This is a genomic window from Bacillus sp. FJAT-29814, from assembly GCF_001510715.1.
Classification (GTDB): Bacteria; Bacillota; Bacilli; order Bacillales; family Cytobacillaceae; genus Neobacillus.
In genome coordinates, this window is the sequence record NZ_LMTJ01000008.1 from 198,644 (window position 1) to 255,565 (window position 56,922).

General features: G+C 40.9%; 62 protein-coding genes and 1 other annotated feature (1 of these 63 running past the window's edge). Of the genes, 44 read left to right on the top strand and 18 right to left on the bottom strand.

What is annotated here, in order from left to right; all coding sequences use genetic code 11:
• Positions 1–104: 104 nt before the first annotated feature.
• Complete coding sequence (locus tag AR334_RS21175; protein ID WP_066317202.1) at positions 105–965, bottom strand: DegV family protein; 861 nt, start codon at positions 963–965, stop codon at positions 105–107.
• Positions 966–1,053: 88 nt separating this feature from the next.
• Between AR334_RS21175 and AR334_RS21180 the strand changes: the two genes are divergently transcribed.
• On the top strand, positions 1,054–1,896 hold the full coding sequence (locus AR334_RS21180; RefSeq protein WP_066317205.1) for a YitT family protein: 843 nt from the start codon (positions 1,054–1,056) through the stop codon (positions 1,894–1,896).
• Between the two features lie 18 nt (positions 1,897–1,914).
• The gene (locus AR334_RS21185) at positions 1,915–2,307 is read left to right on the top strand and encodes a Gmad2 immunoglobulin-like domain-containing protein (RefSeq protein ID WP_082693052.1); all 393 of its coding nucleotides are present in this window, start codon (positions 1,915–1,917) and stop codon (positions 2,305–2,307) included.
• A gap of 42 nt (positions 2,308–2,349) precedes the next feature.
• Here the strand turns inward: AR334_RS21185 and AR334_RS21190 are convergent, their stop codons facing one another.
• The 3 genes from AR334_RS21190 to AR334_RS21195 form a co-directional block, all read right to left on the bottom strand.
• Positions 2,350–2,535 carry a DUF3813 domain-containing protein gene (locus AR334_RS21190; RefSeq protein WP_066317213.1) on the bottom strand — a complete coding sequence of 62 codons (186 nt, stop codon included), beginning with the start codon at positions 2,533–2,535 and terminating at the stop codon, positions 2,350–2,352.
• 2 nt (positions 2,536–2,537) lie between these two features.
• On the bottom strand, positions 2,538–2,687 hold the full coding sequence (locus tag AR334_RS30045; RefSeq protein WP_172799272.1) for a hypothetical protein: 150 nt from the start codon (positions 2,685–2,687) through the stop codon (positions 2,538–2,540).
• Positions 2,688–2,802: 115 nt separating this feature from the next.
• On the bottom strand, positions 2,803–3,615 hold the full coding sequence (locus AR334_RS21195; protein WP_066317216.1) for a Cof-type HAD-IIB family hydrolase: 813 nt from the start codon (positions 3,613–3,615) through the stop codon (positions 2,803–2,805).
• Between the two features lie 202 nt (positions 3,616–3,817).
• On the opposite strand from AR334_RS21195, the gene AR334_RS21200 reads away from it, so the two are divergent.
• The 3 genes from AR334_RS21200 (at position 3,818) to AR334_RS21210 (ending at position 5,774) form a co-directional block, all read left to right on the top strand.
• Entirely contained in the window at positions 3,818–4,126 is a 309-nt protein-coding gene (locus AR334_RS21200) for a metal-sulfur cluster assembly factor (protein WP_066317219.1), read from the top strand.
• A gap of 14 nt (positions 4,127–4,140) precedes the next feature.
• A complete protein-coding gene (locus AR334_RS21205; protein WP_066317230.1) occupies positions 4,141–4,479 on the top strand; it encodes a DsrE family protein in 339 nt (112 codons plus the stop codon).
• 167 nt (positions 4,480–4,646) lie between these two features.
• Complete coding sequence (locus AR334_RS21210) at positions 4,647–5,774, top strand: TIGR04053 family radical SAM/SPASM domain-containing protein (protein ID WP_066317233.1); 1,128 nt, start codon at positions 4,647–4,649, stop codon at positions 5,772–5,774.
• A gap of 68 nt (positions 5,775–5,842) precedes the next feature.
• Here the strand turns inward: AR334_RS21210 and AR334_RS21215 are convergent, their stop codons facing one another.
• On the bottom strand, positions 5,843–6,541 hold the full coding sequence (locus AR334_RS21215; protein WP_066317240.1) for a Crp/Fnr family transcriptional regulator: 699 nt from the start codon (positions 6,539–6,541) through the stop codon (positions 5,843–5,845).
• A 324-nt stretch (positions 6,542–6,865) separates the two neighbouring features.
• On the opposite strand from AR334_RS21215, the gene moaA reads away from it, so the two are divergent.
• A complete protein-coding gene (gene moaA / locus AR334_RS21220) occupies positions 6,866–7,882 on the top strand; it encodes a GTP 3',8-cyclase MoaA (RefSeq protein ID WP_066317250.1) in 1,017 nt (338 codons plus the stop codon).
• Positions 7,883–7,948: 66 nt separating this feature from the next.
• On the opposite strand, the gene AR334_RS29640 is transcribed toward moaA, so the two are convergent.
• The gene (locus AR334_RS29640) at positions 7,949–8,119 is read right to left on the bottom strand and encodes a hypothetical protein (protein ID WP_156431357.1); all 171 of its coding nucleotides are present in this window, start codon (positions 8,117–8,119) and stop codon (positions 7,949–7,951) included.
• A gap of 791 nt (positions 8,120–8,910) precedes the next feature.
• Positions 8,911–9,597, bottom strand: coding sequence for an iron-sulfur cluster repair di-iron protein (gene ric, locus AR334_RS21225; protein ID WP_066318555.1), 687 nt, complete (start codon positions 9,595–9,597; stop codon positions 8,911–8,913).
• 218 nt (positions 9,598–9,815) lie between these two features.
• Between ric and glp the strand changes: the two genes are divergently transcribed.
• The 3 genes from glp (at position 9,816) to AR334_RS21240 (ending at position 12,426) form a co-directional block, all read left to right on the top strand.
• Entirely contained in the window at positions 9,816–11,081 is a 1,266-nt protein-coding gene (gene glp, locus AR334_RS21230; RefSeq protein WP_066317254.1) for a gephyrin-like molybdotransferase Glp, read from the top strand.
• Positions 11,069–11,608 (top strand): molybdopterin-guanine dinucleotide biosynthesis protein B, encoded by a 540-nt coding sequence (gene mobB / locus AR334_RS21235; protein ID WP_066317256.1) that lies wholly within the window; start codon positions 11,069–11,071, stop codon positions 11,606–11,608. Before glp ends, mobB begins: the two co-directional genes overlap by 13 nt.
• Positions 11,609–11,700: 92 nt before the next feature.
• On the top strand, positions 11,701–12,426 hold the full coding sequence (locus AR334_RS21240; protein ID WP_066317266.1) for a YwiC-like family protein: 726 nt from the start codon (positions 11,701–11,703) through the stop codon (positions 12,424–12,426).
• Between the two features lie 43 nt (positions 12,427–12,469).
• On the opposite strand, the gene AR334_RS21245 is transcribed toward AR334_RS21240, so the two are convergent.
• On the bottom strand, positions 12,470–13,144 hold the full coding sequence (locus tag AR334_RS21245; RefSeq protein ID WP_066318564.1) for a Crp/Fnr family transcriptional regulator: 675 nt from the start codon (positions 13,142–13,144) through the stop codon (positions 12,470–12,472).
• A 302-nt stretch (positions 13,145–13,446) separates the two neighbouring features.
• On the opposite strand from AR334_RS21245, the gene AR334_RS21250 reads away from it, so the two are divergent.
• Together AR334_RS21250 and clpB are read left to right on the top strand one after the other, a co-directional pair.
• A complete protein-coding gene (locus AR334_RS21250; RefSeq protein ID WP_066317270.1) occupies positions 13,447–13,626 on the top strand; it encodes a YjzC family protein in 180 nt (59 codons plus the stop codon).
• Between the two features lie 120 nt (positions 13,627–13,746).
• Positions 13,747–16,344, top strand: a complete 2,598-nt coding sequence (gene clpB, locus AR334_RS21255; RefSeq protein ID WP_066317272.1) for an ATP-dependent chaperone ClpB — start codon at positions 13,747–13,749, stop codon at positions 16,342–16,344.
• A 66-nt stretch (positions 16,345–16,410) separates the two neighbouring features.
• Here clpB and AR334_RS21260 read toward each other — a convergent pair whose 3' ends face one another.
• A complete protein-coding gene (locus tag AR334_RS21260; protein ID WP_066317275.1) occupies positions 16,411–16,593 on the bottom strand; it encodes a YjzD family protein in 183 nt (60 codons plus the stop codon).
• Between the two features lie 286 nt (positions 16,594–16,879).
• Between AR334_RS21260 and AR334_RS21265 the strand changes: the two genes are divergently transcribed.
• From AR334_RS21265 to AR334_RS21320, 12 genes are all read left to right on the top strand, one after another.
• The gene (locus tag AR334_RS21265) at positions 16,880–17,602 is read left to right on the top strand and encodes a hydrolase (RefSeq protein ID WP_066317277.1); all 723 of its coding nucleotides are present in this window, start codon (positions 16,880–16,882) and stop codon (positions 17,600–17,602) included.
• 80 nt (positions 17,603–17,682) lie between these two features.
• Positions 17,683–18,516, top strand: a complete 834-nt coding sequence (locus AR334_RS21270) for an NAD(P)-dependent oxidoreductase (protein WP_066317287.1) — start codon at positions 17,683–17,685, stop codon at positions 18,514–18,516.
• A 165-nt stretch (positions 18,517–18,681) separates the two neighbouring features.
• Positions 18,682–19,629, top strand: coding sequence for a BMP family ABC transporter substrate-binding protein (locus tag AR334_RS21275; RefSeq protein ID WP_066317289.1), 948 nt, complete (start codon positions 18,682–18,684; stop codon positions 19,627–19,629).
• Between the two features lie 189 nt (positions 19,630–19,818).
• A complete protein-coding gene (locus AR334_RS21280; RefSeq protein WP_066317299.1) occupies positions 19,819–20,751 on the top strand; it encodes a beta-ketoacyl-ACP synthase III in 933 nt (310 codons plus the stop codon).
• A gap of 91 nt (positions 20,752–20,842) precedes the next feature.
• On the top strand, positions 20,843–22,081 hold the full coding sequence (gene fabF / locus AR334_RS21285; RefSeq protein WP_066317306.1) for a beta-ketoacyl-ACP synthase II: 1,239 nt from the start codon (positions 20,843–20,845) through the stop codon (positions 22,079–22,081).
• A gap of 109 nt (positions 22,082–22,190) precedes the next feature.
• Positions 22,191–22,964 (top strand): DUF2268 domain-containing protein, encoded by a 774-nt coding sequence (locus AR334_RS21290; RefSeq protein WP_066317311.1) that lies wholly within the window; start codon positions 22,191–22,193, stop codon positions 22,962–22,964.
• Positions 22,965–23,122: 158 nt separating this feature from the next.
• Entirely contained in the window at positions 23,123–24,145 is a 1,023-nt protein-coding gene (locus tag AR334_RS21295) for an ABC transporter ATP-binding protein (protein ID WP_066317320.1), read from the top strand.
• Positions 24,145–25,155 (top strand): ABC transporter ATP-binding protein, encoded by a 1,011-nt coding sequence (locus AR334_RS21300; protein WP_066317326.1) that lies wholly within the window; start codon positions 24,145–24,147, stop codon positions 25,153–25,155. The genes AR334_RS21295 and AR334_RS21300 overlap by 1 nt, the downstream gene beginning before the upstream one ends.
• 36 nt (positions 25,156–25,191) lie before the next feature.
• On the top strand, positions 25,192–26,910 hold the full coding sequence (gene opp4A / locus AR334_RS21305) for an oligopeptide ABC transporter substrate-binding protein (protein ID WP_066317332.1): 1,719 nt from the start codon (positions 25,192–25,194) through the stop codon (positions 26,908–26,910).
• Between the two features lie 177 nt (positions 26,911–27,087).
• Positions 27,088–28,053 carry an oligopeptide ABC transporter permease gene (opp4B, locus tag AR334_RS21310; protein ID WP_066317335.1) on the top strand — a complete coding sequence of 322 codons (966 nt, stop codon included), beginning with the start codon at positions 27,088–27,090 and terminating at the stop codon, positions 28,051–28,053.
• Between the two features lie 11 nt (positions 28,054–28,064).
• Positions 28,065–28,976 carry an oligopeptide ABC transporter permease gene (gene opp4C / locus AR334_RS21315; protein WP_066317343.1) on the top strand — a complete coding sequence of 304 codons (912 nt, stop codon included), beginning with the start codon at positions 28,065–28,067 and terminating at the stop codon, positions 28,974–28,976.
• Positions 28,977–29,202: 226 nt separating this feature from the next.
• Positions 29,203–29,949 carry a YjbA family protein gene (locus AR334_RS21320; RefSeq protein ID WP_066317346.1) on the top strand — a complete coding sequence of 249 codons (747 nt, stop codon included), beginning with the start codon at positions 29,203–29,205 and terminating at the stop codon, positions 29,947–29,949.
• 55 nt (positions 29,950–30,004) lie between these two features.
• Here the strand turns inward: AR334_RS21320 and trpS are convergent, their stop codons facing one another.
• Both trpS and AR334_RS30785 read right to left on the bottom strand, forming a co-directional pair.
• Positions 30,005–30,994: a tryptophan--tRNA ligase gene (gene trpS, locus AR334_RS21325; protein ID WP_066317352.1), complete on the bottom strand. Its 990-nt coding sequence runs from the start codon at positions 30,992–30,994 to the stop codon at positions 30,005–30,007.
• A gap of 51 nt (positions 30,995–31,045) precedes the next feature.
• Positions 31,046–31,299 (bottom strand) — a binding site (T-box leader).
• A gap of 56 nt (positions 31,300–31,355) precedes the next feature.
• The gene (locus AR334_RS30785; protein ID WP_066317357.1) at positions 31,356–31,709 is read right to left on the bottom strand and encodes a DUF3899 domain-containing protein; all 354 of its coding nucleotides are present in this window, start codon (positions 31,707–31,709) and stop codon (positions 31,356–31,358) included.
• Between the two features lie 211 nt (positions 31,710–31,920).
• Between AR334_RS30785 and AR334_RS21335 the strand changes: the two genes are divergently transcribed.
• From AR334_RS21335 to AR334_RS21355, 5 genes are all read left to right on the top strand, one after another.
• Positions 31,921–33,603 (top strand): peptide ABC transporter substrate-binding protein, encoded by a 1,683-nt coding sequence (locus AR334_RS21335; RefSeq protein ID WP_066317361.1) that lies wholly within the window; start codon positions 31,921–31,923, stop codon positions 33,601–33,603.
• Between the two features lie 111 nt (positions 33,604–33,714).
• Complete coding sequence (opp3b, locus tag AR334_RS21340; protein ID WP_066317364.1) at positions 33,715–34,647, top strand: oligopeptide ABC transporter permease; 933 nt, start codon at positions 33,715–33,717, stop codon at positions 34,645–34,647.
• Entirely contained in the window at positions 34,644–35,672 is a 1,029-nt protein-coding gene (opp3C, locus tag AR334_RS21345; RefSeq protein ID WP_066317367.1) for an oligopeptide ABC transporter permease, read from the top strand. The genes opp3b and opp3C overlap by 4 nt, the downstream gene beginning before the upstream one ends.
• A gap of 17 nt (positions 35,673–35,689) precedes the next feature.
• The gene (locus tag AR334_RS21350) at positions 35,690–36,733 is read left to right on the top strand and encodes an ABC transporter ATP-binding protein (protein WP_066318569.1); all 1,044 of its coding nucleotides are present in this window, start codon (positions 35,690–35,692) and stop codon (positions 36,731–36,733) included.
• Positions 36,734–37,672: an ABC transporter ATP-binding protein gene (locus AR334_RS21355; protein WP_066317372.1), complete on the top strand. Its 939-nt coding sequence runs from the start codon at positions 36,734–36,736 to the stop codon at positions 37,670–37,672.
• Between the two features lie 46 nt (positions 37,673–37,718).
• Here the strand turns inward: AR334_RS21355 and AR334_RS21360 are convergent, their stop codons facing one another.
• Positions 37,719–37,904, bottom strand: coding sequence for a hypothetical protein (locus tag AR334_RS21360; RefSeq protein ID WP_066317383.1), 186 nt, complete (start codon positions 37,902–37,904; stop codon positions 37,719–37,721).
• Positions 37,905–38,459: 555 nt separating this feature from the next.
• Between AR334_RS21360 and spxA the strand changes: the two genes are divergently transcribed.
• From spxA to pepF, 5 genes are all read left to right on the top strand, one after another.
• Positions 38,460–38,855 (top strand): transcriptional regulator SpxA, encoded by a 396-nt coding sequence (gene spxA, locus AR334_RS21365; protein WP_066317391.1) that lies wholly within the window; start codon positions 38,460–38,462, stop codon positions 38,853–38,855.
• Positions 38,856–39,194: 339 nt separating this feature from the next.
• Positions 39,195–39,863, top strand: coding sequence for an adaptor protein MecA (gene mecA, locus AR334_RS21370; protein ID WP_066317401.1), 669 nt, complete (start codon positions 39,195–39,197; stop codon positions 39,861–39,863).
• 74 nt (positions 39,864–39,937) lie between these two features.
• Positions 39,938–41,449 (top strand): cardiolipin synthase, encoded by a 1,512-nt coding sequence (cls, locus tag AR334_RS21375; RefSeq protein ID WP_066317405.1) that lies wholly within the window; start codon positions 39,938–39,940, stop codon positions 41,447–41,449.
• A 97-nt stretch (positions 41,450–41,546) separates the two neighbouring features.
• Complete coding sequence (locus AR334_RS21380) at positions 41,547–42,746, top strand: competence protein CoiA (protein WP_066317408.1); 1,200 nt, start codon at positions 41,547–41,549, stop codon at positions 42,744–42,746.
• Positions 42,747–42,877: 131 nt separating this feature from the next.
• Entirely contained in the window at positions 42,878–44,695 is a 1,818-nt protein-coding gene (gene pepF, locus AR334_RS21385; protein WP_066317411.1) for an oligoendopeptidase F, read from the top strand.
• A 36-nt stretch (positions 44,696–44,731) separates the two neighbouring features.
• Here the strand turns inward: pepF and AR334_RS29645 are convergent, their stop codons facing one another.
• From AR334_RS29645 to AR334_RS21400, 4 genes are all read right to left on the bottom strand, one after another.
• Complete coding sequence (locus tag AR334_RS29645) at positions 44,732–44,905, bottom strand: hypothetical protein (RefSeq protein WP_156431358.1); 174 nt, start codon at positions 44,903–44,905, stop codon at positions 44,732–44,734.
• Between the two features lie 312 nt (positions 44,906–45,217).
• Positions 45,218–46,111 (bottom strand): ClpXP adapter SpxH family protein, encoded by an 894-nt coding sequence (locus AR334_RS21390; RefSeq protein ID WP_066317413.1) that lies wholly within the window; start codon positions 46,109–46,111, stop codon positions 45,218–45,220.
• The gene (locus AR334_RS21395) at positions 46,080–46,490 is read right to left on the bottom strand and encodes a globin (protein WP_066317415.1); all 411 of its coding nucleotides are present in this window, start codon (positions 46,488–46,490) and stop codon (positions 46,080–46,082) included. The genes AR334_RS21390 and AR334_RS21395 overlap by 32 nt, the downstream gene beginning before the upstream one ends.
• 145 nt (positions 46,491–46,635) lie before the next feature.
• The gene (locus AR334_RS21400) at positions 46,636–47,220 is read right to left on the bottom strand and encodes a CYTH domain-containing protein (RefSeq protein ID WP_367576369.1); all 585 of its coding nucleotides are present in this window, start codon (positions 47,218–47,220) and stop codon (positions 46,636–46,638) included.
• 111 nt (positions 47,221–47,331) lie between these two features.
• On the opposite strand from AR334_RS21400, the gene AR334_RS21405 reads away from it, so the two are divergent.
• The 4 genes from AR334_RS21405 to AR334_RS21420 are packed head-to-tail and all read left to right on the top strand — an operon-like array spanning position 47,332 to position 50,109.
• Complete coding sequence (locus tag AR334_RS21405) at positions 47,332–47,697, top strand: hypothetical protein (RefSeq protein ID WP_066317416.1); 366 nt, start codon at positions 47,332–47,334, stop codon at positions 47,695–47,697.
• Positions 47,698–47,720: 23 nt separating this feature from the next.
• A complete protein-coding gene (locus AR334_RS21410) occupies positions 47,721–48,359 on the top strand; it encodes a GTP pyrophosphokinase family protein (RefSeq protein WP_066317417.1) in 639 nt (212 codons plus the stop codon).
• Positions 48,360–48,405: 46 nt separating this feature from the next.
• Complete coding sequence (locus tag AR334_RS21415; protein WP_066317424.1) at positions 48,406–49,200, top strand: NAD kinase; 795 nt, start codon at positions 48,406–48,408, stop codon at positions 49,198–49,200.
• Positions 49,201–49,215: 15 nt separating this feature from the next.
• On the top strand, positions 49,216–50,109 hold the full coding sequence (locus AR334_RS21420) for an RluA family pseudouridine synthase (protein WP_066317426.1): 894 nt from the start codon (positions 49,216–49,218) through the stop codon (positions 50,107–50,109).
• 26 nt (positions 50,110–50,135) lie between these two features.
• On the opposite strand, the gene prpE is transcribed toward AR334_RS21420, so the two are convergent.
• Entirely contained in the window at positions 50,136–50,876 is a 741-nt protein-coding gene (prpE, locus tag AR334_RS21425; protein WP_066317428.1) for a bis(5'-nucleosyl)-tetraphosphatase PrpE, read from the bottom strand.
• Between the two features lie 89 nt (positions 50,877–50,965).
• Between prpE and AR334_RS21430 the strand changes: the two genes are divergently transcribed.
• From AR334_RS21430 to AR334_RS21440, 3 genes are all read left to right on the top strand, one after another.
• Positions 50,966–52,837 carry a monovalent cation:proton antiporter family protein gene (locus tag AR334_RS21430; RefSeq protein WP_066317432.1) on the top strand — a complete coding sequence of 624 codons (1,872 nt, stop codon included), beginning with the start codon at positions 50,966–50,968 and terminating at the stop codon, positions 52,835–52,837.
• Positions 52,838–52,926: 89 nt separating this feature from the next.
• The gene (gene fabI, locus AR334_RS21435) at positions 52,927–53,697 is read left to right on the top strand and encodes an enoyl-ACP reductase FabI (protein WP_066317442.1); all 771 of its coding nucleotides are present in this window, start codon (positions 52,927–52,929) and stop codon (positions 53,695–53,697) included.
• Positions 53,698–53,801: 104 nt separating this feature from the next.
• On the top strand, positions 53,802–54,251 hold the full coding sequence (locus AR334_RS21440) for a CotO family spore coat protein (RefSeq protein WP_066317443.1): 450 nt from the start codon (positions 53,802–53,804) through the stop codon (positions 54,249–54,251).
• 38 nt (positions 54,252–54,289) lie between these two features.
• Here the strand turns inward: AR334_RS21440 and AR334_RS21445 are convergent, their stop codons facing one another.
• Positions 54,290–54,796: a CotY/CotZ family spore coat protein gene (locus AR334_RS21445; RefSeq protein WP_066317446.1), complete on the bottom strand. Its 507-nt coding sequence runs from the start codon at positions 54,794–54,796 to the stop codon at positions 54,290–54,292.
• 147 nt (positions 54,797–54,943) lie between these two features.
• Here AR334_RS21445 and AR334_RS21450 point away from each other — a divergent pair, with 147 nt between their 5' ends.
• The 4 genes from AR334_RS21450 to spoVAD form a co-directional block, all read left to right on the top strand.
• Positions 54,944–55,300: a DUF1360 domain-containing protein gene (locus tag AR334_RS21450; RefSeq protein ID WP_066317449.1), complete on the top strand. Its 357-nt coding sequence runs from the start codon at positions 54,944–54,946 to the stop codon at positions 55,298–55,300.
• Between the two features lie 299 nt (positions 55,301–55,599).
• Entirely contained in the window at positions 55,600–56,067 is a 468-nt protein-coding gene (locus tag AR334_RS21455; RefSeq protein ID WP_066317452.1) for a sporulation protein, read from the top strand.
• Positions 56,068–56,082: 15 nt separating this feature from the next.
• The gene (gene spoVAC / locus AR334_RS21460) at positions 56,083–56,559 is read left to right on the top strand and encodes a stage V sporulation protein AC (protein ID WP_066317458.1); all 477 of its coding nucleotides are present in this window, start codon (positions 56,083–56,085) and stop codon (positions 56,557–56,559) included.
• Positions 56,560–56,922 carry the 5' portion of a stage V sporulation protein AD gene (gene spoVAD, locus AR334_RS21465; protein ID WP_066317461.1) on the top strand. Its footprint extends 654 nt past the window's final position, so 363 of the gene's 1,017 nt are visible here — the first part of the coding sequence; it begins with the start codon at positions 56,560–56,562; the stop codon falls past the right edge of the window. It begins immediately after the preceding gene.

A 56,922-nucleotide genomic window follows, 5' to 3' on the forward strand; every position in this document is an offset into this window, starting at 1 on the left:
AAAATCAAACAGAATAAGCTTGAATATGGAAAAAGACACCAAAATCGTGAAATTCAAAATGCCTTTTGTCTACAATCTGAAACTCGCCGGCTGGCGAGTTTTTATTATGAAGGCAATGTATTTAAAAAGAAAATTGAGATGGTGCCGGGTCCTGTATGGGCACCGACTGTTGAACCAATTTGAGAGATATAAACCTCTTTCGGATGAAACTCTTCCTCAATCATCGCTTTCATTTCCAACGCAGTTTCTTCTGTATCTGCATGGCTGATGCCAATAACCTGATCATTAAGATGATAGCCGCGCTCATTCATAAGCTCGATAATCCGGCGCAACACCTTTTTTTTGCCGCGTATTTTTTCAATTGGGACCAGCTTTCCATCCTCAACATTTAAAATTGGTTTGATGTTTAATAAACCGCCAAGAAAGGCTGAAGCTTTTGATACACGACCGCCCTTAGCCAAATAATCCAAATCCTCCACCGTAAACAGATGCTCCATGTGTTGGGCACGAAACTGAACATCCTTTACAATTTCCTGTTTTGGTACATTCGCAGCCGCAAGCCGTGCTGCCTCCATCACAATCAAGCCTTGGCCAAGCGAAGCACATTTTGTATCAATAATCGTTAAATTAAAATTTGGATATTTTTCCTTCACTTGGTCAAGAATCATAACAGCGGTGGAATATGTTCCCGACAATTCTGAAGAAAATGCTATGTAAATTCCATCCTCATTGTTTTCCGCCATTTTTGTAAAAACTTCTTCAAACATTAGCGGAGAGGCTTGCGATGTTTTCGGAACTTCGCCGCTGCGGATGGCATCGTAAACAGTCTTAGGATCAATGGTTTTGACATCCTCATATTCTCGGTCTTTAAGATGAACTTTTAACGGAAAGAGCGTTACATTTTGTTCTTCATAAAAACTTTTCGGTAAATCGCATGCGCTGTCAGCCAGTATTTTTACCTGCATCAGGCTCACCTGCTTTCAAAAATCTATATTCACTTTCTCAGTTTATCGGTTTCACCAAAAAAATACAATAACAAAGGGGGAACTGCCCATGGTTTGGCTGCAAATAAAAAAAATTGTCGTTGTTATCATAGGTGCCTTTTTAACAGCTGTCGGCATGAATTTATTCCTGATTCCGGCCAATGTATATTCAAGCGGGTTCACAGGAATCGCTCAATTGTTGTCTAAGGTGTTAACCGACTATACGCCCATCACCCTATCGATGGGTTTGCTCCTGCTATTGTTGAATATCCCCGTAGCGATTCTTGGATGGATGAAGGTCGGCAAGTCGTTTACGATCTACAGCTTTATCAGTGTCGTTTTATCTTCGTTATTTTTGGAAATAATCCCAATTAAACAATTGTCGCATGATATTTTATTAAATGCGGTCTTTGGGGGTGTCATCATTGCGGTAGGTGTTGGGATCACCTTGAAATGGGGGGCTTCGACCGGCGGTCTTGATATTATTGCGATGGTGTTATCAAGAATGAAGGACAAGCCGATTGGGCCCTATATGTTCCTGTTAAACAGCCTGATTATCCTGACGGCAGGATTCCTATATGGCTGGGAAAAGGCGCTCTACACGATGGTGTTTCTTTACGCCTCAACAAGGGTAATCGATATGATTCACACCCGCCATGCCAAGCTTACGGCGTTTATTATCACCAAAAAGGCTGATGAGCTAAAAAGAGCCATTCATCAGAAACTGGTCCGTGGGATTACGATGATTCCCGGGAAAGGTGCCTTTTCTAATGAAACGAGAGATATTATGATGATTGTGATTACCCGCTATGAATTGTTTGACTTAGAACGCATCATTAAGGATGTTGATCCGAAGGCATTTACAAATATTATTCAGACAACAGGCGTATACGGTTTTTTTCGCAAGGATTAAAGGAAAAGGGGTGCCATTATGCGAATTTTTCTTTGTATGATCTTACTTTTCATACCGTTGATGACAAACGCGGACGCCAGCGGGGTGGAGAAGCTGATCCTTTCCGAACAAAATCCAGTTTTTCGTCATGTGCAGGTGTCCGGGGCAGACGGCACTTATGTTGCCTCAGGAGAAGCCAAGGCGGCGAAAGGGATATTCTACTATACTGTCGAAGATGGGCATAATGAGTATATCCAAGAGCAGCGAGTCCGGACCCAGGGAGGGGAGAAGTGGGAGCGATTTACTATAAATGTAAAGGTTGCTCCAGAAGCTGTTCCTAAAAACGGCACGTTATTATTAAATCTTTACCAGAAAAATGAAAAGGGCGAAATCACCAATCTTTATCCAGTAATATTAGAGCGAAGGTTTTAAAAAAGAAAAGCGGAAGCATCATGAAAGATGCCTCCGCTTTTCTTACGTGAGTTGGTCAAGCTTCTGTTGCATTTCTTGGAGCTGATGCTGTTCTGCGATTGTGGAGTTTGCAAAAGCAGAGCTCAAGGCATTCTTTGCTTTTGCAACTGCCATTTCGCGGTCCTCAGGGCCAGCGGCTACTGCCGTTTCAACAAATCTACGTGCTTCCTGGAATAAACGGTTACCCATCGTTAAATTCCTCCAAGCGAGGAGTTTTGCACATTGGCCATCTTCTGAGCTTCTGCTTCAGCGTAGGTCATGCGGTAAGGAATTCGTGCATCATGTTTTTTGACCGAATCCGTTCCCTGCTGGACAAAGCGTCTAGATCTGCTTCTACCCATTACAATCCCTCCAATATGCTTAAAAGCTCTATTTGAAACAGATTTGCTGTTTCATCAACTAGTATGCTCTAACCATGAAGCGTTCATTTAGGTAAACAATGGCTGACAGCAGTATTTACTTAATATTTAACAAATCAGACAAATATTCCCCAACGCCATCCTGTTCATTTGTAAGTGTAACATCATTGGCAATATTCTTTACCTGGTCAATTCCATTTCCCATGGCAATTCCGTGTCCCGCATATTCCAGCATTTCTAAGTCATTATCCTCGTCGCCGAAAGCAATGATTCGTTCCTTTGGTATGCCATAATAATCTGCCGCTTTTTTTAACCCCACTGCTTTATTTAATCCTGCCTTAATAATTTCTATCACATGCCAAGGTGCAGCCCAACTGCGCTGCTCAATCACTTCTGCATGAACCTGGGAAAGATGATCGCGAATTTTCTTTAATTGGTCCTCCTCGGTGTGAATCAATATACTGGTGGGTGAGTCTTTTAAATAATTGCTTAAATCACCTGTGGTTACTTTTGGATTTCCAAAACTGAAAATATCCAACAGCTTTTGGTCATGATAATGAAAGTAAACATCATCGATTACTTCGGCAATAATATTGTGGAAATTAAAGCTTCTGCAGGCCTCTACAATATCCTTTGCCACTTTGACATCAAGCGGCTCATGAAAATATCCCCAATCGGGATTTTTGGGATGATGGGTAAAGGCGCCATTAAAGTTGACAATGGGCGTATCCAATTCAAGTTCCCGGTAGTACATTTCGCTGGAACGATACGGTCTTCCCGTTGCAATCATGACGATATGGCCTTGATCTTTTGCTTTTTGCAGTATGTCCTTGTTTTTTGCTGAAATTGTTTTGTCGTCCTTTAATAGTGTTCCATCCAAATCCAAGGCAATTAAATGTCTCTCTGTCATAGTAACCCTCTCTTTAGTTGGTATTCCCGAAGGTAAGCAATAAAAATGAATTGACGTATTATTTCTATTATCAATATGTTAACAATTAATATGAAAACTGTAAAAAAATTCACTTCAATTGACTTAAAAGAACGATATACTGGTTTTCGAAATTCCTTTTGTTATAATTGTAACCATAAAACTGTTTGGGAGTGAATCTGATATGAATGAAGAATTAAAGGAAAATATTATGGGCGCATTGGAGCTAGTTATTGACCCAGAGCTTGGGGTAGATATTGTTAATTTAGGATTAGTTTATGACGTAGATATGGATGATGAAGGAAAAGCAACAGTTACAATGACGTTAACAGCTATGGGCTGCCCGCTTGCTGGAACAATTGTCGATCAAGTAAAACGGGCATTGGCTGATATCCCGGAAATCAAGGATGTCGATGTAAATATCGTTTGGAATCCGCCTTGGAACAAAGAGATGATGTCCCGTTATGCAAAAATCGCTTTGGGCATCCGCTAGAGGGGGCAAATCCTATGAAGAATAAAGTGATCTTGGTGAGTTCCACCGAGCTGGGCCGGGGCGACCAAATGCTTGGGGAAAATGTGTTGGAAACATTTTTTACGATTTTAAAGCAGCGCGAAGACCTACCGGCCGCTGTGTTTTGTATGAACAGCGGGGTGTTGACGATGACAGAACAGTCGCTGGTTTCTGTCCATCTGAAAGAACTTGAAGAAAAAGGAGTCGACATACTGGCTTGCAAAACATGTGCAGACCACTATGAAGTAACCGAAAAATTGACTGCTGGCAAAATCAGCAGCATGGCAGATTTTATTGACCTGGCAGCAAAATATGAAGTAATAACCATTTCCTAAAAACAGCAGAGGCTTCCTGCTGTTTTTTTTGTGGTCACAAAACGTCCATATCTGCAAGCTTGGTTGTGAGGAAGTTCACTTTATTCCAACATAAACACCTTTATAATACAAAGTAATGAAGGCTATTTGGATGGATTGAAATAGCCAGTATTAGGAGGCGTTTCAGGATGGATTTTAGCCGCGATTTTAATAAGGATCCGTTTATTGTCATATGGGAACTTACACGTGCTTGCCAGTTAAAGTGTCTGCATTGCCGTGCCGATGCCCAGTATACGAGAGATCCCAGAGAGTTAACTTTTGAAGAAGGTAAACACCTTATTGATAAAATATATGATATGAATAACCCGCTGCTCGTCTTTACAGGTGGTGATCCGCTTATGAGGCAGGACATTTTTGACCTTGCCAAATATGCTGTAGCAAAGGGAGTTCGTGTGTCCATGACCCCAAGTGCAACTCCAAATGTAACCATTGATGCCATGCGCAAGGCAAAAGAGGTTGGTCTTTCCCGCTGGGCGTTTAGTATTGATGGTCCAAATGCCGAGGTGCATGACCACTTCCGCGGTACCGCTGGCTCATTTGATTTGACGATGGAAAAAATCAAATTTTTGCATGAACTGGATATGCCGATTCAAATCAACACGGTCATATCGAGATACAATTATGAATACCTTGAAGAAATGGCCAAAATGGTCGAGGGTTTGAAGTGTGTACTATGGAGCGTGTTCTTCCTTGTTCCAACAGGGAGAGGGCAAGTAACAGACATGATTTCTCCTGTTGAGCATGAAAAAGTATTGCGCTGGTTGTATGAATTGAGCAAGCGTGTACCGTTTGACATTAAAACGACTGAGGCTATGCATTATCGCCGTGTCGTGATCCAGCAAAAAATGCGCGAAGCCAAAGCCCAGACCGCTGAAATCAATTACTTGTCAGCATTAACCGAAAAGGGATTGACTGGCTCGATTGATGGACTCGGACGCGCACCTAAGGGTGTAAATGACGGTAACGGCTTTGTATTTATCTCCCATATTGGGGATGTCTACCCTAGCGGTCTGCTGCCGGTTAAGGCGGGAAATGTCAGGGAGACACCGTTAGCAGAAATTTATCGCGAGTCACCGATTTTTAAATCATTGCGAAATCCAGACGGTTTCAAGGGTAAATGTGGTGTTTGTGAATTTCGAAATGTCTGCGGAGGTTCAAGATCACGTGCTTATGCGATGACCGGGGATTATTTGGAAAGTGAACCATTTTGCGTATATATTCCAAAAGCACTACGTGAAAAACAAGAACAATCATAATAATAAAATGGGCAGCCGGTGATCCGGCTGCCGATTAACGAAAAAAGACGAAGGAAAGAATAAAAGTCCTACTCGATATTACAATAAACGGCTGAACAATTTTCACAGCCAATTTCATCTTTTAAATATTGTAAATCCAATACTGTAATTTTGCCGCGTTTAATTGAAATGATATTGTCGCGCTTTAACTCACTCAGGATCCGATTTGTACTCTCTCTGGAAGTGCCGCAGAAGTTAGCCAATTCTTGGTTGGTTAATGGCAGGTCGATTAAAATCCCGTTATCTTTTGGCACCCCATAGCTATTGGTCATCCGGATTAATGTTGAAAATAGTGCCCCTCGCTTGCCGTTGAGGACAAGGTCACGGAATTTTGTTTGCGTTTTTCGGAAATGGTCGCTCATCCATTTCATGAATTCAAAGGCAAGCTTGCTGTTTTGGAAGATTTCACTTTCAATCACGTCTTTTCTAATTGCGGCAATTTCACCTTCCTCAAGAACCTTGGCGCTCAATAAATATTTTGGGCTGTCAGTAAAAAGGGTCAATTCGCCGCAGATATCATTTTCGCCACAGATTCTTAAGGACAATTCCCGGCCGTCAGATGTAATCTTGCTGATTTGAATTTTACCTGAAACAATCACATAAAGTTCCTCCGCCACCATTCCCTCCTGGAATAAAAATCTTCCCCGTTCACTTCTAAATCTTCGGTCAGCCAACTTTAATAATTCTTTTATTTCAATCGAATGAGTTGATTTTATAGTTGTATTCATTAAGATTCACCCCATAATTATTAGTTCTGTCGATTCAATTTTTTATTCGTTAGTAACATTTTATCTTAAGAACTGGGGAGGAAACTAAGTAAACAATGACAATATAGTGAAAACTAACTTCCCTTTTTACACAAATTTTTGAAAAACTGAAAGAAACCTCGTGATAAAGAATGTCCAAATCATGGATATGAATCTTTTCACTGAAATTGTTAAGATAATTACTAATAAAAAGTATTTCATAGTGAATAAAGTAACAGTCTTTTCATCCTGACATCTGTTACAATAGATATAAATAACTTCTTTTAGCTAATGGAGTTGATCTAAATGGAAAAAACCATTATTAATGATAAATTGAATAGACCACTGCGTGATCTTAGAATATCGGTGATTGACCGCTGTAATTTTCGCTGCCAATACTGCATGCCTGCAGATCAATTTGGTTCTGATTTTGAATTTCTTCCACGCAGTGCACTATTGACATACGAGGAAATTGAACGGCTTGCCAAAATTTTTGTTAGCCTTGGGGTAAAGAAAATCCGCTTAACCGGGGGAGAGCCGCTTTTGCGGAGGGATTTACCAGTGCTGGTTGAAAAGCTTTCAGGCATCGAAGGCCTAGAGGACATCGGTTTGACCACTAATGCAGTGTTGCTGCCAAAATTAGCACAGAAATTAAAGGACGCTGGCTTGAAACGGGTAAATATCAGTTTGGATAGCTTGAATGATGAATTGTTTGGGAAAATTAATGGCCGTGGAATCGGAACAGGTCCAGTCCTTGACGGAATACAAGCTGCAAAGCAGGCTGGGCTTGGCGTAAAATTAAACATGGTCGTTAAGAAAGGTTTAAATGATTCGGAAATCATTCCGATGGCTTCCTTTTGCAAAGAAAATGGTTTTGAATTGCGCTATATCGAATATATGGATGTCGGCTCGACAAATGGTTGGAAGATGGACGATGTTGTAACCAAAAAGGAAATTTATCATCTTTTGAAGGAACATTTTGAGATGGAGCCTGTTGGCCCGGCATACTTTGGAGAAGTAGCCAAGCATTACCGCTATTTAGACACTGATGTAAATGTTGGGTTTATAACATCAGTATCCGAATCCTTCTGTTCTAGTTGCACCCGTGCCCGACTGTCAGCAAACGGGCAAATCTTTACCTGTTTATTTAATGGAAATGGACATGATATTCGAAATTTCATGAGAAATGGTGCCACGGATGAAGAAATCACCGCACGCATCACCGGAATTTGGAACAACCGGACAGACAGATATTCGGACGAACGAACAGCCGAAACAAACAAAAATCGTAAAAAAATTGAAATGTCCTATATTGGTGGTTAATCAAACAAAAAACTCCCCAAGTTGGGGAACAGATTGCCGAGAAAAAGGTATTTTTCTCGGCAACGTTTATTTTATCAGAATTCGAATTGCTGATTTTTTAAAAATTGCCCCTGCTAATGGGCCTGCTGATTTCCGCTCCAGGTGCTTCGCTTTCCGCGGACGGTTCGTGGAGCCTCCTCGGCGCTGAAGCGCCTGCGGGGTCTCCACTGTCCCGTACTCCCGCAGGAGTCTTCGCACCTTCCGCTCCAATCAACAGGCGGATAGTCAAACTAATGAACTGCAACACACTTTAGTTGCAAGACCAATTTTTTCTAAACACAGTTAAGAGAATTAAACAAATAACGTGATAGTTTCGATTTTTACCTTAGACCTGTCATAAGAGCCAGTCTCATGACACGTTCAGTTGATTTTTTTCCTTCGACACGTAATGAAAGTCAATCTCATGACGCGTTCGGCTGTATTTTTCCCTTTGACACGACATGAAAGGCAGTCTCATGACACGATCGGCTGAATATTTTCCACAAGCACGTCATGAAAGGCAGTCTCATGACACAATCGGCTGAATATTTTCCACAGGCACGTCATGAAAGGCAGTCTCATGACACGATCGGCTGAATATTTTCCACAGGCACGTCATGAAAGGCAGTCTCATGACGCGATTGGCTGAATATTTTCCACAGGCACGTTATAAAAGGCAATCTCATGACGCATTCGGCTAAATTTTTTCTTTAGACAGGTCATGAGAGGCGTTCTTAGAATTTTTCCTTTGTCGTGTATAGGATTCTAAATTTAATTAAAGAGCTCTGTTGATTTGCGCGTAAGGCGCGCAGACTCCTGCGGGAGTACGGGGCAGGGAAGACCCCGCAGGCCTTCAGCGCCGAGGAGGCTTCCCGGCACGCCCGCGGAAAGCGAAGCGCCTGGAGCGCAAATCAACAGACAGGTCGCATAGTAAATGTCTGGTTTAAAAAAATGAAAGACTGTCGAAGTTTTTTCGACAGCCTAAGCGTGCTTTATGAAGAGAGATTTTATTAGAAATATCTCGGAAACAGAATGTTGTTTTCAAGGTGGACGTGCATGAATGTCAAGCCTTCAAGGTCTTCCAACCGCTTGTAAACCAAACGGTACGTACCGCAGGCATCGAGCGGCGGCGTGAAGTCAGCCGTAATGCTCCGCAATTCTTTAAGGATTGCTCCGGCATGATCATGTTCCTTTTCCAGTTCCACAATCATATTAATCGCCTCTTCACGATTTTCAACCGTGCCATCTGCAAGCTTTTTTATAATTGGGAACACCGTTTCCTCTTCCTTTGCCATATGCTCAAGCAATTCCTTTTTCAATTCGTAAAACAGTTCATACACCTTTAAAAGTTCTGGGTGATGGTCGCCATGGACCTTGGACACCTTTGTTACATATGGGCTAAGCATGGTTAATTCTTCTCTTGTTGCTTGGTGGTAGTGGTTAATGACATGGTCGATAATTGTGTTCGAATCAGAATTTGTCCAGACCTCAAGGCTAGTTTCCTGGGACTGGCTTTTTTCGTATACCACTTTTAACTCTTCCATAACGGCATCCGTATTTTGTCCCGCTGCATCGGCCAGTGGAATATTGCCGCCGCAACAAAAATCTATGCGGTATTTTTTGAATATATCACTTGTTTTGGGCATGTCGTTGACAATATCTCTAACTAAGGTATCTGCAGTAAACATAAAAGTCATCATGAAAAACCTCCTAAAATACTTTCTGACATAAGCATAATGGAAACTTGATTTGAACTTGGTGACCACCGTCACACATTAGCGGATGTTTTTGTGAATTTTGGACAAGAAACTTTCACAAATGTGATATTTGCTATGTATCCTGAATTTTTGTAGGCTTATAATGAATGTAATATAAACAAGTTTGATTTTTTTGTATAAGATGGGAGCCGATTTATTTGTTTGAAAGAAGACAACCAATTCCAATCGGGGATGCAGTAAAAAAAATAATGCAATATCAACTCCAAGGCGTCACTGAGCATGTTTTGATAGATGAAAGTTACGGAAGATTCTTATCAGAAGATTTAACGGCCACCTGTGATGTTCCTCATTTCGACAGAGCCCCATATGATGGCTTTGCTGTCAGATCCATTGATACTAATGGGGCATCATTAACAAATCCAGTTGAATTTGAAGTAATCGATCATATTGGAGCAGGCATGGTTTCTGAAAAACAGGTGGGTAACAACCAAGCGGTGAGGATCATGACCGGGGCGATTATGCCAAAAGGTACCGATGCAGTGGTTATGTTTGAAGTAGCCAAAACCTTTGAAAAGAATGGAACACCATACATGTCAATAAAACGAAGCTTTAAAAAAGGTGAAAATGTTTCGTTTAGAGGAGAAGACGCAAAGGAAGGCGAAGTACTTGTAAAAAAAGGAACGTTGGTTAATCCGGGGATTCAGGCCATGCTCGCGACATTTGGCTACAAGCAGGTTCCGGTTGCCAAAAAGCCGATCGTAGGTTTGTTCGCGACCGGAACCGAGCTGTTGGAAGTTGAGGAACCATTGGTCCCCGGAAAGATTCGCAATAGCAATTCACACATGATTGCCGCCCAAATTGAGCGGGCAGGCGCAATTGTTCGGTATTTTGGGAAATTACCTGATGAATTTGATACATGCTTTGAGGCCGTACATAATGCACTCGACAAAGTGGATATTTTAGTCACCACGGGAGGGGTTTCCGTTGGCGATTTTGATTATCTTCCGGAAATATATGAAAAGTTGCAGGCTAAAGTGTTGTTTAATAAAGTGGCAATGCGTCCGGGAAGTGTTACGACGGTGGCCCATTTTAACGGCAAGCTGTTATTTGGGCTTTCGGGAAACCCATCGGCCTGCTATGTGGGGTTTGAATTATTTGCCCGGCCGATTATTCGCAGAATGTTATTCTCCGAAAAACCGCACCTTCGGAAGGAAACAGCAATCCTAGATGTTGACTTTCCGAAGGCCAATCCGTTTACAAGATTTGTCCGCAGTGCCCTGACAGTGGAAAATGGGAGACTTAAGGTAAGCCCAAGCGGCCTCGATAAGTCGAATATTATCATGAGTTTGGCCGGTGCAAATTCGTTAACCATCTTGCCTGGCGGAACAAGAGGATTCACCGCTGGCAGCGAAGTGGAGGTTCTTATGTTAGAAGACCAAACTGGCAGTGAATGGCCTTGGTAAAACCGGTCGTTTTCCAAGTGGTCGGCTACCAAAATAGCGGCAAGACGACTTATACGCTGAAACTGATTCAAAGACTGAAAGTATTAGGGATCGCAACTGCCACTATAAAGCATCACGGTCATGGTGGCAAACCTGATGTTCCGGATGGCAAAGATTCGGTCAAACATATCGAGAAGGGGGCCGGCATTTCAATTGTTGAAGGTGGCGGCCGCATGATTCTCCAGGCAGAGGATTTCAAAGGAGGGCTGGAGCGACAAATTCAACTGTTGGGTTTTTTTCAACCCGATGTCATCCTGATTGAAGGGTATAAGCATAAACCATTTCCCAAGGTTTTATTGATTAGGAGCCAAACCGATTTGGAATTGCTGTCGGCAGTAACAAATGTGAAGGCAATCGTCTATTGGCAGGATGAAATGAAGATGGATATTCAAGCCCAGACCAATGTACCATGTTTTCGAATTGATGACGTTAATAGTGTAGACTGGGCCGTACAATTCTTAAAATATTGTGTCCAAGAAGAAGGCTGAGGCCTTCTTTTCGTTTTTTTGTGACAAGCTTCACTTATTATTCCTTTTTGCTCGTTTAAAGTAAAGATATTAGGAAAAAGGAGTGAAATATGATGAAGCTTTTTCTACCAAAACAGCATGGTGCGTGGGCGATGTTAATCATCCCTTTTTGGCTTGGGGTAATAAATGGAGGATTTATTTGGCAGCATATCCCACTTTTCGTTGGATGGTTATTATTGTATTTGGCGACCTATCCGATGCTGTTGATTTTTAAAAGGAAGAATGTCCCTTTTTATACTAAATGGACGTTGATATATCTGGTACCTGCTTTAGCCTTGCTTTTAATCCCGTTAATTGAAAGACCAGCAATGGTATACTTCGGACTGTTGATGCTCCCGTTTTTTGTGATAAATGCTTATTATACTTCAATTAATCACGATCGTGCGTTTATGAACGATATTAGCGCCATTTGCGCATTTTCGATTGCCGGGTTGGCAAGCAGTTATTTTGGCGGAGGCACATTAACTGCTGGAACGATTTTATTTACATTTTTCGGTTCAATGCTGTTTTTTGCCGGATGCACTTTTTATGTGAAAACCATGATCAGGGAAAGGAAGAATATTCAGTTTAAATGGGTTTCATGGCTTTTTCACATCATTTTGGTGATTGCTTGGCTGGTATTTGGCTTTTGGGTTGCAGCACTTGCATATATCCCAAGTCTAATTCGGGCTATCGCCTTTTATGGGAAAAAATTGACCCCTAAACAAATCGGCATTTATGAAATAGTGAATTCAGCGATTTTCTTTGTGATTATGACAGTCCAAATTCTTTACCTTTAATAATAAAAAATCGGCCCTTTTTAAAAGGACCGATTTTTTTAAGTTAATCAACCGTGCAAATTTCAATTGGACAATCCTCGCACTCAATCTCCCCTTTTAAATAATTAAGATCATGAATGGTAATCGTGCCTTTATCAATCGAGATGATACCCGTTTTTCTAAGATCGCTTAGGAGCCGATTGACGACTTCCCTTGAGGTGCCGCAAAAATTGGCCAATTCTTGATTGGTCAGCGGCAAATCGATCATAATTCCTCTATTCGTTTTAATTCCGTAGCTATTGCTAATTCGAATTAAGGTTGAATATAAAGCACCTTTTTTTCCATGTAAAACAAGGTCGCGAAATCGGGTTTGTGTTTTCCGATATTGCTGGCTTATCCATTTTAAAAATTCAAAGGATAGCGGCAAATCCTGCGAAAGTTTGTCTTCAAGATACTCCCTTCTTATAACAGCAACTTCACCGTTCTCAACGACTCGTGCACTTAATGAATACTTGGATGTTGGGGAAAATAATTGTAGTTCACCAACAAGATCACCAGCAGAGCACATTCTTAAAGTAAGCTCCCGGCCATCAGGGATAATTTTACTTATTTGCAGAACACCGCTTTGAACGACATACAACTCTTCGGCAGGGGCACCTTCCTGAAATAAAAAGGAACCCTTTTCCATCTTTTTGTAATAATGTATCGTTTGAAACAGATGGGACAACTGTACTGGCATTTCTTTAACTAATTGCATAAAATAACCACCTTTAATAGGGTAAACCCCTGGCTTGGATATAAGAAATTTTCTTAGTGGCAGTCATGTAAGATTTTTACAAGATTCTACTATAATTATATTGTTAACGAAGAATATTTAGCAATATCTGAAGAATAAGTTCATACAATCGTCAAATGTTGTATAGCATCATTTTATATTTCTTAGGAAATATTGTCTAATGCTGTTGATTTATGAAAGAAATTCCTATAATCGTGGGAATTTAAACGGAAATAATAAAAATGTAACGTTAAGGAGGGAAAAGCATGGGTCAAAATCGTCAATTTCGATCTGGTCAAAAAGCCCCTAATAATGGCGTCTATATTGAAGTGGGGGACACCGGAAGCAATGTGATCAATCCAAAAAAAATAAGGCTGAGAGCGGGAGACAGATTCCCCGAGACCTCTAACGATGAACGAATTTGGACTTACCAGCGCAAGCCATAATAGGGAATACCGCAAGAGTCATCCGAACACCGGATGGCTCTTTCTAAATTTTACTTTTAAAGAAGAATTCATTTATAATAAAAGAAAAGGTCAAATTAGGTCAAAAAAGGAGATGGGAAAATGGACTTGAACAGAATGACTGAAAGGCTTCAGAAAGGGGTAATGGAGGCCCAAAGTCTGGCCGTAAAAAGTAATCATCAAGAAATAGACGAACCTCACTTGTTTTTGGCGTTATTGAATCAGGATGACAGTTTGATTTCGGCCATTTTTGAACGGGCTGGTATATCATCTGAAAAAATGGAGCAAGCCTTAAATCAGGCGTTGGCACGGAATCCGCAGGTTATTGGCAGTGGTGTTGAACAGGGGAAACTGTATATTACCGCTAGACTGCAACGACTGCTCGTTAGTGCAGAGGACTTTGCCGAGAAGCTTGGGGATGAATATCTCTCGGTTGAACATGTTCTTATGGCGGCAGTAAATGCAAATGACTCGGAAATCAAAAGGATTCTGGGTACAATCGGCCGGGACGCTGAGGTAATTTTAAAAGCAATTAAGGAAATTAGGGGGAATCAAAGAGTGACTTCACAAAATCCTGAAGCAGGTTACGAAGCGTTAAAGAAATACGGACGGGATTTGGTTGCTGAAGTAAAAGCAGGGAAAATGGACCCGGTGATCGGACGAGATACGGAAATCCGCAATGTCATCAGGATTCTGTCCAGAAAAACAAAAAACAACCCTGTATTAATCGGTGAACCGGGTGTAGGAAAAACAGCGATTGTAGAAGGTCTCGCCCAGCGAATCGTTCGTAAGGATGTTCCCGAAGGACTCAAGGATAAGACTATTTTTTCGCTCGATATGAGTGCACTGATTGCTGGAGCCAAATTCAGAGGAGAATTTGAGGAGAGACTAAAAGCTGTTTTAAATGAAATCAAGAAAAGTGAAGGGCAAATACTGTTGTTTATCGATGAAATCCATACAATCGTCGGTGCAGGAAGAACCGATGGCGCCATGGATGCCGGCAATATGTTAAAGCCGATGCTTGCCCGGGGGGAGCTCCATTGCATTGGGGCAACCACACTCGATGAACATAGAAAATATATCGAAAAGGATCCCGCCCTCGAGAGACGATTTCAACAGGTGTTGGTCCAGGAACCCGATGTCGAGGACACTATCTCCATTTTGCGGGGCTTAAAGGAACGATTTGAAGTTCACCACGGGGTAAAAATCCACGACCACGCCTTGGTTGTGGCTGCCACTTTGTCGGACCGCTATATTTCTGACCGATTCCTGCCTGACAAAGCAATTGATTTAGTCGATGAGGCATGTGCGATGATCCGCACCGAAATTGATTCGATGCCGACAGAACTTGATGAAGTGACACGAAGAGTCATGCAATTGGAAATTGAGGAAGCAGCGTTAAGCAAAGAACATGATGAAATCAGTAAACAACGGCTTGAAGCGCTGCGAAAGGAATTAGCGGACTTAAAGGAACAAGCGGGTAGCATGAAGGCAAAATGGCTTGGGGAAAAAGAAACGATTCAAAAATTGCAGGAAAAACGCGAGCAAATAGAGAAGCTCAGACGCGAGCTGCAGCAAGCGGAGGATAAATATGACCTAAACCGGGCTGCCGAGCTTAGGCATGGGCTGATTCCACAAGCGGAAAAAGAATTGCTGGAACTTGAAACAAAAACAGAATCTGAAAATCGTTTGCTTCGTGAAGAGGTAACCGGAGAGGAAATATCGAATATTATTTCAAGGTGGACTGGCATACCGCTGGCGAAACTCGTTGAAGGCGAACGGGAAAAGCTTCTGAGACTGGAATCCATCCTTCAAGAACGGGTCATTGGGCAAAATGAAGCCGTTAATCTAGTAACAGATGCGGTTCTTCGCGCCAGGGCGGGAATAAAAGACCCAAACAGACCGATTGGCTCGTTTTTATTTTTGGGACCCACGGGGGTCGGGAAAACAGAGCTGGCAAAGGCTCTGGCCGAAGCGTTATTCGACAGTGAGGAGCATATTATTCGCATCGACATGTCCGAATATATGGAAAAGCATGCGGTCTCCCGGCTAATAGGCGCACCTCCTGGATACGTGGGCTATGAAGAAGGCGGGCAATTGACTGAAGCCGTAAGAAGGCGGCCTTACTCTGTCATTTTAATGGATGAAATTGAAAAAGCACACCCTGAGGTATTTAATATCTTGCTGCAGGCCCTTGACGATGGCCGGATAACCGATTCGCAGGGCAGGGTGGTCGACTTTAAAAACACCGTAATCATTATGACATCCAATATCGGCTCCCAGTTTCTCCTAGACCGTGCAGAAGATGAGGAAGGGATATCAGAAGCAGCTAGGGAAAAGGTACAAAGCCAGCTAAAGGCTCATTTCCGTCCGGAATTCCTCAATCGAATCGATGAAACAATTTTGTTTAAACCGTTGTCATTAGGCGACATCAAGAATATTGTTGTCAAGCTGCTTAAGGAGCTTCAGGGAAGATTAAAAGATCAGCAAATAGAAATATCCATCACTGATGAAGCAAAAGAGTTCATTGCCATTAACGGTTTTGATCCTGTCTATGGGGCGCGGCCGTTGAAGCGGTATATTCAGAGAAATATCGAAACAAAACTGGCCAGGGTTATTATCGCCGGAAAATTGCACGAGGGATCAAGTGCAGAAATTATTGTCAATAATGGAGAAGTAGATTTAACCATTGACAAATGAGGGTTATCCCGTAAAAAATAAAGGTCTTCCAACTTAGCATGGAAGACCTTTTCTAAAAGAAAAAACTTAGTGTTTGCTTGCCGGTTCATTTGGAATGACAGCAGATGCAACGAAAATCAAAATTGTGACAATCACAGATACGAAAGCCCCCGCTTTAAAATCAAATCCAACACCCGACATGGAACTGACAACATATGTAAGCATTTGTACTAAAAGAAAAGTCCAGAAAAATGTCCAAAAGTATCGCACTATTTTTTCACCTGCCTATATAATATCCATCTTATTTATCTAGCTCCAGCGCCTAGCCCCTCGAGGTCTTAAGCCGTCCCCCTCCGGAGGGCAGGCCCGTCCTGCGGGTTACGTCTTAAGCTGGTCGGGGCTGACCGAGGCGCTTCCGCTTTTAATATTACCACATGAAGAAATAATAATGAAACGTTTTCTTTCAACCAATTTCCCAGAAATAGGCGAAGCCCCATACTGCTTTTGTGAAATGACATACAATATCATGAGGAAATATGTAAAAGGAGATATACCAATGGAAAGTCGCAGTTTTCAAATGGATACCCAATGGAATATTATTTATTACCCGGAGCAGCCTACCGGATTTGGGATCTTGGTAATCGGAGATGAACGGCATTATGTGGACGAAGGTAAGTGCTTTTGGACACAAAATGAGGGGAAACAAACGATTATTAATGATTTAAAAGAAAGTGGGTACACCATTTTTTCCTCGAATCTTTATGGGCGACACTGGGGAAGTGAGAATGCTGTCGAGCTGGCGCAAAGGTTATACCATTATATTATTCGCAATGAAATCATTAATCACAAGATTCATATTTTGGCTGAAGGGATGGGAGCCTTGGCAGCACTTCGATTGATGGATAAAATGAAGGATCATATTAGGTCAGTCGTTCTCCTTAATCCGATTCTTTCCCTGAAACATCATCTTGATCAAGAGAGGGAACATAAATTCTTTTATAAGAAGTTAATTAGGGAATTAATAGCTGCCTATCAAATGAATCAGCAAGAGCTGGAGAAAAGTATCACCGGCATGGAAGATGTCATTAAACTTGATGATGGCTGCCCGATAAAGATCATTCACGTCTTGTCAGGGGGACGCTTATACAATCAATCGAAGCAATATCACAAACTGATTGGAACTGCCAATTTGCAGCCAACGATCATTCTTCCAGAAAAGAAACAACAAATTGGGAAAATGTGTGTAAATTTTTATAAAAACCATGAATCAATCCTTTAAACTCTTCCTCCTCCACGAAAGAAATATTTCCTTATTGGATTGCATAGGATTCAGTAAGGAAGTTGGAGGTGGAAGAACGAATGGACAAGGCCACGATATTGGGCGTTTTTAACTTTGTCAGTTTCCATTTATGTAAAACCCTGCTTAATCACGGAATCGAAGTTTACGGTGTCTCCATTGGAGATATGGAGCAAATTTCATTCCATGAAGAGAAAAGACTAGAAATAGGCCGAAACGCCAATTTTATTGAGACATCATTAGAAAAATTAACAAGTGAAGCGGGTATATCCGATTCAAAGCAAACATTAATTTTTCCCGTGTATGATTTTTACATGCTTAACCATGACCGGACTCTATTAAATGATTATGTAATCGGGACACTCCAAGAATATATCAATAAAAATAAAGCCGAACTAGACATCATGGTGATTTTGCCGATGCAGTTTATGAATTATGAAAAAAAATCGCCTGTACACCGGCTTATTCGACAGGTAAAGCAGAAATCCGTACCTGTACAGGCGGTTTATTTGCCAACTATTTATGGACCTTGGCAGCCTTCGGTTTTTCTGTTTCAGCAGGCAATTATGTCCACCATGCAAAAGGGCAAACTTTCCGGAGCAGAAAGGGAATGGCGGGGGGATGCCCTGTTTGTTGATGATGCGATAGAAACGATGATCGAGCTTATGGAAACTGGAAATCCTGGGGAGTATTTATTGGAAAGCGGCCAGGACAATTATTGGCGAATGTGCGCGGACTATCTCAATATTGGACAAAATCATATTGAACAAGCAGGCAAACCTCAGCAAACGAATAGGCACATTGTCAGAACTCCTGTAAAAAAAGTCACGGCGCTTGCCGATTCGTTTTCTCAGCAAATAGGGCATACAAGGTTGTTTTATCAAAATCAAAGCTAATCTCCACATTTCCCCGATTTGGATGGGGGGAATATCCTTTTCATTTTTTTCTTCAATTGTTAGAATAAATAAAAACAATTTTATCTAACAGCCGCAAAGTTAATATTAGAACTCTATAGAAGCATCACCTGATGTAAGGGTCGCGGTACGAAGGAGTTGCAAGAAATGCTTCGCCGATTCGGAATGATTTTTATTTGTGTATTCATGCTTGCAGCTTGTGTTGAGAAAAAGCCGCAAGGGAAACTGGAGAAGGTTGGCTTATTAGTGCCTGAAACAGTCAATGACCAAGTTTGGGGGTCGAAAGGCTTTAATGGATTATTAAAAATCCAATCCAAATTTGATGTAGAGGTTTTTTATAAAGAAGGCATGAATTCTGAGAGGACAGTAAATCAGGCCGTGAAGGAATTTGCGCAAAAAGGGGTTAATCTCATTTTTGGCCATGGGTCAGAATATGCTGTATATTTCAATGAAATTTCCCGTGATTATCCTGATATCCACTTTGTCAGTTTTAATGGAGACGCAAAGAACGACAATACGACCAGCCTAAATTTTAAAGCGCATGCGATGGGCTTTTTTGGCGGAATGGTAGCTGCGCATATGTCCAATAATAAGAAAGTGGGGGTATTAGCGGCATATGAGTGGCAGCCGGAAATTGAAGGTTTTTATCAGGGGGCCTTGGCAGAAAATAATGATACCTATGTAGATATCCAGTATGTTGGAAATTGGGATGATAAAAACAAAGCGATTCAGCTTGTCGACAGAATGATGGCAAATGGAGTAGATGTTGTCTATCCTGCCGGAGACGGTTTTAATGTTCCTGTTATTGAAAAAGTAAAGGAGCAGGGCTTATTTGTGATCGGTTATGTTTCCGACCAGTCAGATCTCGGTGAGTCTACGGTGTTGACAAGTACCATTCAGGAAGTTGATTTGCTTTATGAAAAAATTGCAAACGAATTTAATAGCGGGAATTTGAAATCCGGCAACCAATCCTATGACTTTCAAGATGATGTCATTTCGTTGGGGAAGTATAGCCCATTGGTAAGTAAAGAGTTTATTGGGAAGATGGATGAGCATGTTAAGTTATATAAAGAAACAGGAAAGCTGCCCGAATAAGGCTGGGTTTTCGGGGGATATACATACGAAAAAACAAGGCTGCCTACTGTATTTTGGCAGCTTGTTTTTTTGCCAAAGCAGGAAATGGTTGCGAAAAAGAAGTTTTATCTGTTAAAATTAGTACCAAGTCATAATAATTGATATTAACTATTAGGATAAATTTTTCATAAATCCAAAGGAGATGGAAAAATGAGAGCAGGGATCATCGGAATAGGAAGGTATTTACCTGAGAAGATAGTGACTAACTTTGATTTGGAAAAAATGATGGATACCTCCGATGAATGGATTAGAACCCGAACTGGGATTGAACAGCGTAGAATCGCCGGCGATGATGTTAATACATCGGACATGGCCTTTTGGGCCGCGGAGAAAGCCATTTCGGATGCCGGAATTAAACCGGAGGACATTGACTTAATTTTGGTTGCAACAGTCACCCCGGATACACCCTTTCCATCTATGGCCTGCAAGATTCAAGAGCGTCTCGGAGCTAAAAAGGCTGCCGCAATGGACATATCTGCGGCTTGTGCCGGATTTATGTATGGGATTGTTACAGCGAAGCAATTTATCGAGACAAGTGTGTATAAGCATGTTTTGGTAGTAGGCGTTGAAAAACTTTCAAAAATTACCGATTGGAATGACCGGAATACGGCAGTTTTATTTGGTGATGGAGCTGGTGCAGCGGTCATTGGCCCTGTATCAGAGAATCGTGGAATCCTGTCATTTGAACTTGGTGCTGATGGATCAGGAGGAAAACACCTGTATCAGGAAGAATATATCGTAATGAATGGGCGCGAAGTTTTTAAATTTGCTGTCAGACAAATGGGCGAGAGCTGTATTCATGTTCTTGAAAAGGCTGGATTGAAAAAAGAGGATGTTGATTTTCTCATTCCGCATCAAGCCAATATCCGTATCATGGAAGCATCCAGACAAAGATTGGAACTGCCTGTTGAAAAAATGTCGAAAACCGTTGATAAATATGGCAATACCTCGGCAGCCTCGATTCCGATTTCCATTGTTGAAGAACTCGAAGCCGGAAAAATCAAGGATGATGATTTAATAGTGATGGTTGGGTTCGGCGGCGGCCTGACATGGGGTGCGATTGCCATCCGCTGGGGCAAATAGACACGTTCATCGGGATTGCTGTTGTATTTTGAGTGTAAATAATTAAGATGAAATTTGATAGGAATAGCAAAGTGAAAAAGGAGATGATCAAATGGAAAATCGCAGGGTTGTCGTAACAGGCGTTGGAGCGGTTACACCACTTGGTAACGATGTTGAAACCACTTGGAAAGCTATATTGGAAGGAAAGTCTGGAGTCGGTCCATTGACAAGATTAAATCCGGATGAATACTCAGCCAAGGTTGCAGCTGAAGTTAAGGATTTCAATCCGGAGCTGTTTATCGATAAAAAAGATGTCCGTAAGATGGACAGATTTACACAATATGCTGTCGCGGGTGCACTAATGGCCGTTAAAGATGCCGATTTAACTATTAATGAAGAAAATTCGCATCGTGTCGGTGTTTGGATTGGTTCTGGAATTGGCGGCATGGAAACCTTTGAACAGCAATTTGAGGTATTTCAAAAACGCGGTTACCGCCGGGTCAGCCCATTCTTTGTACCAATGATGATCCCTGATATGGCCACTGGACAAGTTTCGATTATGCTAGGAGCAAGAGGTTTTAATTCCTGTACGGTTACAGCTTGTGCAACGGGAACCAATTCTATTGGTGATGCCTTTAAAGTAATTCAACGCGGTGATGCCGATGTAATGGTAACCGGTGGAACAGAGGCTCCTATTACCAAAATGGCGGTAGCAGGCTTCTGCGCCAACACGGCGCTTTCGACTAATCCTGACCCACAGACAGCTAGCAGACCGTTCGATAAAAATCGTGACGGCTTTGTCATAGGCGAGGGTGCAGGCATTGTTATTTTGGAAGAGTTGGAGCACGCGTTGGCCCGCGGTGCAAAGATATATGCGGAAATTGTTGGCTATGGCGCTACCGGGGATGCCTATCATATTACCGCTCCTGCACCAGGAGGAGAGGGCGGTGCCAGAGCGATGAAAATGGCACTTAACGATGCCGGACTTAAGCCGGAGGATATTGATTATATTAACGCACACGGCACCAGCACGGAATATAACGATAAGTTCGAAACACTTGCTGTCAAAGAAGTTTTTGGCGACCATGCTTATAAATTGGCAATGAGCTCGACAAAATCAATGACTGGGCACCTGCTCGGTGCAGCTGGCGGCGTCGAAGCAATTTTTAGCCTGCTGGCTATGAAAGACAGTATGCTTCCGCCGACAATAAATTATGAAACTCCGGACCCTGAGTGCGATTTGGATTATGTCGCCAACGCAGCACGTCCGAAGGAAATCCAAGCGGCCATGAGCAACTCATTAGGCTTTGGCGGCCACAATGCCACAATCGTGTTTAAAAAATATCAATAATGAACAAAGTAAAGGACCAGGCACGCCCCGGTCCTTTTTTGTTTAAGAACATCCTTAGAAAACCTTCATAAACTGTAAACTAGATATTACAGTTGAATGGGGTGCAGGAATGGGTGTCATTCGAACCGACCAATGGATGGAGAAGAACTTTGAGCTGCCTGTGAATATCTGTAAAAAGCTGCGGCCATATTTTAAGAGCCGAAAAGAAGTTGATATATATCATGAACTATCAAAGTTTGGAATGTACAGACCGTCTTGGCAGTCAAAAAAATACTTAGATAAGATGCTTGAAGGTGATGTCTGGAAGAAGGTAGAGCAATTATTTTATAAATATAAAGAGAAATGGTCCGGTCCTGACATTCCTGTATTTCTTTTTCCAATGGAACGAAAAGCAGGGCTTTTTACCAGGAAAGAGGACCGCAGGAAAGCGGGTGTATCCTATCCGGACAAAATGTTCTTGTTTCTTTCCCACTATGATGACCCGAAAGAAGTCGAGGCGCTTCTTGTCCATGAATACCACCATGTTTGCCGATTGCGGGCCCTGAATAAGAAAATGGAGGATTACACTTTATTGGACTCGATTATCATTGAGGGGCTGGCTGAATATGCAGTTTTAAAGCATTGCGGAGCGAATTATTTAGCCAATTGGTGCAATATGTACTCAGAAAGAGAGCACGAGATTTTTTGGGAGCGGTTCTTAAAGCCCCATTTGGCAAAAAAGAAGAATGAAAGGATACACGATGAACTGTTATATGGGGGAGGGAGGTACCCCGAGCTGTTGGGATATTCTGCCGGATATAATATTATAGAAAAATTTTACGAGAAGCATCGTTATTCTACAGGACTATCTTTTGCAATTCCAGCAAGTGAATTTGTGAAATAAATATGCATTATAACTTTAAAAAGCCTATTAATTCAGGCTTTTTTTTATGTCTATTAACTTAATTAATAATCTGTAAAGGAAGTCATTTAATTGTAATAAATCTGTCCTATTTGAATATAAGGAATTAAAAGAATAAATCAAAAGTAGGAAGGTGTACGATGAATGCAAAAAAAACACTGCTTCAAGAGGCACCGCTGCTTGAAGTGAAAAATTTAGAGACAGCCTTCGATATTGATGGGACTTTTTATAATGCTGTTGATAATGTGTCGTTTAAGGTAAGAACGAGACAAATTGTCGGGGTTGTGGGGGAATCGGGATGTGGCAAGTCTGTGATGAGCCTGTCCATCATGCAATTGCTTCCAAAAGGGATTGGAATGGTAAAATCCGGCGAAATAATCTTTGATGGCCTGAACCTTGAAAAAATGTCAGAATCACAAATTAATAAAATGCGCGGCAAGGACGTTTCAATGATTTTTCAGGAGCCGACGACTTCGTTAAATCCGGTATTCACGATTGGCTACCAGCTTCAGGAAGTTTTATTTAATCACATGAAAATATCCAAACAGGAAGCTAGACAAAAAGCGATTGCGCTGCTTAAGAGCGTTGGCATTTCCAGACCTGAAAAAATCGTCGACGAATATCCACATCAATTATCCGGCGGTATGCGGCAGCGGGTCATGATTGCGATTGCCATCGCCTGTCAGCCAAAGCTGTTAATTGCAGACGAACCAACCACTGCTCTGGATGTGACCGTTCAGGCGCAAATCCTTGAACTATTGAAGGAAATTCAAGAAGTAAACGATATGGCAATTATTTTAATTACCCATGATTTGGGTGTCGTTGCGGAAATGTGCGACGAGGTTATCGTGATGTATGCCGGAAAGATTGTTGAACAAACCGATGTGGATACATTGTTCTATAATCCTAAGCATCCATATACAACACTACTTTTGGGAGCAATTCCAAAAATAGATAAGGAGGAAGAAAGACTCAGCTCCATACAAGGTATCGTACCGTCATTGACCAATATGCCTAAGGTGGGCTGCAGATTTGCCCACCGCTGTCCTAAAGTGATGCCGGATTGCTTCAACGTCACCCCGGTACTTGCGGAAGCTGCCGAAGGCCACGAGGTTGCCTGCCTACTCTATGAAGCTAGCAAGCCGAGAGAAGGGGTGAAGTAATGAGTACCGTTTCTGTAGATAACAAGAAAGATAAACAATCTTCACAGGCTGAAAATTTGTTGGAAATTCAGAATCTAAAAACCTATTATCCTGTCAAAGGTGGTTTTTTCAAACGGACGGTCGGTCATGTGAAAGCGGTTGATAATATATCCTTTGAGATCAAAAAAGGGGAAACGATGGGCCTAGTAGGAGAATCAGGCTGCGGCAAATCTACAGCTGGCCGAACTATCCTAAGGCTGTTAAAACCAACAGAAGGAAAAATTCTCTTTGAAAATAAAGATATTACGGGACTTCAGGGAAAGAACTTACGGGAAATACGAAAGGATATGCAAATGGTCTTCCAGGATCCCTATGCTTCCTTAAATCCGATGCAAATGGTTGGGAATATTATTGCGGAGCCCATCTATAACTTTTCAAAAAAAAGTAAGGATGAGCTGAAAAAGGAAGTTATCGATTTATTGGAGAAGGTCGGTCTACCGCCGGATGCCTTTTACAAGTACGCCCATGAATTTTCCGGGGGTCAGCGGCAGCGGATAGGGATTGCCCGCGCCCTGGCGTTAAGACCAAAACTGATCATTGCTGATGAACCGGTGTCTGCATTGGACGTGTCCGTTCAATCACAGGTTTTAAACCTCTTAAAAGACCTGCAAGAGGAATTTGATTTGACTTTTTTGTTTATTGCACATGACTTAAGTGTAGTTAAACATATGAGTGATCGAATTGGAGTTATGTATTTAGGTAATCTGGTAGAGATTGGCAGAAAAGATAGTCTTTACGCCGAGCCTCTACATCCATATACCCAGGCATTAATATCAGCAATTCCAAACCCGGACCCGCGGCAAAAGAAGAAACGAATCATTCTAAAAGGCGATGTTCCAAGTCCAATCAATCCGCCATCAGGATGCCCATTCCATCCGCGCTGTCCGATGGCAATGGAAGAATGCTCGAAATCCAAGCCGGTATTAAAGGAGGTGAAGCCATCTCATCGAGTAGCTTGCCACCTTTATTAATAATTTTTTTCAAAAAACTCATAGGGGGGGAAACAAATGAAGAAGAGAAGTATGCTCTGGCTTGCAGCGTTAATGCTGCTTCTTTCCGCGTTTTTAGCAGCATGCTCGGGCGACGGTGAAAAAGCCGGCACAAAGGAGGAAGAAAATAATGGTAAGTCAGGTGAAACGGCGGGTAAGCCCCAGGATGGCGGTACATTAGTATACGCACTTGATTCACAGCCAAAAGGTTTATTTAACTGGACATTCTACGAAGATACTGTTGACAATGAAGTTCTTGATTTATTTGATGAAAACCTAATTGATTATGATGAGCACCTAAAGGCCGTGCCACATATTGCTTCTTGGAAAACAGAAGACAATAAGGTGTTCGATTTCGAAATTAAAAAAGGTGTCAAATGGCATAACAGTGAAGAATTGTCTGTTAAAGACTGGGAATTCGCCCTATACACAATTGCCGATAAAGATTATGAAGGATCACGTTTTGAAAACGTAAGAACCATATTGGGTGCACAAGATTACCATGATGGAAAAGCTGACAAAATCGAAGGGATCAAAGTAATCGACGATTACAATATCCAAATCACGTTCGATAAAGCACGTGTTAACAACTTGGATAATGTTTGGACCTATCCATTATCCCGTAAAGAATTTGAAGGCATTGCTGTAAAAGACATGCTGTCATCTGAACAAGTTCGCTCCAAACCGGTAGGTCTAGGACCTTTTAAAGTAACAAAAATTGTTCCTGGTGAATCTGTTGAAATGGAACGTTTCAATGAGTATTTCGGCGGTAAACCTCATATTGATAAAATTGTCGTAAAAGTAATTGATCCATCACTTTCTGTTGGTGAACTTAAGAACGGTACCCTTGATATGACTTCATTCCACCCAAGCATTATCGAACAGGTAAAAGCACTTGATAATGTAAATGCGATCACATATCCAGGCCTAAGTTACTACTATGTAGGTTTCCGTTTAGGTACTTGGGATGGCGAGAAAAACGTCATGAACGAACCAAAATATCAAAACAAGAAGCTTCGCGAAGCGATGTATTATGCAATCAACCGTGAAGAATGGGTTAAAGCGTTCTTCTTTGGTGTAGGTAAACCGGTTAACCGTCCGGTTCCATCTAACCACTGGATTGCAGCAGACAATAAAGAAATGCCTCAATATAAATATGATCCTAAGAAAGCAAAACAATTATTAGATGAGGCTGGATATAAGGATGTAAATGGCGATGGATTCCGTGAAGATCCAAACGGCAAGGAATTCGTTGTAAACTTCTCTCACTATGCTACACAAAACCCAACATTTGAAGCTCGTGCCAAGGCATTGTGCCAATATTGGGAAGAAGTTGGGCTGAAGACAAAGCTTGTGATGACTGATGCAAATCTTTACTACGATTTGCTAGACAACGCTGACAAGTCAATGGAAGTATATTTCGCAGGCTGGTCAACTGGTACTGACCCAGATCCAACAGGACTATGGAGTTCTAAAGCACTTTGGAACCATCCGCGCTGGGTCAATGAAGAAAGTGATAAATTATTAGATCAGGCCCTGGATATCGATGTGGTTGGAACCGACAACAATAAACGTAAAGACCTATATGTACAATGGCAAAAACTATTCATGGAAGACCTTCCTGGACTTCCAATTGCTGAGCTTGACGAAACAATGGCAGTCAGCAAACGTGTCCAAGGCACTAAATTTGATGTTTCCGGCAAAAATCGTCCAAATGAATGGTGGATTAAACAATAATTACAGCAGACTAACATGCATTAAACTATGTTAAATGCTACCTAATTATTTAATTCGTACCTAACGGTTAAATCGGAGTGGCAGGAGACAGGATATCTTTCTTGCCCCTCCGATTTAAACCAATTAGGTTACGTACCTCATTGTGTTTAACATAGTTTATAGACGAGGAGAATGCAAATGTTGAAATATTCATTTCGAAGAATTTTAGGCATGATTCCAATGTTGTTTCTGATTTCTATTGTCGTCTTTACCCTTGCAAAACTAATGCCGGGTGATTCACTTTCTGGTGAAATCGATCCAACTAATACGAATCCTCAATATATTGCAGAAATGCGCGAAAAACTAGGATATAATGACCCGCTGCCACAGCAATATATACGTTGGATCGGGAATTTTGTCCAAGGGGATTTTGGAAAGTCAACTCGCTTTAAACTTGAAGTTTCGAAAGTGGTTGGTGAAAGACTTCCCAATACATTATTACTTGGGTTAACATCCATTGTTATCACCTATATCTTGGCGTTTATCATGGGTTCTTATGCCGGACGAAAACCGTATACCTTCGGTGATAATCTAATCGGCGGTCTCAACTATTTGGGATTATCCATACCGTCCTTTATCGCTGGTGTTTTTGCTATTTTCCTATTTTCATTTACATTGGGCTGGTTTCCATCCAATGGATCAGTAGGTATTGGGCTGACCGATGGAACATTTGAATATTGGTTAAGCCGTCTTCACCATGTTTTCCTTCCAGCAATAGTACTTGGCTTATTAAGTACCGCTAGTTACACACAATTCTTACGAAATGACATTATCGAAAACAGTCGAAAGGATTTTGTCCGAACGGCCCGAGCCAAAGGGACACCAGAAAGAAAAATTTATAATGTACACATATTAAGAAATTCAATTATTCCGCTTATTACCTTTTTAGGATTTGATCTGGTTGCCATTATTAGTGGTGCAATTATTACCGAGACGATTTTTACTTATCCGGGTCTCGGACAACTATTCCTCCAATCTGTTGGGACAAGGGATTATCCAGTTTTAATGACATTGACAATGCTATTCTCATTCTTAACACTGATCGGCAATCTTGTTGCTGATATTTTATATGGTGTTGTGGATCCGAGAATTCGATTAGATTAGGGGGAGTTATAATGGAGGTTACTACGCAAAAGAATTCAAATGTCACAACTCACCCTCCGAAGAAAAGTTCATCGCCGTGGGCGATTGCTAGAAAAAAATTCTTAAAGAATAAATTGGCCTTAACTAGCTTTATATTTTTATTATTAGTTGCCATTATTTCAATACTCGCTCCGTATATTACGACAGCGGATGTAACTAGGGTAAATATCGGGCAAATGTCATTAACTCCCTCCGGGGATCATTGGCTTGGAACAGATAAATCGGGCCGTGATGTATTCACTCGGTTACTATATGGAGGCAGAATTTCGCTTTTAGTAGGGATTAGTTGTACGTTATTCGTCATTTTCCTTGGAACCTTAATCGGATCTGTTGCCGGTTATTTCGGCGGTACGGTCGACGGGCTTTTGATGAGATTTACGGACTTTATCCTTAACTTTCCATTCTTAGTCTTTGTTATTGTATTAAATGCTATTTTATTTGGCAAAGTAAATGGGTTGTGGGTATTAATTATGACCATCAGTGTCCTAAGCTGGGGAGGAATTGCCAGGATTGTCCGAAGTAAGGTTCTTGCAGAAAAAGAAAATGAGTATATTACAGCGGCGATATCAATTGGCTGCTCACCAGCCAAGGTTATTATAAAACATTTGCTGCCAAATATTCTGTCAACCATTATTGTTCAAGCAACCATTACCTTTGCGACAATGATCGTGGCCGAGACAGGCTTAAGTTTCCTTGGCTTTGGTGTGCCGCAGGAAATTCCAAGCTGGGGCAATATGTTAAACTCGGCGGTTGAGCCGGATGTCCTTCAATTTAAACTATGGATTTGGGTGCCGCCCGCATTAATCATCACCATCACCATCCTATCAATCAACTTTATCGGTGAAGGTTTGAAAGACGCTTTCAATCCAAAATCAAGAAGATGAAATCTACCATCCAAGCATGGTAGATTTTTTTTAGATAATCAGAATTAATATCCAAAAATTCTAAACGCATAAATTCAACTACGCCTCTATCTTCGTCCTAACGGACTCGCCAGTCGGCGAGTGTTCATTTATATGGATTGGAGCAAAATATATATTAAGGAATAATTTAACTTATGACTGCCCATACTGATTGACAAACAGTTACTTGAAGTGAGGGGTAGATATAATGTTATATCTTCATGATGTTTGGGTTAATTGGTTTGAAGGGGAAGAAAACGGTTATAACGTTTGCCATTTTCATGAATGGCGCAAGGATGATGGTGTCGAGTTATTGGATCAGGTACCGCTTTTAAAGGTCGAGCCGATTCTATTTAACTACATAGAGAATGACCTATCTGAACTGCCTCAACAGCTTCTGGATGATATATATCAAAAAGCGTACCTGAGAAAAAACCATGAAAGAATTCAACTTGACTATTGTTTTGTCGTAACCGACGGTATTGGGATAATGGCTGTTGATACAATCGGCTATAATATCCCGATTCGTAAAAGCAGATTAATTCCTAGACAGGAGCAGCTTGTTTACGAGATGATTGGTACCCACGAACCAACAAAATATAAATTTTCCGGAACTTCCAATACGAAGGATTTCCATATTCTATCGCCTGAGCCAATGTTAATGACGGGGCTTACCCGTAAAGAGAGGCAGTTAAAACAACTTTTATTTATGGCGCTTGATCAATTGTTTGCCTCCAACAATGAGGCTGAAATTCGTTACTGGTTCACCGAATGGTGTCCTGAACGATATTCGGTCATTCAGGAATTGAATTTCGCAGAGGCCTGGGAACAGCTCTATGAGGAAGTTAGACCCGGGTGGACCAAAAAACACGAAATATTTTGTGAAAATTTAATAAAGGGACAGCCATTTTTTGAAAAGCTTTGGGAAATGGAGCATGGCCCGAAAGTAAACTAAAAGCCTGACCCCAAAAGGTGTGAACAACATGCCTTTTGCGGATCAGGCTTTTTAATTATCTTCTGCCGCGTCCGAGTCCCATGGACTCTTCCATTTTTCTAAGTGTTTCGCTGGCAACTTTATTCGCCTTTTCAGCACCGCGGTCCAGAATATCATCTAATTCACTTGATTCCATTAAGCTATTGTATTTTTCCTGAATTGGTTTGAAGAAATTCACTACTACCTCAGCTAAATCTCCTTTAAATGCACCGTAACCCTTACCATCGTACATTGCTTCTAACTCAGAAATAGATTTTTCGCCCAAAATGGAATAAATCGATAAAAGGTTGGTTATTCCAGGTTTATTTTCTCTGTCAAATTTAACAATACCTTCTGAATCAGTTACCGCACTTTTTATCTTTTTCTCCATTTGTTTAGGATCATCAAGCGGAGTGATAAAGGCCTTAGAATTTGGATCGGATTTGCTCATTTTTTTTGTAGGCTCCTGAAGGGACATAATCCGTGCTCCAACCTTCGGAATGCGGACATCCGGGATTGTTAAAACATCTCGGTATTTTTTATTAAATCGTTCTGCTAGATCACGTGTCAGTTCCATATGCTGCTTTTGATCTTCACCAACCGGAACAAGGTCAGCGTTATATAATAAAATATCGGCAGCCATTAATGGTGGATATGTCAACAAGCTTGCATTTACTGCTTCTTTTCCGGCGGATTTATCTTTAAATTGGGTCATCCGCTCAAGTTCCCCGATATAGGCAATACATTGCATCATCCATCCGGCCTGCGCGTGTGCCGGTACTTCGGATTGGATAAATAGAGTTGCTTTTTCTGGATCGATCCCTACTGCAAGGTATAATGCAGCAAGGCTGCGGATGTTTTTTCTTAATGTAGCAGGGTCTTGGGGAACGGTAATTGCATGCTGGTCAACAATACAAAAGAAACAGTTAAATTCATCCTGCAATTCCACGAACTGCTTCATTGCCCCGATATAATTGCCAAGCGTAATCGTCCCGCTCGGCTGTATACCTGAAAAAATAGTCTTCATGTTTATTCCTCCTAATGTATCTGTAAATAAAAAAAAGCCACCCATCCCCATAATAGGGACGAATGGCTCGCGGTACCACCCTAATTACTCAAAAAGAGTCACTTAAGCACCATAACCGTTAAATTGACGGCATGGTTTCCCTTTAACGCAGAGAAAACGTCTAATCCTACTGATTTCAATCCTAATAAAAGGTTCAGAAAGAAGCTCGGGAAGTCCATTCCGCATAATTCACGTGTTTGTTTCCACCTGCCACAAACTCTCTGTAAACGGCATTATGCGTACTACTCTTTCGTCATTGCTTTATTACTGTATTTTAGTTATATCCAATTATAAAGGAATTGCATAGTTATTTTCAAGTGTGTTAAACATAATAAGCAACAAGGGAAATCAACATAAACAAGCCGGTCACCAGCCCATGAAAAAAAAGCGGCCTTTTATCAATTGTTACCATTTCAGATAGGGATGGGATTTCGGTGAATTTTCGTTTCCTGTCTTTGGAAAAGACAAGATTAAACGATTTTCCAATTGCATCATAAAAACCACTCTGGATGGTATAGAGCAGAAGAGATAAAAGTAAAAAGGTTGCCGTCATATAAAAAGATATATTGATATAACTAAGTAAAGTGATTTTTTTGTAAAAAAAGAAGGATAAAACCAATATAGCAATTTGTGTAAGTGTAACCAATAAAACTCTTTTCTTAAAATGGGAGTCCACGGTTTAACCTCCATAAACCTTATTTTATAAGGTTTTCCCTGAAAAAAAAGCCTTATAAAAATACAGTATAGCACAGTTATTTGCGGTTCAAACGTAAAATTTGTAGCGAATCTGTAAATTAATTTTTAAAAAGTAATGTACAATAATTTAAAAATATGTATAATAGGGAATGTAGTAATTTTTCAGAATAATAGAAAAGGGAGGTCTACTAGTGAAGAAATCAAAACTTTCACTACTGTTAATTCTAACACTAGTTCTTAGCATGTTCCTTGCTGCATGTAGCGGGGGAGATAAGAACGAAGGCACCGACAAAAAAGAAGGCGGCGAAAAAGCCCCTAAAGAACAACTTGCAGATGAACAGGTACTAAATATACTTGAATCTTCTGAAATTCCTGCAATGGATAGCGTACTAGCTGAAGACGTTATCGGATTCACCATGATCTCTGCTACAACAGAAGGTTTATATCGTTTGGATCCAGATCAAAAAGTTATTCCAGGTGTTGCAGAAGCAGCTCCAGAATACAATGACGATAAGACAGTTTTAACCATTAAATTGAAAAAAGATGTTAAGTGGGCTGATGGTTCACCTGTAACTGCAAAAGACTTCGTTTATGCTTGGCAGCGTGCAATCAACCCAGATACTGCTTCTCCATACGGTCCATATTTCATGGAAGGCAAAATCAAAAACGCTTCTGAAATCGTTAAAGGCGAAGCAAAGATTGAAGATTTAGGTATTGTTGCAAAAGACGATCACACATTGGAAATTACGTTAGTAAGACCAATTCCATTCATTGAATCTTATCTAACATTCCCATTGTTCTACCCGCAAAACCAAAAGTTTGTTGAAGCACAAGGTGACAAATACGCTTCTAGCGCAGCTACTTTAATTTCAAATGGTCCTTTCAAGATGACCAAGTGGGATGGCCCAACTGCAACTGAATGGGTATTAGAAAAGAACGACAATTATTGGAATGCTAAAGACGTTACTTTAACAAAGATTAACTTTAACGTTTCTAAAGATCCGCAAGCATCTGCTAACGCATTTACTGCTGGTGAAGCAGATATCACACCTAAGCTTGCACAAGCAGCAATCCTTTCTCAATATGAAGGTGATCCTGCATTATTACGCTACCAAGAGCCATCTATTTTCTGGATCAAAATGAACCAGACAAATCCAGCTCTTAAAAATGAAAATATCCGTCGTGCAATCGCACTTGCTGTTGACAAACAAGCTCTAGTCGATGACGTATTGGCTAACGGCTCAATCCCTGCTAACTTCGTTGTACCAAAAGGATTCACTTTCTATGAAGGAAAAGATTTCCGTGAGAAATCAAACGAATTCTTGAAGACAAACAAAGAAGAAGCTAAGAAGCTTTGGGATAAAGGTTTACAAGAGCTAGGTGTTAAAGAAGTTAAACTCGTTTACGTTGGTGGAGATACTGAAACATCAAAACTATCTGACGCATTCGTGAAAGATCAGTTAGAGAAAACTCTTCCAGGTTTATCACTTGAAATGAACGCTGTACCTTTCAAAATCCGTATTGACCGTGAAAATAATAAAGACTATGATTTATTATTTGGTGGTTGGGGACCAGACTATGCTGACCCAATGACTTTCATGGATCTTTGGTTGACAGGCGGAAGCCACAACAACATGTTGTACAGCAATCCTGAGTTTGACAAGGCAATTCAATCTGCAAACGAAGATACTGATTTAGCTAAGCGTTGGAAGACATTACAAGATGCAGAAAAACTTCTGTTAGAAGAAGACGTGGCACTTGCTCCAATGTATCAGCGTTCAGTTAACCTATTAATTCAACCTAATGTCAAAGGCTTTGCACACCATGCCTTTGGACCTGACTATAGCTATCAGTGGATTAAAATCTTAAAATAAGCTATACTAACCAAATAAAAAAGAGAGTATATTTTTCGAATATACTCTCTTTTTCCCTGTATGGGAATTGTCGAAAAATGATGAAAATTATATGAATTAGGAGGTGTAGGCATGGCAAAATATTTACTGCAGCGTTTTATCTATATGTTTATAACATTATTTGTTGTTGCATCATTAACATTTTTCCTCATGAAGTTGATTCCTGGAAGCCCATTTAATAACTTTCAAAAACTTTCTGTAGTCCAACAGAATATTTTGTTGGATAAATACAACCTAAATGACCCCGTGCCTGTTCAATATTTTAACTATATGAAGAACTTGGTAACAGGGGATTTGGGCGTTTCATTCCAATTTAATAATACCCCTGTATCAGAACTCCTTGCCAGACGAATTGGACCTTCTGCAATATTAGGTGTACAGGCAATGATTTTTGGTTCAATTATTGGGATCTTTTTGGGAGCAATTGCAGCATTAAGGCAAAATACCTGGGTTGACTACACATCCACTTTCCTGGCTGTTGTAGGGAAGTCGATCCCTTCATTTATATTTGCCGGGCTGCTGCAATATTACGTAGCAGTAAAATTAGGATGGTTACCTGTTATGTTATGGCGGGGTCCTGAGTATTCGATTCTTCCAACCATCGCTCTGGCCATGTTCCCGCTTTCGATTGCGGCACGTTTTATGCGGACTGAAATGATCGAGGTATTAGGCTCTGATTACATTACATTGGCAAGAGCCAAGGGAGCAAGTTTTTGGCAAATTAGCATTAAGCATGCATTAAGAAATGCAATGATTCCGGTTGTTACCGTTTTGGGACCATTGGCAATCAGCTTAATGACTGGTTCATTAGTTATTGAGAAAATATTTGCGGTTCCTGGTTTGGGTGAGCAATTTGTAAAATCAATCGCAACAAACGATTATCCAGTTATCATGGGTACGAATCTTTTGTTTGCCTTATTATTTGTGGTTGTTATCTTAGTTGTAGATATTCTATACGGGGTTATCGACCCACGTATTCGTATTTCGGGGGGGAAAGCTAAATGATCAACAAAGAAACCATCATTTCCAAAGATATGTTCGCTCCCGCCCATATTGATCCGTCAAAAAGCGAAAAAATTGCCAAACCAAGTTTAAACTTTTGGCAGGATTCCTGGCTTCGTGTTCGAAAAAATAAAGGTGCAGTTATTAGCTTAGCCATTCTAGCGGTTGTCATCCTCATGGCCTTTGTTGGTCCGTTGATTACACCATATGAATACAGTGACCAAAATACAAAGCATAATAACCTGCCGCCTAGAATCCAAGGATTGGAAAACATCTCTTGGCTTCCGTTTGACGGTACTCTCGAAAGACGGAATGGAACTGAATATAACGCCTATGAAGTGCGTAAAATAGATGCTTATTATTGGTTTGGAACTGACAGCTTGGGGCGTGACCTATTTGCACGTGTTTGGAAGGGGACGCAAATTTCTTTATTAATCGCGTTCTTGGCGGCGTTAATCGACATGATTATCGGGGTAACATATGGTGCAGTATCAGGTTATTTAGGTGGTAAGGTCGACAGTTTTATGCAGCGGATAATTGAAATTCTCGTAGGGATTCCGAACCTAATTATTGTTGTACTAATGATTATGGTGTTAAAACCGGGGATTATTCCAATCGTTATTGCGTTAACGATTACCGGCTGGACAAGTATGGCGCGGGTAGTTCGTGCTCAAGTATTAAAATTCAAGAATCAAGAATTTGTTTTAGCTGCAAAAACTTTGGGTGCATCGGATAGTTCCATCGTTTTTAAACATATGATTCCAAATATGTTTGGTGTCATAATCATCAATACGATGTTTTCGATTCCTAATGCTATCTTCTTCGAAGCATTTTTAAGCTTCATCGGTTTAGGATTGCAAGAACCACATGCATCCTTAGGTTCATTAGTAGACGATGGCTTTAAATCAATGATTGCATTCCCATACCAAATGATTATTCCATCGATCATGATTGCATTAATCATGGTATGTTTCAACCTTGTAGCAGACGGTTTACGTGATGCGTTAGATCCAAAAATGCGTGATTAGAAGGCAGGTGAATGGTAGTGGAGAAAATATTGCAAGTAAAAGATTTAAATATTTCGTTTCATACCTTTGCTGGTGAGGTAAAGGCAATCAGGGGTGTCAGCTTTGATTTGCTTAAAGGGGAAACGTTAGCGATAGTTGGTGAGTCAGGATCGGGGAAATCTGTAACGACAAAATCGATTATGAGATTGCTTCCTGAACACAATTCCGAGATAAAAGGCGGGGAAATCCTTTTTGAAGGAAAAGACCTGACCAAATTAAATGATAAACAGATGCAAAAAATCCGCGGGAAGGAAATTTCAATGATTTTCCAGGATCCAATGACATCATTGAACCCTACGATGAAAATCGGCAACCAAATCATGGAGCCGCTTATTAAGCATCAAAACATGAGCAAGCATGCTGCAAGACAAAGAGCAATTGAACTATTAAAGCTGGTAGGTATTCCTAAACCGGAAATTCGCATTGATCAGTATCCACATCAATTTTCTGGCGGGATGAGACAAAGGGTTGTTATTGCTATCGCATTAGCTTGTAATCCCAAGGTCTTAATTGCTGATGAGCCGACAACTGCGCTCGACGTTACCATTCAGGCGCAAATTCTTGAATTGATGAAGGATTTGCAAAAGAAAATTGATACATCGATTATATTTATCACCCATGACTTGGGTGTAGTTGCCAATGTGGCGGACCGAGTTGCCGTTATGTACGGCGGGAAAATTGTAGAAATCGGAACAGCCGATGAAATATTTTATAACCCGCAGCATCCATACACATGGGGATTAATCAGTTCGATGCCGGATATGGATACAGATGATGAGGAGCTATATTCCATTCCGGGAACACCGCCTGATTTATTAGAACCTCCTAAGGGGGACGCGTTCGCACCAAGAAACCCATATGTATTGAAAATAGATTTGGAGCAGGAGCCGCCATTTTTTAAGGTTTCTGATACCCATTATGCTGCGACATGGTTGCTGCATCCGGATGCACCAAAGGTAGAACCGCCTGAAGCAGTTAAAAGACGTCAAAATCAGTTTGTTGGCGTAAAGGGGGGGAAATAGATGGCCGAAAGAAAAAAATTACTCGAAATCAAAAATTTAAAGCAATATTTTAATGAAGGTAAACCGAATGAAGTTAAGGCTGTAGATAATGTATCTTTTGATATTTACAAAGGGGAAGTAATGGGGCTTGTCGGTGAATCCGGCTGCGGTAAATCAACCACAGGGCGGACAATCATTCGTTTATATGATGCTACTGGCGGGGAAGTTTTGTATGATGGGGTCAATGTTCATGGCAGGAAATCAAAGAAAGAATTAAAGCAGTTTAATCGGAAAATGCAGATGATTTTCCAAGACCCTTACGCATCATTAAACCCTCGATTGAAAATAGCCGATGTTATTGCCGAGGGAATTGACATCCATGGCTTGGCAAATTCAAAGCAAGAACGGATGGAACGTGTTTATAGCTTGCTAGAAACTGTCGGCTTAAATCGTGAGCATGCCAACCGTTATCCGCACGAGTTTTCTGGTGGTCAGCGGCAACGGATTGGAATTGCCCGTGCTTTAGCCGTTCAGCCAGAGTTTATTATTGCGGATGAGCCAATTTCTGCACTGGACGTGTCTATTCAGGCACAGGTTGTAAACCTTATGAAAAAGCTTCAGCATGAAAAAGAATTAACCTATCTGTTCATTGCCCACGATTTGTCCATGGTAAAATACATTAGTGATCGTATCGGTGTTATGTATTTCGGCAGAATGGTTGAACTAGCAACATCAGAAGAACTTTACCGAAATCCACTGCACCCATACACCCAATCCTTGCTGTCAGCGATTCCAGTGCCGGACCCAATCAGTGAGCGGACTAGAAAGCGGAAATCCTATGATCCAGCAAGCCATAATTATGAAGACAACGAACCGGTTGAATTCCGTGAAGTGACCCCTGGCCACTTTGTTCTCTGTTCGGAGAAAGAATTCAAGCAGTATCAGGCTCAAGTCAAGTAAAAAAAGACGATCTCTGCAATTGAGATCGTCTTTTTTAAACAAATCGTTACTTTCTCTTACCGCCAACTTGTTTCCAGCCAGTTTGGAATCTGGCGCTTTTCTCGACAAATTCACTGCGGCGTTTTCCGCCAAATACCTTTTCGCCAATTCCGTTTGTAATTGGACCCATTAATGCAGTGATTCCAATAACTAATAGAGCAACAATTAAAAAATCCATTATGTAAGCAGTCATGATTGTCCCCCCATTCGTAGCATTCAATAATAACCCTTACATTCTATTTTAAAAGATATTTGCATTTAATGAAAGAGGAAAATACTAAGCCAACCTGCAACCACTATTGCTGCAATGTATGCGTTTTCATTTAATGTCTTTTAAATGAGAATGACCCATGAAGTAATTTGAAGTTGTTCTGGTTCGATATTAAATAGTTGAAGTTTTTAGTTGTATTATCCTTTGATTACCCACAAAAAGAAGGATGGACAACCGAATTTTTTATTAACCAAAGTGAATACTTTGTAAAAAACAAGAAGAAAACAAAAAATATTATGAAACTTTTTTGAGAATTATACGTCTTATTAAGTGGAACTTATTCAATTTATTGTTTACTAAGACGTTGAATATTTTTTGAAAAAAGGATACCTTTTTCATAGGTAGTGGTGTATAATTAATGATATAAATTACTTGTTTATAATAATTTTAATTTTTCTGGGTATATATTTATTATACTTATCTTTATACATTGGTTACATTATAGATTAGTAAACATTAGAGGAGTGTGAAAGACGGATGGTTACACTTTACACCTCACCAAGTTGTACATCATGTCGCAAGGCAAAATCATGGCTAGAAGAGCATGAAATACCATACAAAGAAAGAAATATTTTCTCCGAGCCGCTTTCCATGGAAGAAATAAAGGAAATTTTGCGAATGACGGAAGATGGTACGGATGAAATTATTTCAACCAGATCGAAGACTTTTCAAAAGCTAGATGTAAATTTAGATACAATGCCTCTGCAAGACTTGTTCAAACTCATTAAAGAGAACCCAGGCTTGCTGCGCCGTCCAATCATTATTGATGAGAAACGTTTGCAGGTTGGTTATAATGAGGATGAAATCCGCCGCTTCTTACCTAGAAAGGTAAGAACATTCCAATTGCGTGAAGCACAAAGAATGGTAAATTAAAAAGGGCCTCCAATGGAGGTCTTTTTTCGTCCCGAAAGGTTTGATGTTTTCCCTGTCATTTGCTATAATGAAAGGAATATCTAAATTAATAATTCAATTCCCTTATGTGTAATTTAATCCCAGTTCATATGAAAATAGGCAGATTTACGGTTTTTATGATTTTTATTCTTTTTATTTCCCTTAATAGTTTATTTATCATAAAATGAAAGTACAAGAGTATTTACTTTTTTGAGCAAAAATCTGTTCGAATAATCCTTTTTAGAGGAGTAAATGCTAATGGCATTATCTGCTGGGGGTATTTAGTCCCTTCAATATGAACAATGGAAGGGAGAGGTTTAAATGGAGATTGAACGCATCAATGAGAATACGGTAAAATTTTATATTTCATATGTTGATATAGAAGAGAGAGGCTTCGATCGCGAAGAAATATGGTACAATCGTGAACGGAGCGAAGAACTCTTTTGGGAAATGATGGACGAAGTTCATGATGGTGAGGATTTTGTGGTTGAAGGTCCGCTTTGGATTCAGGTACAGGCTTTGGATAAGGGACTCGAAGTTCTTGTAACCAAAGCACAGCTTTCGAAGGATGGACAAAAGTTCGAACTCCCAATTCCAAATGATAAAACCAGGGATTTACCGGTTGATGAAAAAATTGAAGAATTATTGGAACAACATTTCAATCCGAATTTTTCGGAAGCTGAGGATTTACTTGATGAAGAAATATTGGAGTTTGTCCTTGCCTTCAGAGATTTTGAAGATGTAATCAGCCTCTCGAAGCGTCCGGGGTTGGATAGTATCGTTACAAAACTTTATCATTTTGAGGGCAGATATTATTTGTACACTGAATTTCCTGAGGATCTATTTGAAGAGGACGAAATTGACGATTTGTTAAGTGTGCTCCTTGAATATGGCTACGAAACACAGCTAACCATACATCGGCTTCAGGAATATGGCAAGGAAATAATTTCTGAGAATGTTTTTTCAGAACTCAGGAAACATTTTGACTGATAAAAATACCGATTTCACTGGTGAAATCGGTATTTTAGCTTAGCGGAAGGTTTTTTGCAGGTGAGGTGAGATACATGAAGAACACGGTAAGGGTTGTCATTTTTTTAATGGTGCTATCCGTACTATTGTTTTTCTTTAGGAATCAGTTGGAGAGCGGTTTAATTGGATTCTTAAGTGTATTGATTTCGCTTTCGGTTATTTTCATTGGATTTGTTATCTTTTTAGAAAATCGGCATCCCGCTCAAACCATTACCTGGTTGATTGTACTGGGAAGCTTTCCGCTTGTCGGATTTATTTTTTATTTGCTTTTTGGACGAAATCATCGGAAAGAAAAAATATTCCGCAAAAAATATTTCCTTGATAAACAGGCCTTCTTGACTGTTGAAGGGGAAAATGATCCAAGAAGCGAGGAAAAGCTTCAGTTAATGGGAGAACACCAAGGGAAATTATTTAAACTCGCGCAGAAGCTGGGCAACAGCCCGATCTCCTTTGATACTGCAACAAAAGTATTAACCAACGGCGAGGAAACCTTTCGTCATATTATTGAAGAATTAAACCGGGCCCGGCATCATATTCATATGGAATATTATATTGTTCGTCATGACCAAATTGGCGAGGAAATAAAAAATGTCTTAATTGAAAAGGCAGGTCAAGGCGTCAAGGTTCGTTTCATGTATGACGCAGTCGGTTCCTGGCAACTATCAAAAGCTTATATAAACGACCTTAAGAATGCTGGTATCGAAACGGTCTGCTTTGGTCCGGTTAAATTGCCGTTTTTAAATAATAAATTTAATTTCCGCAATCATCGCAAAATTATCGTCATCGATGGTAATATCGGGTTTGTCGGCGGATTAAATATTGGCGATGAGTATTTGGGAAGGAACAAGGATATTGGCTTCTGGCGGGATACCCATCTATTGCTTAGAGGTGAAGCGGTTCGGACGCTTCAGTTGATTTTTCTGCAAGATTGGTATTATATGACGAATCATAGTTTTTTGACAGCTGAGTATTTATCCCCGCAACTAGACGATAAAAGTCACGGAGGGGTGCAGCTGATTGCCGGAGGTCCGGATAATGAATGGAGCGTAATCAAGGACATCTTTTTCTCAATGATTGGCTCTGCGAGAAAATCTGTCTGGATTGCCTCCCCATACTTTATCCCTGACGAAGATATTTTTTCAGCCATTAAGGTTGCAGCCCTTAGCGGCATTGATGTTAGGCTGCTGGTCCCAAACCGTCCAGACAAACGAATTGTGTTTCACGCCTCCAGATCCTATTTTCCGGAACTATTGGAAGCTGGGGTCAAGGTGTACGAATACGAACGAGGGTTTATGCATAGCAAAATAGTAATAGTTGACGGTGAACTGGCTTCAATTGGAACATCCAACATGGACATGAGAAGTTTTCACTTAAACTTTGAAGTGAATGCTTTCCTGTTTAAGACCAAAAGCACGCAGAAGCTTGTGGCGGAGTTTTTAAACGATCTGGATTACTCAAAACAATTAGAATTAAAAACATTTGGACAGCGCCATATTGGCTTGAGGTTATTGGAGTCTACAGCAAGGCTTCTCTCGCCGCTGCTTTAAAAAAACCCGTCGACAGGCGGGTTTTTTTATTTACAAGAGGATAAGAGGATTTTGCGGAATCCTGTCGAATATCAACTAAAGAAAGGAGGAGTTGAAAGTGTTAACAGCAAAAACTAAAGTCGGCACGCTGATTTGCTTGGCGAATCAGCAATCAAAAGAATCTTTATTGAGGCTGCGAGATTATGAGGAATTTTATTGTCCAGAATGTGGTGAGCCAGTTTTGCTAAAACTGGGGGACCAGCGGATTTTCCATTTCGCCCATAAAAGGGGAAGCACATGCCAAGATTCATATGAACGCGAAACTGAGGCTCATTTAGAAGGAAAGCTTCAGCTTTACCAATGGCTTACCTGTCAAAAAATCCCCTGCATACTGGAATACTACGACAAGGAGATTGGTCAGCGGCCCGATATTTTATTCCGGTTTAATGGTAGAAAATATGCTTTGGAATTTCAGTGCTCACCATTACCAGAAACCGTATTTATTAAGCGGACGAAAACTTATCTTGAACATGATTATATACCGCTTTGGATTGTTTCATCTCATCATCTTCACCCCACTTATAGAAGGACTGTACCTCTATCTAATTTTCTTTATTTATTTTTACGGGCTTCAGATGCAGGCCAATTTTACATCCCCGCCTATTGTCCTAAATCGAGAAAATTTCACATTGTTAACTCCATTACTCCTTATTCGGTTAAAAATGCTTTCGTTCATCAATCCAACTTTCCAGTGGCATCGACTTTAATACAGGACATTTTGGAGCCGCGTATACCATTAAATCAACTCAATTTTTCATGTTGGACCCGCGAACTGGAAAACTATACTTTTAAATGGGCGCTGCAACCAGGCCATGGTAAAAATCCGTTTTTGCAGGAACTTTACAAGCGTAATCTTAATCTCTTTTTATTGCCCCCTGAAATCGGCCTGCCTGTGCCACATTCCTTTTATATCTATAGTTCCCCAGTCATTTGGCAAACCTATTTATTTCTCGATCTCTTTGCGAATAAGAATTCAGGGGACTTCATTACTTTACAAGAGTTGACCTGGCAGGTTAATAAACGAATCAGTCGTAAAGAAATCATCATCCGCCATTTACCGCAGCTTGATGCGGTACATCCGATGGTTCCTGTACTTGAGTATTTTCATCAACTAATGGGCCTGGGTATTCTTACCAGGATTAATACCGCCGCTTGTAAATTGAACCGAAAAATAACCATCCCTCGCTCCAATTCAGAAAAAGAAAAAGCAATGCAGCTTTTCCAGCATGTTTATCAGCAATTTTTGAAAAATAGCTAAATGAAAACGGGGTAATGGGCATAATATAGGAAGCCTTGCAACATTTTTCAAGGCATAATAAAGGAAATTGGTGGAATGAAGAGAATATAATGAAAGGGTAGCAAATTAAACTTAAGAATGGAGGATGGACAATGGCGAATGAAGCTTCTGTGAAATCACTGCCGGCAAGAAGTGAAATACCTGTCGAAGATACATGGAAATTGGAAGATATTTTTGCCAGTGACGAGCAATGGGAGAAAGAGTTTCAAGAGGTTAAGGGCCTGATCCCAGGGATTAAGGATTTTGAAGGGAAGCTAGGGACAGGTGCGGAAACTCTTTATCAGGCACTGCAGTTTCAGGACAGATTAATGGAACGGCTGGGCAAGCTTTATACATATTCCCACATGAGATATGATCAGGACACAACCAACTCCTTTTATCAAGGTTTGGATGACCGGATCAAAAATCTCTACTCCCAGGCAGCTAGTCAACTGGCGTTTATTGTACCTGAATTGCTCTCAATCGAAGAAAGCAAATTGACTGGATTTTTATCTGAAAAGCCCGAGTTAAAGCTTTATGAACATGCCCTCCAAGAAATCAACCTTCAGCGGCCGCATGTATTAAGTGCGGAACAAGAGGCGCTTCTTGCAGAAGCAGGTGAGGTAATGAATGCCTCGAGCAATACGTTCGGCATGTTGAACAATGCAGACCTGGAGTTCCCTTCAATCAAGGATGAGAACGGGGAGGAAGTGGAAATTACCCACGGCCGTTATATCCGTTTCTTGGAAAGCAGTGACCAGCGTGTCAGACGCGATGCATTTAAGGCAGTATATAAAACCTATGGTGATTTTAAAAATACATTTGCAAGCACCTTAAGCGGAAATATTAAGAAAGATAATTTCTATGCAAGAGTGAGGAACTATAATTCAGCCCGTCATGCAGCGCTTGCAGCCAACAATATTCCAGAATCCGTTTATGATAATCTGGTAAACACTGTTAATGAAAACTTACATTTATTGCATCGATATATAAGTTTGAGGAAAAAGGTTTTAGGATTGAACGAGCTTCATATGTATGATTTGTATACACCACTTGTCAAGGATGTCAAAATGGAGATTAAATATGAGGAAGCAAAGGACTTGGTGATCAAGGGCCTCTCGCCACTTGGCGAGGAGTATTCCAACATTCTAAAGGAAGGTTTCGAAAATCGCTGGGTCGATGTCCATGAAAATAAAGGCAAGCGCAGTGGTGCTTATTCCTCCGGAGCGTATGGGACCCATCCATATATCCTGATGAACTGGCAGGATAATGTCAATAACCTATTTACTTTAGCCCATGAGTTTGGACATTCCGTTCACAGCTACTATACAAGGAAAACCCAGCCTTATCCTTATGGGGATTATTCCATTTTCGTGGCTGAGGTCGCATCCACTTGTAATGAAGCGTTGCTGAATGATTATTTATTAAAAACAATTGATGATGAACAAAAGCGAATTTACTTGCTGAATCACTATTTGGAAGGTTTTAGAGGCACCGTATTCCGCCAGACGATGTTTGCCGAATTTGAGCATCTCATCCATCAAAAAGCCCAAAATAATGAAGCATTAACAGCCGATTCCTTAACAGAACTTTATTATGAGTTAAATAAGAAGTACTTTGGAGAAAAGGATATTGTCATCGATGAGGAAATTGGCCTAGAATGGGCGAGAATCCCGCATTTCTATTACAATTATTATGTATACCAATATGCGACTGGCTTTAGTGCGGCAACAGCTTTAAGCAAGCAAATCTTGGAGGAAGGCGACCGAGCGGTTAAACGTTATATCGAATTCCTAAGCGCCGGAAGCTCGGATTATCCTATAGAAGTACTGAAAAAAGCCGGTGTCGATATGACAAGCGCCGAACCAATCAAAAATGCCTGCAAGGTATTTGAAGAAAAACTGAACGAACTGGAACAGCTATTATCCTAAAAGAAAGGGATGGCACCTAAAGGGAGCCATCCCTTCTTAGAATCCCTTAAATCTCTTTCTATCATTGATTAATACAGCAGGAATAAAAATCGCGATAAGTAGAAGTGGAATACTGATAAGCAAAGGGAATATTTTCATTAAAGCCAAAATATGCAGAAAAAAAGCGATTAAAAAAAACAACAGCATAATAGCACCATAAAATTTTTTCAATATAACATTCCACCTCTCGGCTAAAGCGTGAATATAAATCTACATTATCATGTCTATTGACGAAATTATGAAATTATGATTATTTGACAATATTGTGAAACAAACTACAAGAGTATTGTCTCTAACTTGCCCCCATGCTATATTTAATACGTGAAGTTGATCACAACAAACATATACCCCTTTGTTTGACCGTGAAAAATTTCTCCCATCCCCTTTGTTCGTATTAATAGGAAATGCCTTGCAGCGGAAACTGCAAGGCATTTTCGTTTTTATGGAAGAATAACAAAATGCCGGGCATATCCGGCATTTTTTTCAGCTATCGATGTACCGCCAAAATGTTCCGTATTTGGCCGGGATTTGTTCGACCACTTGCTTTAAAACCAATTTTTTCATTTCCCGCTCAATTTGAGAAACAGTCATATTATAAACAACAGCTATTTCTTTAGTGGCGACAAACTTGAATGCCTTCAGGAAGGTTTCCAATGGCGGCGGAGTGGACTTTTCCGGCTTTTCGGTTAACATTTCTTCGAGAATCTGAACATAAACGTCATACGGATAACTGCCGGTAATTTTAATCCCTTCATCCTCTACATTTTCATTAAAAAACACGAGGGTTGGAATCTCATGAACATCCATTTCGGATGTAATTTGCAAATCATTCTGAAACGCCTTTGATGCAGATTCTGAATGCATATCTTTGGTGAATTCTTCCACATCGAGTCCGACACTTTCGGCACAAGCCTTTAAAACCTCCAGATTCGAAATGTTTTGTTTCTCCAAAAATAGCAGCTCCTGGATTCTGCGCAAAAAGCGGATTCCCGCCCGTCTTCCTTGCAGTTCCGACGCTTTTAAAGCTAACGAAACATTATACGGGGCGTCGACAGGAGTTTCATGCCAAAGGCTTCCGTCACATGACATTCCTGACCTGCTGGCTGTTTTTTCCCATAATTCCGCAATACTCTCATAATTTTTCTTTTTACTAAGATTTAAATTGGCCAATCTGCCGCTCAAAACATGCTTAAGTGAAAAATAACGGCCATATTCAATCTGAAGTTTTTTCAAAATCGGTTCGAGAGCCCAGCATTCCGGGCATAATGGATCAATAAACATATAGATCTCCAGCGGTTTTTTATCGCTGCCGCCGCAATGGTGCTTCGAACTTTGTGACCAGAAACTATTCACGACTTTCACCCGAATCTCTTTCATCGTCTGGCGTATTGATCATATGCTGGGCCGTTAAATAAAGCCGCGAATAAAATTCGTCCCGCAAGTTTCCTGTTAACCCGCACAAATCCATTGCCTGGGACATGCAGGAGAGCCAAGCCTTTGCACGAGCAGGCGTAACCGGAAAAGGAAGATGGCGGGCGCGCATCATAGGATGGCCATGCTCCTCGGTATACAGCGGAGGACCTCCTAAATATTGAGTTAAAAACTGCTTTTGTTTACGGGCAATTTCCGTAAAATCATTCGGGAAAATCGGGGCAAGGTCAGGATGTTGTCCAACAAGGCCATAGAATGTTTCAACAAGTCGATGGAGAGTTTCTTCTCCAATGGCCTCGAAAGGTGTTAAGCTTTTCTCAATCATGTTGACAACTCCTCTAATTACTTTAATAAAAAATGCTTTTATGCAACCTTTGCAACATCTTTGTTTGCTTTATTGTAACAATGCCCATTTCATATCTCAAATTTCTTGCCTTGATTCTAAGTAGTTTATCAATATAAATACAATATTAATCTGCGTATTTTTTCTGATAGAACCTCTGGATTTTATTTTTTGTGTGTCGAACGGGAATGCCAAATTGCTTAAGTAAGGCTAGGAAGGATTCTTTGCCTGGTTGTTCTTCGTTTACTTCAAGCTCCAATTCATAATCCTCGTTAGCTAAGTAGAGGCTGTGGTCGAGAACGAGTAATCCTTGGTTATATTCCACTTCTACCCTTTTAGTGGTCAAACACCCAAAATATTCTAGGTTTGAGAAGGGAATCCCGTTGTCTTCGATTATGTGTTGAATTTTACCCAATGGGAGCTTGTTAAACCCAATTGCCTGGTGGGCTTCTTCTTCGCTTATATCCTGATTTGTTTCGAGAAGCCCGATATCTACCGGCTGCTTTAATGTCATTTCCCAACCGTCCGGTTTTTTTCTGATTCTAAGTGCGGTACCTAAGGTCTTCAAGGCAAATTCAGGAGTGTCAAAGTAGTGATTTTCTTGGGAGAAAATTTTTTTCTTGTCGATGTTAAACTCCTTTAAAAACCTTTCGTATTCGTTTTTAGTCAACATATTTTTGAATTCTATTTCAAGATTTTGGGACATCATCATGTTCCTTTCAAGTGATTCATTTCTCCATTATCTCATTTTAATATGAAACTGCAATCCTTGGGAGAATTGGGGGGATTATGCTAAAATAGGAAGATGGAGGTGCTAGGCTGCATGAAGAAAAGGATAACAGTAGAGACAGCGGTAATTTCCGCTAGTAAGCTGATTTTTAGCGCGGATGAATCAATTGAAAATCTGCATCCAGGAGGGCAAGTTCTTGTCGATACCGACCAAGTAGCTTTTATATACTTAATGGAGGGACAGGACGATTATACATATATTGCGATACCTGAACGTTTATGGCCGATTGTAAAAACGGCCATGGATAAAGCTTTGAGTGTTTGGATTACTTATCGTGATGGACAAATGGAGCTAGTTGACTTTCAAGGCGAATTGGAATATGTCATCGACAATATTAAAGGGAATAGCAATTATGGAAAAGAAATGGTCGCAAAAGTAGAAGAAGTTTTTCAAGGGTAATTTGTTATTGTCGAGGTGTAGTCATGAAGCATTGGGATCAATTTTTAGCACCCTATAAGCAGGCCATTAATGAGTTGAAAGTCAAATTAAAGGGAATGAGAGGCCAATTTGAACTGGACTCTTCCCATTCGCCAATTGAATTTGTCACAGGCAGGGTAAAACCAATTGCCAGCATCCTTGATAAGGCCAACCAAAAAGGAATCCCGCTTGATAAATTGGAGGAAGAAATGCAGGATATCGCAGGGATGCGGATTATGTGCCAATTTGTGGAGGATATCCATCGGGTTGTGGAATTGTTAAGAAATCGTAATGATTTTGAAATTGTTGAGGAAAGAGATTATATTTCCCACGAAAAGACAAGCGGATATCGCTCTTATCATGTCGTCATCCGTTATCCCGTTCAAACCATACATGGGGAAAAGAAAATCCTAGCAGAAATTCAAATCAGAACGTTAGCAATGAACTTTTGGGCAACCATTGAGCATTCCCTTAACTATAAATATAAAGGCGCGTTTCCTGCCGATATTAGAATGCGGCTACAGCGGGCTGCCGAAGCTGCATTTCGGCTGGATAAGGAAATGTCGTTAATCCGCGGAGAGATTAAAGAGGCTCAAGCTTTTTTCTCAAGAAAAAAAGAATTGACCCAGGAAGAAAATAATTAGATCAGCTTAAAGCAGTTGCAAGCATTTCAAAAGAGGAGTTATCGTGATGAAATTTGCAATTACGTCAAAAGGAGATCAAAAATCCAATATTTTAATGCATAAAATGAGGACGTACCTACTCGATTTTGATCTAAAATACGATGAGGACCAGCCGGACATTGTCATATCGATTGGCGGGGACGGAACGCTTCTATATGCCTTTCATCGCTACAGCAGTCGACTAAGTAAAACGGCCTTTGTCGGAATACATACAGGCCATTTAGGATTCTATGCAGATTGGACTCCCGATGAAATTGAAAAGTTAGTGATTGCGATCGCGAAAACCCCTTACCAAGTAGTGGAATATCCCCTGCTTGAGGTAATTATTCGCTATTCGCACGCGGGAAAAGAGTCCCGATACTTAGCGCTGAACGAATCGACCGTCAAAAGTGTTGAGGGGACGCTCGTAATGGATGTGGAGATTCGCGGTCAGCATTTCGAACGGTTCCGTGGTGACGGACTATGCGTATCTACGCCATCGGGCAGCACTGCCTATAACAAGGCATTGGGAGGAGCGATTATTCACCCGTCGATCTCGGCTATCCAAGTGGCGGAAATGGCATCAATCAATAACCGTGTGTTTCGTACAGTAGGGTCGCCGCTGATCCTTCCTGCACACCATACTTGTATGTTGAAACCGGTTAATCGCACTGATTTCCAAATTACGATTGATCATCTAACATTGCTTCATAAGGATGTGAAGTCAATCCAATTCCGGGTTCCAGATGAAAAAATCCGCTTTGCGCGTTTCCGGCCGTTTCCATTTTGGAAGAGAGTCCATGATTCATTTATTTCTGATTAAGTAGAGGAGTTTTTTATGGCGGAAAATTTTCGAATGGACTGGGTAATTGATGACAGCAATTCAGGTATGCTCATCAGGGACTTTTTAACATGTAATGAGATATCCCGAACGGCACTGACGGATATCAAGTTTAAGGGCGGTAGCATCCTAGTTAATGGTGAAGAGGTAAACGTGCGGTATAAACTTTTGCAGGAAGACCAGTTAACTGTTATCTTCCCAAAGGAAACTCCTGGCTTTCAAGGCGAGGATATACCATTAACCATTCTGTTTGAAGATGATTTCCTCCTTGTTGTGGTTAAACCCCCGGGAATGAATACCATTCCATCACGTGAGCACCCATCCGGCAGCCTGGCAAATGCGCTAATTGGTTATTATGAGAAACAGGGAATATTGGCGACAGCACACATAGTAACTCGACTGGACCGGGACACATCAGGGATTGTGTTAGTTGCCAAGCATCGGCATGTTCACCATTTGTTCAGTTTAATGCAGCGCAAGGGCCAGGTGAAAAGGATTTATGAAGCTTTGGCTGGCGGCATGATTCCCGCCGATTCCGGGACGATCCGGGCCCCAATAGGCAGAAAAGCGGACAGCATCATTGAACGTGAGGTAAGAGAAAACGGCCAATTTGCTTGTACCCATTATCGAGTGTTAAAGAGACACCGTGGATTTTCCCATGTTGAACTTGAACTTGAGACAGGACGTACCCATCAAATTAGAGTACATATGTCATATCTGGGACATCCGTTATTGGGGGATGATTTATATGGAGGGGATATTTCTGCCCTCAAAAGACAGGCACTGCATTCCAAGTCGATCAAATTGATTCATCCGTTTTCGCGGAAAGAAATGACCTTTAGCTCCCCGCTTCCTGCGGATATGGAGGAAATAATCAAGGCTGCCCATTAATTTTATGGGCAGCCACTTTTAAACTGCTAGTCAAATTGCTTAAATTTTTCCTCGACATATGGCATAGTAGAAGGAACATGGAACAGTTCCATTTCGGGATACCTTAACGCGGTCAACTTACCGCCAAATACCGCACCAGTGTCGATATTATATGTATTGTTGATGATTCTTGGTTCTTTGACAGGGGTATGGCCGTAAACAATTGTAGCTGCCCCATGATAGTTTCTGGCCCAATCTCTCCTGACCGGTGAGCCATCGGGATGCTTTTCACCTGTAATATCTCCATAAAGTACGAATTCTTTTACTTTTCCATTACTCTTGCCAATTAATTCTTCTTTAATCCCAGCATGGGCGATTACAAGATTTTTATTGTCTAATACTAGATAAAGATCGGACTTTTCATAGAGCTCGATAAATTTTGTACGAATGGATTGCCGTTCTTGTTTATATAATGATTCATATTCCGCAACCGTTGTTTCAAGTCCGTGTGTAACCTGCACCTTGTTGCCGAGAAAAAAACGATATAACTTATTGCAATGGTTCCCAGGTGTGTAGTAAGCCGATTTCTGTTCCATCACTAGTTTCCATACAATCTCAACAACCTTGAGAGATGCTGGCCCCCTGTCCGTTAAGTCGCCGACAAAGCCAAGGACCCGTTTTTCCGGATGGAGTGGGATTCCGCTCTCCCAGCTATAGCCAAGTTTAATGGTTAATTCCTTTAATTCCTGATAGCAACCGTGGATATCGCCAATAATATCTATTTTCATCGTTAATGGAGCCCCCTTCCCGATTATTTTTTGTCTGGAGTCATACTTTTATAAAAAATTACCTTGGAACCTTTATAAGGAGGTAAAGAATGGAACAGCATGTATCCGTTACTTCATTGCTAATTGTAGTGACAATGGCTTTTTTAACGCCAATTCTTTTACATCACCTTAAACTGAATGTGATCCCCGTTGTGGTGGCTGAAATCATAGTTGGTCTTATTATTGGGAAAAGCGGTTTTGATATCGTTCATGAAGATATGTGGCTGGCGACACTGTCCACGCTTGGGTTTATCTTCCTCATGTTTTTGAGCGGACTCGAAATTGATTTTACCGTTTTTTCCGGCGGCAATAAACATAAAACTCTGCCTAGTGGGAGGAAAGAGCCAAATTCGTTTGTTGTTTCGACGGTCATTTTTATTGGAGTTTTCATCCTTTCGCTTGGATTGTCCTATTTATTTGTTCTGGCAGGTTTTATTGATAGTGCGTTTTTGATGACACTGATTATCTCCACCATTTCACTTGGGGTTGTTGTCCCGACGCTTAAAGAAGCACACCTGATGAAAACAGTCTTTGGACAAATAATATTGCTGATCGCCGTAATAGCTGACTTGGCTACAATGATTTTGCTTGCATTTTTTGTTTCAATCAATGAATCGGGGGGAAATACCTGGCTGTTATTAATTTTATTTGCAGCGGGAATTCTTCTCTATTTTGTCGGAAAAAGATTCAAAAAACTCAATTTTTTTGAAGCGTTATCCACCGGGACGGTACAAATAGGTACAAGAGCCGTTTTCACCTTAATTATCGTATTGGTAGGATTATCTGAAACGGTTGGCGCTGAAAACATTTTGGGAGCGTTTCTTGCTGGAGTTCTTGTCTCTTTGCTGTCACCGAATCAAGAGCTTGTACATAAGCTTGATTCTTTTGGCTATGGATTTCTAATCCCAATCTTTTTTGTCATGGTCGGGGTCGAATTGGACATTTGGTCATTATTCAGTGAAAAAAGGCTCCTACTATTAATTCCATTGTTACTATTGGCGCTATTATTATCGAAACTACTGCCAGTTTTCCTATTAAGAATTTGGTATGATACGAAAACCGTCGTTGCATCTGCATTTCTGCTGACCTCGACCCTCTCACTGGTGATTGCTTCAGCAACAATTGGAGAGCGAATAGGTGTTATAACAGAGCAGATGAAAGGAACGCTAATCTTGGTGGCCGTTATCACCTCCATTTTTACGCCAATCGTCTTTAAAAAGCTGTTTCCTAGGGAAGAAACTGCAAATAAGAAGGTACCGGTCGCGTTTCTGGGAGCGAATCAAATTACTTTGCCAGTTTCGCTAGAACTAAAATCCGGACTTTACGATCCTGTTCTTTATCATACAAAAATAGAAAAAGCGGATAAGAGAATTGCAAATAATTCTCTTTTTGAAATTCAGGAAATCGAGGACTTTTCAGTTGAATCGATTTCAAAAACCAATGTGTTCCATTCAGAAATTGTCGTGATTTCTACCGGTCAAGAAGAACTGAATGCAACCCTTGCCAAAGCAGCGAAGGAAAGAGGAGTTCCACGGGTGATCGCCAGAGTTGAAAGTCCCGAATTGGAGCAAAATCTAAGGAGGGATAATGTTGAAGTGTTTTCGTCCTTATTGTCAACGAAGGCATTGTTGCGGGCCCTTATCGAGTCTCCAACAGTGATAAATATTTTAACAAACCAGGAAACTGGTCTTTATGAGATTGTTATGAAAAATGAGTTGTTTGACGGCATGTCGTTACGAGAATTTCCGTTTACAGGTGATGTTATTTTTGTCAGGATATTCCGTGGCAAGGATTCTATTGTTCCTCATGGCGACACCGAACTGCAAATGCACGATCGCTTGATTGTGACAGGCACAAAGGAGTATGTCGATCAACTGAAACAAGAGCTGGAATTTCATGAAGCGGGAAAAAGATTTTATTAACCCCGCTTCCCTTTGCATTTTGCCGAATTTAGTGTACAATTAGTACCAAGTACTAATATCTTGTAATATGGTAGGGGGACTTTAAAGAAATGAATCTTTCATTAGCCAATAAAACATTTGTGGTGATGGGTGTTGCCAATAAACGCAGTATTGCATGGGGGATTGCCCGTTCGCTGCATAATGCCGGGGCAAGATTGGTGTTTACGTATGCAGGGGAAAGACTTGAAAGCAGTGTCCGCGAATTGGCGGAATCATTAGAAGCGGAGGGAACATTGGTGCTCCCTTGTGATGTCACCAGTGACGAAGCGATTGCAAAATGCTTTGCTGAAATTAAGGCGGCAGCCGGCACGATTCATGGAGTTGCCCATGCAATAGCTTTCGCCAATAAAGAAGAACTTCAAGGTGAATATCTGAATACGACAAGGGATGGCTTTTTATTAGCCCATAACATCAGTTCATATTCATTAACGGCTGTGGCAAAAGAAGCCCGCGGTTTAATGACTGAAGGGGGCAGCATCGTGACCATGACCTATCTCGGCGGTGAGCGCGCTATTACAAATTATAATGTCATGGGGGTTGCCAAAGCGTCCCTAGATGCCAGTGTCCGCTATTTGGCTGCTGACCTTGGCAAGGAAAACATTCGTGTTAATTCCATTTCTGCTGGCCCGATTCGCACACTTTCAGCCAAGGGTGTCAGTGATTTCAACTTGATACTAAAAGAAATTGAAGAAAAGGCACCGCTTAGAAGGCCAACCACTCCGGAAGAAGTTGGCGATACCGCTTTATTCTTATTTAGTGATTTATCCCGCGGAATCACGGGTGAAAACATTCACGTCGATTCAGGATATCATATTTTATAATGAAAAGCCCGCTGATAAAGCGGGCTTTTGTTATACCAAAAAGTTGTGAACGGGTATAGGCGTTTCGCATACATATAAAGTGTAGGCAAAGGGGAGGTGTGCTTATGTCAAAGAAAAAGGGCAAAGGTCCAACGCTGTTTATTAATCAGTCTTTTTCAGGGACTCCATCCGATACCAATATGCAGGAGATTTTTAAAAGCAAGCTGGAAACGGAGCCAAAGACGGAGGAAATCGAGTCTCCTGTTAAAGAGATGAGAAAGCCGGTATCTTCCGCACCGGAGGATTCAAATCAAACCGATAGAATGCATTCAGGCTTCAACCGGGTCAAACCGTTTAAAGAAATGAATGTTCAGGAGAGATTAGATTATTTAATAAACTTTCCAAAGGTGCTGCCTCCGGTCCCTTGTGTATTTTATACCGCGGATGAGAAATTTCTGGGAACCCTTAGGGATGCCGATGATCATCAAATAACGATTGAAACCGCAAATCAGCTTTCACAGACAATACCGATCAATCAGCTCAAAAATATTGTCATGATCGGAATCAAGCGTTAATAAAAAAGGCCAGCCGATTATCCGACTGGCTCATTTGTTTAATTGCAAATTCCCAAGTTTACGTCTGCAATACATTGAATCGCACAGAAGCAGTTCAAGTCGACGGTCACACAGTCGTTGCTTGCCATGAAGGCTGTAACTTGACAATGTTTTGCCAGGTTAATGCAGCACTTGTCATCGCAATTAACCAAGTTTACCGGAACAAATTTTGTGCCTTCTCTTTTTCCTGGAACAAGAACACGCAGTGTGGCACAACAGTTGTCAAATACATCTTCAACGCGGAAGTAGATGGATACGCATGCATTGTCATCATTGTTAAAAAATGCATGGAATGGAGAACCATCTTTTGTTTTTAAAACGAACACACGAGTGTCAACATTTTCCCTTACCGGCGAAACTAGTGAACCAAGGGGCTCGTTAAAACAACTGGTACAGGATTGGCATTCTTCTTCTTGAGCGGTATCTTGAATATCTTTAATCGCGCGAACTACTTGACATACGCAACTTTCGTTTTCGCGATTGTGACGAGAGTTTCCACAACCCATTTATTTTTCCTCCTTACTCCGTAATATATCTTACAGTACTAACATATTTCACAAAAGCCTTTTGGGTTACGGACAATTGCCTTATTTACTAAAATTAGGCTTTTTCCATGATGCGATATCAGTCCAATAATGAAAGGATCAACGGTTATGAAGATAACTATTTTTACTTTCCTACTTCTGTCTCTTGCAGTTTTTAGGCTAACTAGACTTATCGTCTTTGACAAAATTACTGAGTTTATCAGAAGCCCTTTTTATGATGAAATACAAGAAATGAATGAAAATGGGGAAATGGAAATTTACTATACTCCGAAAAAATCAGGCTGGAGGAAATTTTTTGGTGAGCTATTAAGCTGTTATTGGTGCACGGGGATTTGGGCTGCTGCGGGAATGATCGGTTTTTATTATTTTTTTCCAGACATTGCCGGTACCATTATTCTTATATTGGCAGTTGCTGGAATCGCGTCGATATTGGAAACAATTGTACAATTCTTTTTAGGAAAATAAGGTTTTTTGCCTGAGACAAGACCTGCCTTTTCATCATATTCTAAATAGTAACCAACCATTATAGGAGGGAAAAAGGTGAAAAACAATAATAAGGGCAATGGAACTACCAAGATTGTTAAGGCCTCACAGGTAATAAAAAAAGGCGGCTGCGGCTGCGGAAAGAAATCGAGTAAATAAGCCACAAAAAAACTGCCGGTATCCACTGGCAGTTTTATTTTTGCAATCCTTCCTGTCATAATTTATCGATATCTCGAAAAAACTATATAGTAGTCAAACTTATTGCAAAGGATATGAAACGTATGCAGAATATCTATCGAGCCATGGCAATCGCAGGCATTTTACTTCTTTCGGGCTGCAACGTGGGCCAGCAAGGAAAAGACAGTCAACTGGCACTGGTGAAGACAACGAATCCAAAACCAATAGTGACGGATGGCCGCAGAACTCCAACTTGGGTGGAGGAAATTAAGCGGGAGGTAAGCTCCTACCCGGAACTATATGATGTAGCGGTTGTAAAAGGGCAAGAGGGGACACTTGTTGTCTACAAAGTAAAACATTTGCACCGATTTAAAATGAAACAGATTGAAAAAGACGTAACCAAATTTCTTGAAAAAAAACATCCCAAGGAAAAATTTACGGTTTCCAGTGATTACAAGATATTTCTCGAAGCGGTCAGGCTTGATGAAAAAATGAAATCACCGAAATTTCCTAAAAAGAAAGCAGAAAAACGGTTCAAGGAACTGGTCAAAATGACAGAAGATACGAAATAAGAAAGGGGAATCCAGATGGCAAGCAAGCAAAAAAACACAACACCGCAGCAGCAAAGGTACCAGGCGCTGCAGCAGAAGCATGAAAAGAAACGGCCGGTATTAAAGAATTGTATCAGGGCGTTTTTTGTTGGCGGATTGATTTGTACGGTTGGCCAAGCCATCAGTTATTTCTATATCTACTTTTTTAATTTTACCGAACAAAGTGTCGGAAATCCTACCGTGGCAACCATGGTGTTTCTGTCGATGCTGCTTACTGGCTTTGGTATATATGACAGGCTGGGGCAGTTTGCCGGGGCAGGAAGTGCAGTTCCTGTTACCGGATTCGGAAACGCTGTGATTTCAGCGGCTATTGAGCATCGGACGGAAGGTTTTGTTCTCGGCGTTGGCGGGAATATGTTCAAGCTTGCAGGATCAGTGCTCCTTTTCGGCGTATTCGCCGCTTTTGTGGTGGCATTGATTAGAACGCTGCTATCCATGTGGGGGGTATTGTAGGTGCTAAAGGGACAACAATCATGGGTGTTTCAAAACCGGCCAATGATTACGGCAACCGGGGTAACCGGGGGCCCATTCGAGGCGAATGGCAATCTAGCGAAGGATTTTGACCTCCTATTTGAGGACTTATGGATGGGACAGGAATCATATGAAAAAGCGCATCGAATCTTAATGGAGGAAGCAATTAAAATTGCCTTGAACAAGGGAAATCTGGAAAAGGAGCAAATTCAATTTTTATTTGCCGGGGATTTAATCAACCAAATAACACCAACCAGTTTTGCGGCAAGGACCATGCAGATTCCTTATTTTGGTTTGTTTGGGGCCTGTTCCACCTCGATGGAAGGGTTGGCGTTAGCGTCATTT

What these genes read in the sequence shown, in the direction of transcription:
- opp3b (WP_066317364.1), top strand. Translation starts at nt 33,715, where the DNA reads ATGGCAAAATATTTACTGCAGCGTTTTATCTATATGTTTATAACATTA.
- AR334_RS21300 (WP_066317326.1), top strand. Translation starts at nt 24,145, where the DNA reads ATGAGTACCGTTTCTGTAGATAACAAGAAAGATAAACAATCTTCACAG.
- AR334_RS21455 (WP_066317452.1), top strand. Translation starts at nt 55,600, where the DNA reads ATGCAGAATATCTATCGAGCCATGGCAATCGCAGGCATTTTACTTCTT.
- AR334_RS21445 (WP_066317446.1), bottom strand. Translation starts at nt 54,796, where the DNA reads ATGGGTTGTGGAAACTCTCGTCACAATCGCGAAAACGAAAGTTGCGTA.
- AR334_RS21195 (WP_066317216.1), bottom strand. Translation starts at nt 3,615, where the DNA reads ATGACAGAGAGACATTTAATTGCCTTGGATTTGGATGGAACACTATTA.
- trpS (WP_066317352.1), bottom strand. Translation starts at nt 30,994, where the DNA reads ATGAAGACTATTTTTTCAGGTATACAGCCGAGCGGGACGATTACGCTT.
- opp3C (WP_066317367.1), top strand. Translation starts at nt 34,644, where the DNA reads ATGATCAACAAAGAAACCATCATTTCCAAAGATATGTTCGCTCCCGCC.
- AR334_RS21190 (WP_066317213.1), bottom strand. Translation starts at nt 2,535, where the DNA reads ATGGGTAACCGTTTATTCCAGGAAGCACGTAGATTTGTTGAAACGGCA.
- AR334_RS21390 (WP_066317413.1), bottom strand. Translation starts at nt 46,111, where the DNA reads ATGAAAGAGATTCGGGTGAAAGTCGTGAATAGTTTCTGGTCACAAAGT.
- AR334_RS21215 (WP_066317240.1), bottom strand. Translation starts at nt 6,541, where the DNA reads ATGAATACAACTATAAAATCAACTCATTCGATTGAAATAAAAGAATTA.
- clpB (WP_066317272.1), top strand. Translation starts at nt 13,747, where the DNA reads ATGGACTTGAACAGAATGACTGAAAGGCTTCAGAAAGGGGTAATGGAG.
- AR334_RS21410 (WP_066317417.1), top strand. Translation starts at nt 47,721, where the DNA reads ATGAAGCATTGGGATCAATTTTTAGCACCCTATAAGCAGGCCATTAAT.
- AR334_RS21430 (WP_066317432.1), top strand. Translation starts at nt 50,966, where the DNA reads ATGGAACAGCATGTATCCGTTACTTCATTGCTAATTGTAGTGACAATG.
- AR334_RS21205 (WP_066317230.1), top strand. Translation starts at nt 4,141, where the DNA reads ATGAAGAATAAAGTGATCTTGGTGAGTTCCACCGAGCTGGGCCGGGGC.
- prpE (WP_066317428.1), bottom strand. Translation starts at nt 50,876, where the DNA reads ATGAAAATAGATATTATTGGCGATATCCACGGTTGCTATCAGGAATTA.
- AR334_RS21440 (WP_066317443.1), top strand. Translation starts at nt 53,802, where the DNA reads ATGTCAAAGAAAAAGGGCAAAGGTCCAACGCTGTTTATTAATCAGTCT.
- mecA (WP_066317401.1), top strand. Translation starts at nt 39,195, where the DNA reads ATGGAGATTGAACGCATCAATGAGAATACGGTAAAATTTTATATTTCA.
- spoVAC (WP_066317458.1), top strand. Translation starts at nt 56,083, where the DNA reads ATGGCAAGCAAGCAAAAAAACACAACACCGCAGCAGCAAAGGTACCAG.
- AR334_RS21320 (WP_066317346.1), top strand. Translation starts at nt 29,203, where the DNA reads ATGTTATATCTTCATGATGTTTGGGTTAATTGGTTTGAAGGGGAAGAA.
- AR334_RS21400 (WP_367576369.1), bottom strand. Translation starts at nt 47,220, where the DNA reads ATGATGATGTCCCAAAATCTTGAAATAGAATTCAAAAATATGTTGACT.
- cls (WP_066317405.1), top strand. Translation starts at nt 39,938, where the DNA reads ATGAAGAACACGGTAAGGGTTGTCATTTTTTTAATGGTGCTATCCGTA.
- AR334_RS21200 (WP_066317219.1), top strand. Translation starts at nt 3,818, where the DNA reads ATGAATGAAGAATTAAAGGAAAATATTATGGGCGCATTGGAGCTAGTT.
- fabF (WP_066317306.1), top strand. Translation starts at nt 20,843, where the DNA reads ATGGAAAATCGCAGGGTTGTCGTAACAGGCGTTGGAGCGGTTACACCA.
- AR334_RS21180 (WP_066317205.1), top strand. Translation starts at nt 1,054, where the DNA reads ATGGTTTGGCTGCAAATAAAAAAAATTGTCGTTGTTATCATAGGTGCC.
- spxA (WP_066317391.1), top strand. Translation starts at nt 38,460, where the DNA reads ATGGTTACACTTTACACCTCACCAAGTTGTACATCATGTCGCAAGGCA.
- AR334_RS21270 (WP_066317287.1), top strand. Translation starts at nt 17,683, where the DNA reads ATGGACAAGGCCACGATATTGGGCGTTTTTAACTTTGTCAGTTTCCAT.
- fabI (WP_066317442.1), top strand. Translation starts at nt 52,927, where the DNA reads ATGAATCTTTCATTAGCCAATAAAACATTTGTGGTGATGGGTGTTGCC.
- AR334_RS21275 (WP_066317289.1), top strand. Translation starts at nt 18,682, where the DNA reads ATGCTTCGCCGATTCGGAATGATTTTTATTTGTGTATTCATGCTTGCA.
- moaA (WP_066317250.1), top strand. Translation starts at nt 6,866, where the DNA reads ATGGAAAAAACCATTATTAATGATAAATTGAATAGACCACTGCGTGAT.
- ric (WP_066318555.1), bottom strand. Translation starts at nt 9,597, where the DNA reads ATGACTTTTATGTTTACTGCAGATACCTTAGTTAGAGATATTGTCAAC.
- opp4C (WP_066317343.1), top strand. Translation starts at nt 28,065, where the DNA reads ATGGAGGTTACTACGCAAAAGAATTCAAATGTCACAACTCACCCTCCG.
- AR334_RS21240 (WP_066317266.1), top strand. Translation starts at nt 11,701, where the DNA reads ATGAAGCTTTTTCTACCAAAACAGCATGGTGCGTGGGCGATGTTAATC.
- opp4B (WP_066317335.1), top strand. Translation starts at nt 27,088, where the DNA reads ATGTTGAAATATTCATTTCGAAGAATTTTAGGCATGATTCCAATGTTG.
- AR334_RS21265 (WP_066317277.1), top strand. Translation starts at nt 16,880, where the DNA reads ATGGAAAGTCGCAGTTTTCAAATGGATACCCAATGGAATATTATTTAT.
- AR334_RS21250 (WP_066317270.1), top strand. Translation starts at nt 13,447, where the DNA reads ATGGGTCAAAATCGTCAATTTCGATCTGGTCAAAAAGCCCCTAATAAT.
- AR334_RS30045 (WP_172799272.1), bottom strand. Translation starts at nt 2,687, where the DNA reads ATGGGTAGAAGCAGATCTAGACGCTTTGTCCAGCAGGGAACGGATTCG.
- AR334_RS21280 (WP_066317299.1), top strand. Translation starts at nt 19,819, where the DNA reads ATGAGAGCAGGGATCATCGGAATAGGAAGGTATTTACCTGAGAAGATA.
- AR334_RS21415 (WP_066317424.1), top strand. Translation starts at nt 48,406, where the DNA reads ATGAAATTTGCAATTACGTCAAAAGGAGATCAAAAATCCAATATTTTA.
- AR334_RS21405 (WP_066317416.1), top strand. Translation starts at nt 47,332, where the DNA reads ATGAAGAAAAGGATAACAGTAGAGACAGCGGTAATTTCCGCTAGTAAG.
- AR334_RS21245 (WP_066318564.1), bottom strand. Translation starts at nt 13,144, where the DNA reads ATGCCAGTACAGTTGTCCCATCTGTTTCAAACGATACATTATTACAAA.
- AR334_RS21295 (WP_066317320.1), top strand. Translation starts at nt 23,123, where the DNA reads ATGAATGCAAAAAAAACACTGCTTCAAGAGGCACCGCTGCTTGAAGTG.
- AR334_RS21360 (WP_066317383.1), bottom strand. Translation starts at nt 37,904, where the DNA reads ATGACTGCTTACATAATGGATTTTTTAATTGTTGCTCTATTAGTTATT.
- mobB (WP_066317256.1), top strand. Translation starts at nt 11,069, where the DNA reads ATGGCCTTGGTAAAACCGGTCGTTTTCCAAGTGGTCGGCTACCAAAAT.
- AR334_RS21395 (WP_066317415.1), bottom strand. Translation starts at nt 46,490, where the DNA reads ATGATTGAGAAAAGCTTAACACCTTTCGAGGCCATTGGAGAAGAAACT.
- AR334_RS21290 (WP_066317311.1), top strand. Translation starts at nt 22,191, where the DNA reads ATGGGTGTCATTCGAACCGACCAATGGATGGAGAAGAACTTTGAGCTG.
- AR334_RS21450 (WP_066317449.1), top strand. Translation starts at nt 54,944, where the DNA reads ATGAAGATAACTATTTTTACTTTCCTACTTCTGTCTCTTGCAGTTTTT.
- AR334_RS21210 (WP_066317233.1), top strand. Translation starts at nt 4,647, where the DNA reads ATGGATTTTAGCCGCGATTTTAATAAGGATCCGTTTATTGTCATATGG.
- AR334_RS21420 (WP_066317426.1), top strand. Translation starts at nt 49,216, where the DNA reads ATGGCGGAAAATTTTCGAATGGACTGGGTAATTGATGACAGCAATTCA.
- pepF (WP_066317411.1), top strand. Translation starts at nt 42,878, where the DNA reads ATGGCGAATGAAGCTTCTGTGAAATCACTGCCGGCAAGAAGTGAAATA.
- AR334_RS21355 (WP_066317372.1), top strand. Translation starts at nt 36,734, where the DNA reads ATGGCCGAAAGAAAAAAATTACTCGAAATCAAAAATTTAAAGCAATAT.
- AR334_RS21185 (WP_082693052.1), top strand. Translation starts at nt 1,915, where the DNA reads ATGCGAATTTTTCTTTGTATGATCTTACTTTTCATACCGTTGATGACA.
- opp4A (WP_066317332.1), top strand. Translation starts at nt 25,192, where the DNA reads ATGAAGAAGAGAAGTATGCTCTGGCTTGCAGCGTTAATGCTGCTTCTT.
- AR334_RS21175 (WP_066317202.1), bottom strand. Translation starts at nt 965, where the DNA reads ATGCAGGTAAAAATACTGGCTGACAGCGCATGCGATTTACCGAAAAGT.